The organism is Mycobacterium sp. pUA109 (assembly GCF_041287095.1).
GTDB lineage: Bacteria > Actinomycetota > Actinomycetes > Mycobacteriales > Mycobacteriaceae > Mycobacterium.
Window position 1 is genome coordinate 167,840 of record NZ_JBGGKS010000009.1, and the last position, 54,286, is coordinate 222,125.

The 54,286-nt window shown below is 66.9% G+C and carries 50 protein-coding genes and 2 pseudogenes (1 of these 52 only partly in view); 24 read left to right on the top strand and 28 right to left on the bottom strand.

From position 1 onward, the window contains the following. Positions 1 to 1,664, top strand: the 3' portion of a protein-coding gene (locus ACAG26_RS12685) for a heavy metal translocating P-type ATPase (RefSeq protein WP_370482634.1). Its footprint begins 574 nt before the window's first position; the window shows 1,664 of its 2,238 coding nt (coding positions 575-2,238); the start codon falls outside the window, past its left edge; it ends in the stop codon at positions 1,662 to 1,664. A gap of 4 nt (positions 1,665 to 1,668) precedes the next feature. Here ACAG26_RS12685 and ACAG26_RS12690 read toward each other — a convergent pair whose 3' ends face one another. Beyond that, a complete protein-coding gene (locus tag ACAG26_RS12690) occupies positions 1,669 to 2,367 on the bottom strand; it encodes a zf-HC2 domain-containing protein (protein WP_370482636.1) in 699 nt (232 codons plus the stop codon). A 108-nt stretch (positions 2,368 to 2,475) separates the two neighbouring features. Here ACAG26_RS12690 and ACAG26_RS12695 point away from each other — a divergent pair, with 108 nt between their 5' ends. The 5 genes from ACAG26_RS12695 (at position 2,476) to ACAG26_RS12715 (ending at position 6,808) form a co-directional block, all read left to right on the top strand. Further along, positions 2,476 to 3,168 (top strand): M15 family metallopeptidase, encoded by a 693-nt coding sequence (locus tag ACAG26_RS12695; RefSeq protein ID WP_370482638.1) that lies wholly within the window; start codon positions 2,476 to 2,478, stop codon positions 3,166 to 3,168. 191 nt (positions 3,169 to 3,359) lie between these two features. Continuing rightward, complete coding sequence (locus ACAG26_RS12700) at positions 3,360 to 4,655, top strand: acyltransferase family protein (protein ID WP_370482640.1); 1,296 nt, start codon at positions 3,360 to 3,362, stop codon at positions 4,653 to 4,655. Between the two features lie 117 nt (positions 4,656 to 4,772). After that, entirely contained in the window at positions 4,773 to 5,459 is a 687-nt protein-coding gene (locus ACAG26_RS12705) for a GDSL lipase (RefSeq protein WP_370482642.1), read from the top strand. Positions 5,460 to 5,516: 57 nt separating this feature from the next. After that, positions 5,517 to 6,137, top strand: a complete 621-nt coding sequence (locus ACAG26_RS12710) for a TetR/AcrR family transcriptional regulator (RefSeq protein WP_370482644.1) — start codon at positions 5,517 to 5,519, stop codon at positions 6,135 to 6,137. After that, a complete protein-coding gene (locus ACAG26_RS12715) occupies positions 6,134 to 6,808 on the top strand; it encodes an enoyl-CoA hydratase-related protein (protein ID WP_370482646.1) in 675 nt (224 codons plus the stop codon). The genes ACAG26_RS12710 and ACAG26_RS12715 overlap by 4 nt, the downstream gene beginning before the upstream one ends. A gap of 143 nt (positions 6,809 to 6,951) precedes the next feature. Here the strand turns inward: ACAG26_RS12715 and katG are convergent, their stop codons facing one another. The 3 genes from katG to aceA form a co-directional block, all read right to left on the bottom strand. Beyond that, a complete protein-coding gene (gene katG / locus ACAG26_RS12720; RefSeq protein ID WP_370482648.1) occupies positions 6,952 to 9,129 on the bottom strand; it encodes a catalase/peroxidase HPI in 2,178 nt (725 codons plus the stop codon). 39 nt (positions 9,130 to 9,168) lie between these two features. Then, on the bottom strand, positions 9,169 to 9,597 hold the full coding sequence (locus ACAG26_RS12725; RefSeq protein ID WP_370482650.1) for a Fur family transcriptional regulator: 429 nt from the start codon (positions 9,595 to 9,597) through the stop codon (positions 9,169 to 9,171). 168 nt (positions 9,598 to 9,765) lie between these two features. Further along, the gene (gene aceA, locus ACAG26_RS12730; protein WP_370482652.1) at positions 9,766 to 12,051 is read right to left on the bottom strand and encodes an isocitrate lyase ICL2; all 2,286 of its coding nucleotides are present in this window, start codon (positions 12,049 to 12,051) and stop codon (positions 9,766 to 9,768) included. A gap of 152 nt (positions 12,052 to 12,203) precedes the next feature. Between aceA and ACAG26_RS12735 the strand changes: the two genes are divergently transcribed. Then, positions 12,204 to 12,743, top strand: a complete 540-nt coding sequence (locus tag ACAG26_RS12735; RefSeq protein ID WP_370482653.1) for a hypothetical protein — start codon at positions 12,204 to 12,206, stop codon at positions 12,741 to 12,743. A 149-nt stretch (positions 12,744 to 12,892) separates the two neighbouring features. Next, the gene (locus tag ACAG26_RS12740) at positions 12,893 to 13,174 is read left to right on the top strand and encodes a hypothetical protein (RefSeq protein WP_370482655.1); all 282 of its coding nucleotides are present in this window, start codon (positions 12,893 to 12,895) and stop codon (positions 13,172 to 13,174) included. 21 nt (positions 13,175 to 13,195) lie between these two features. Here ACAG26_RS12740 and ACAG26_RS12745 read toward each other — a convergent pair whose 3' ends face one another. Further along, positions 13,196 to 14,119: a family 16 glycosylhydrolase gene (locus ACAG26_RS12745; protein ID WP_370482657.1), complete on the bottom strand. Its 924-nt coding sequence runs from the start codon at positions 14,117 to 14,119 to the stop codon at positions 13,196 to 13,198. Positions 14,120 to 14,214: 95 nt separating this feature from the next. On the opposite strand from ACAG26_RS12745, the gene ACAG26_RS12750 reads away from it, so the two are divergent. From ACAG26_RS12750 to tpx, 3 genes are read left to right on the top strand one after another with little or no spacing between them, the layout of a single operon-like run. Continuing rightward, the gene (locus ACAG26_RS12750; RefSeq protein ID WP_370482659.1) at positions 14,215 to 15,231 is read left to right on the top strand and encodes an NADP-dependent oxidoreductase; all 1,017 of its coding nucleotides are present in this window, start codon (positions 14,215 to 14,217) and stop codon (positions 15,229 to 15,231) included. A 23-nt stretch (positions 15,232 to 15,254) separates the two neighbouring features. After that, positions 15,255 to 17,096 carry a fatty acyl-AMP ligase gene (locus tag ACAG26_RS12755; protein ID WP_370482661.1) on the top strand — a complete coding sequence of 614 codons (1,842 nt, stop codon included), beginning with the start codon at positions 15,255 to 15,257 and terminating at the stop codon, positions 17,094 to 17,096. A gap of 48 nt (positions 17,097 to 17,144) precedes the next feature. Continuing rightward, positions 17,145 to 17,639, top strand: coding sequence for a thiol peroxidase (gene tpx, locus ACAG26_RS12760; protein WP_370482663.1), 495 nt, complete (start codon positions 17,145 to 17,147; stop codon positions 17,637 to 17,639). On the opposite strand, the gene ACAG26_RS12765 is transcribed toward tpx, so the two are convergent. The 3 genes from ACAG26_RS12765 to ACAG26_RS12775 form a co-directional block, all read right to left on the bottom strand. Then, positions 17,640 to 18,218 carry a YdcF family protein gene (locus tag ACAG26_RS12765; RefSeq protein WP_370482664.1) on the bottom strand — a complete coding sequence of 193 codons (579 nt, stop codon included), beginning with the start codon at positions 18,216 to 18,218 and terminating at the stop codon, positions 17,640 to 17,642. A gap of 40 nt (positions 18,219 to 18,258) precedes the next feature. Next, positions 18,259 to 18,705 carry a cupin domain-containing protein gene (locus tag ACAG26_RS12770; protein WP_370482666.1) on the bottom strand — a complete coding sequence of 149 codons (447 nt, stop codon included), beginning with the start codon at positions 18,703 to 18,705 and terminating at the stop codon, positions 18,259 to 18,261. A 70-nt stretch (positions 18,706 to 18,775) separates the two neighbouring features. Next, complete coding sequence (locus tag ACAG26_RS12775; RefSeq protein ID WP_370482667.1) at positions 18,776 to 19,549, bottom strand: enoyl-CoA hydratase/isomerase family protein; 774 nt, start codon at positions 19,547 to 19,549, stop codon at positions 18,776 to 18,778. A 23-nt stretch (positions 19,550 to 19,572) separates the two neighbouring features. On the opposite strand from ACAG26_RS12775, the gene ACAG26_RS12780 reads away from it, so the two are divergent. Next, positions 19,573 to 19,947, top strand: a complete 375-nt coding sequence (locus ACAG26_RS12780) for an NYN domain-containing protein (RefSeq protein ID WP_370482669.1) — start codon at positions 19,573 to 19,575, stop codon at positions 19,945 to 19,947. Positions 19,948 to 20,125: 178 nt separating this feature from the next. On the opposite strand, the gene ACAG26_RS12785 is transcribed toward ACAG26_RS12780, so the two are convergent. After that, positions 20,126 to 21,229 (bottom strand): NAD(P)/FAD-dependent oxidoreductase, encoded by a 1,104-nt coding sequence (locus ACAG26_RS12785; protein WP_370482671.1) that lies wholly within the window; start codon positions 21,227 to 21,229, stop codon positions 20,126 to 20,128. A gap of 143 nt (positions 21,230 to 21,372) precedes the next feature. Here ACAG26_RS12785 and ACAG26_RS12790 point away from each other — a divergent pair, with 143 nt between their 5' ends. Next, positions 21,373 to 22,872 carry an FAD-dependent monooxygenase gene (locus ACAG26_RS12790; protein ID WP_370482673.1) on the top strand — a complete coding sequence of 500 codons (1,500 nt, stop codon included), beginning with the start codon at positions 21,373 to 21,375 and terminating at the stop codon, positions 22,870 to 22,872. On the opposite strand, the gene ACAG26_RS12795 is transcribed toward ACAG26_RS12790, so the two are convergent. Next, entirely contained in the window at positions 22,859 to 23,719 is an 861-nt protein-coding gene (locus tag ACAG26_RS12795; RefSeq protein WP_370482675.1) for an aldo/keto reductase, read from the bottom strand. The two genes, ACAG26_RS12790 and ACAG26_RS12795, sit on opposite strands and share 14 nt — an antisense overlap. Before the next feature lie 535 nt (positions 23,720 to 24,254). On the opposite strand from ACAG26_RS12795, the gene ACAG26_RS12800 reads away from it, so the two are divergent. Beyond that, positions 24,255 to 25,070: an inositol monophosphatase gene (locus ACAG26_RS12800; RefSeq protein WP_370482751.1), complete on the top strand. Its 816-nt coding sequence runs from the start codon at positions 24,255 to 24,257 to the stop codon at positions 25,068 to 25,070. On the opposite strand, the gene ACAG26_RS12805 is transcribed toward ACAG26_RS12800, so the two are convergent. Together ACAG26_RS12805 and ACAG26_RS12810 are read right to left on the bottom strand one after the other, a co-directional pair. Next, positions 25,071 to 26,144 carry an aldo/keto reductase gene (locus ACAG26_RS12805; RefSeq protein ID WP_370482677.1) on the bottom strand — a complete coding sequence of 358 codons (1,074 nt, stop codon included), beginning with the start codon at positions 26,142 to 26,144 and terminating at the stop codon, positions 25,071 to 25,073. Then, on the bottom strand, positions 26,137 to 27,654 hold the full coding sequence (locus ACAG26_RS12810) for a threonine/serine exporter ThrE family protein (protein ID WP_370482679.1): 1,518 nt from the start codon (positions 27,652 to 27,654) through the stop codon (positions 26,137 to 26,139). Before ACAG26_RS12810 ends, ACAG26_RS12805 begins: the two co-directional genes overlap by 8 nt. Positions 27,655 to 27,879: 225 nt before the next feature. Between ACAG26_RS12810 and ACAG26_RS12815 the strand changes: the two genes are divergently transcribed. Next, positions 27,880 to 28,065, top strand: a complete 186-nt coding sequence (locus ACAG26_RS12815; RefSeq protein ID WP_071019960.1) for a hypothetical protein — start codon at positions 27,880 to 27,882, stop codon at positions 28,063 to 28,065. A gap of 47 nt (positions 28,066 to 28,112) precedes the next feature. Here the strand turns inward: ACAG26_RS12815 and ACAG26_RS12820 are convergent. After that, positions 28,113 to 30,416 (bottom strand): annotated as a pseudogene (locus tag ACAG26_RS12820) (GH92 family glycosyl hydrolase); the annotation flags it as partial. Positions 30,417 to 30,561: 145 nt separating this feature from the next. Between ACAG26_RS12820 and ACAG26_RS12825 the strand changes: the two are divergent. Then, positions 30,562 to 32,571: a glycoside hydrolase family 172 protein gene (locus ACAG26_RS12825; protein ID WP_370482753.1), complete on the top strand. Its 2,010-nt coding sequence runs from the start codon at positions 30,562 to 30,564 to the stop codon at positions 32,569 to 32,571. 42 nt (positions 32,572 to 32,613) lie between these two features. Here the strand turns inward: ACAG26_RS12825 and ACAG26_RS12830 are convergent, their stop codons facing one another. Next, complete coding sequence (locus ACAG26_RS12830; RefSeq protein WP_370482684.1) at positions 32,614 to 33,240, bottom strand: FKBP-type peptidyl-prolyl cis-trans isomerase; 627 nt, start codon at positions 33,238 to 33,240, stop codon at positions 32,614 to 32,616. Positions 33,241 to 33,345: 105 nt separating this feature from the next. On the opposite strand from ACAG26_RS12830, the gene ACAG26_RS12835 reads away from it, so the two are divergent. Together ACAG26_RS12835 and ACAG26_RS12840 are read left to right on the top strand one after the other, a co-directional pair. Beyond that, positions 33,346 to 33,999, top strand: coding sequence for a hypothetical protein (locus tag ACAG26_RS12835; RefSeq protein WP_370482690.1), 654 nt, complete (start codon positions 33,346 to 33,348; stop codon positions 33,997 to 33,999). Next, positions 33,996 to 34,598 (top strand): RES family NAD+ phosphorylase, encoded by a 603-nt coding sequence (locus tag ACAG26_RS12840; RefSeq protein WP_370482692.1) that lies wholly within the window; start codon positions 33,996 to 33,998, stop codon positions 34,596 to 34,598. The genes ACAG26_RS12835 and ACAG26_RS12840 overlap by 4 nt, the downstream gene beginning before the upstream one ends. A 19-nt stretch (positions 34,599 to 34,617) precedes the next feature. On the opposite strand, the gene ACAG26_RS12845 is transcribed toward ACAG26_RS12840, so the two are convergent. The 5 genes from ACAG26_RS12845 to ACAG26_RS12865 all read right to left on the bottom strand — a co-directional run bounded on the left by ACAG26_RS12845 (position 34,618) and on the right by ACAG26_RS12865 (position 38,125). Then, on the bottom strand, positions 34,618 to 35,124 hold the full coding sequence (locus ACAG26_RS12845; RefSeq protein ID WP_370482696.1) for a hypothetical protein: 507 nt from the start codon (positions 35,122 to 35,124) through the stop codon (positions 34,618 to 34,620). Between the two features lie 110 nt (positions 35,125 to 35,234). Then, positions 35,235 to 35,930, bottom strand: a complete 696-nt coding sequence (locus tag ACAG26_RS12850; protein ID WP_370482698.1) for a cutinase family protein — start codon at positions 35,928 to 35,930, stop codon at positions 35,235 to 35,237. Positions 35,931 to 36,383: 453 nt separating this feature from the next. Further along, positions 36,384 to 36,698, bottom strand: coding sequence for a barstar family protein (locus ACAG26_RS12855; protein ID WP_370482700.1), 315 nt, complete (start codon positions 36,696 to 36,698; stop codon positions 36,384 to 36,386). Continuing rightward, a complete protein-coding gene (locus tag ACAG26_RS12860) occupies positions 36,695 to 37,096 on the bottom strand; it encodes a ribonuclease domain-containing protein (RefSeq protein ID WP_370482702.1) in 402 nt (133 codons plus the stop codon). Before ACAG26_RS12860 ends, ACAG26_RS12855 begins: the two co-directional genes overlap by 4 nt. 57 nt (positions 37,097 to 37,153) lie before the next feature. After that, positions 37,154 to 38,125 (bottom strand): SDR family oxidoreductase, encoded by a 972-nt coding sequence (locus ACAG26_RS12865; RefSeq protein ID WP_370482754.1) that lies wholly within the window; start codon positions 38,123 to 38,125, stop codon positions 37,154 to 37,156. A gap of 246 nt (positions 38,126 to 38,371) precedes the next feature. Here ACAG26_RS12865 and ACAG26_RS12870 point away from each other — a divergent pair, with 246 nt between their 5' ends. After that, positions 38,372 to 39,256, top strand: coding sequence for a helix-turn-helix transcriptional regulator (locus ACAG26_RS12870; RefSeq protein ID WP_370482704.1), 885 nt, complete (start codon positions 38,372 to 38,374; stop codon positions 39,254 to 39,256). 379 nt (positions 39,257 to 39,635) lie between these two features. Here ACAG26_RS12870 and ACAG26_RS12875 read toward each other — a convergent pair whose 3' ends face one another. Then, positions 39,636 to 40,202, bottom strand: a complete 567-nt coding sequence (locus ACAG26_RS12875) for a TetR/AcrR family transcriptional regulator (protein WP_370482705.1) — start codon at positions 40,200 to 40,202, stop codon at positions 39,636 to 39,638. A gap of 126 nt (positions 40,203 to 40,328) precedes the next feature. Here ACAG26_RS12875 and ACAG26_RS12880 point away from each other — a divergent pair, with 126 nt between their 5' ends. Next, a complete protein-coding gene (locus ACAG26_RS12880) occupies positions 40,329 to 41,141 on the top strand; it encodes an alpha/beta fold hydrolase (RefSeq protein WP_370482707.1) in 813 nt (270 codons plus the stop codon). A gap of 74 nt (positions 41,142 to 41,215) precedes the next feature. Here ACAG26_RS12880 and ACAG26_RS12885 read toward each other — a convergent pair whose 3' ends face one another. Together ACAG26_RS12885 and ACAG26_RS12890 are read right to left on the bottom strand one after the other, a co-directional pair. Beyond that, positions 41,216 to 41,950, bottom strand: coding sequence for a class I SAM-dependent methyltransferase (locus ACAG26_RS12885; protein WP_370482708.1), 735 nt, complete (start codon positions 41,948 to 41,950; stop codon positions 41,216 to 41,218). A 281-nt stretch (positions 41,951 to 42,231) separates the two neighbouring features. Beyond that, positions 42,232 to 42,813: a dihydrofolate reductase family protein gene (locus ACAG26_RS12890; protein ID WP_370482710.1), complete on the bottom strand. Its 582-nt coding sequence runs from the start codon at positions 42,811 to 42,813 to the stop codon at positions 42,232 to 42,234. 203 nt (positions 42,814 to 43,016) lie between these two features. Between ACAG26_RS12890 and ACAG26_RS12895 the strand changes: the two genes are divergently transcribed. After that, entirely contained in the window at positions 43,017 to 43,445 is a 429-nt protein-coding gene (locus tag ACAG26_RS12895; RefSeq protein ID WP_370482712.1) for a cellulose-binding domain-containing protein, read from the top strand. A gap of 15 nt (positions 43,446 to 43,460) precedes the next feature. On the opposite strand, the gene ACAG26_RS12900 is transcribed toward ACAG26_RS12895, so the two are convergent. Both ACAG26_RS12900 and ACAG26_RS12905 read right to left on the bottom strand, forming a co-directional pair. Beyond that, positions 43,461 to 43,916 (bottom strand): DUF742 domain-containing protein, encoded by a 456-nt coding sequence (locus ACAG26_RS12900; RefSeq protein WP_370482755.1) that lies wholly within the window; start codon positions 43,914 to 43,916, stop codon positions 43,461 to 43,463. A 12-nt stretch (positions 43,917 to 43,928) separates the two neighbouring features. Beyond that, positions 43,929 to 44,447: pseudogene (locus ACAG26_RS12905) on the bottom strand (peroxiredoxin); the annotation flags it as partial. A 96-nt stretch (positions 44,448 to 44,543) separates the two neighbouring features. Here ACAG26_RS12905 and ACAG26_RS12910 point away from each other — a divergent pair. After that, a complete protein-coding gene (locus ACAG26_RS12910) occupies positions 44,544 to 46,022 on the top strand; it encodes an aldehyde dehydrogenase (protein WP_370482713.1) in 1,479 nt (492 codons plus the stop codon). 684 nt (positions 46,023 to 46,706) lie between these two features. Continuing rightward, complete coding sequence (locus ACAG26_RS12915) at positions 46,707 to 47,432, top strand: hypothetical protein (RefSeq protein WP_370482715.1); 726 nt, start codon at positions 46,707 to 46,709, stop codon at positions 47,430 to 47,432. Between the two features lie 60 nt (positions 47,433 to 47,492). Here the strand turns inward: ACAG26_RS12915 and ACAG26_RS12920 are convergent, their stop codons facing one another. After that, positions 47,493 to 48,425 carry an NADP-dependent oxidoreductase gene (locus tag ACAG26_RS12920; protein WP_370482756.1) on the bottom strand — a complete coding sequence of 311 codons (933 nt, stop codon included), beginning with the start codon at positions 48,423 to 48,425 and terminating at the stop codon, positions 47,493 to 47,495. Positions 48,426 to 48,551: 126 nt separating this feature from the next. On the opposite strand from ACAG26_RS12920, the gene ACAG26_RS12925 reads away from it, so the two are divergent. Next, entirely contained in the window at positions 48,552 to 49,124 is a 573-nt protein-coding gene (locus tag ACAG26_RS12925) for a TetR/AcrR family transcriptional regulator (protein WP_370482717.1), read from the top strand. 848 nt (positions 49,125 to 49,972) lie between these two features. Here ACAG26_RS12925 and ACAG26_RS12930 read toward each other — a convergent pair. From ACAG26_RS12930 to ACAG26_RS12940, 3 genes are all read right to left on the bottom strand, one after another. After that, complete coding sequence (locus ACAG26_RS12930; protein ID WP_370482719.1) at positions 49,973 to 51,466, bottom strand: hypothetical protein; 1,494 nt, start codon at positions 51,464 to 51,466, stop codon at positions 49,973 to 49,975. A gap of 340 nt (positions 51,467 to 51,806) precedes the next feature. Next, a complete protein-coding gene (locus tag ACAG26_RS12935) occupies positions 51,807 to 52,748 on the bottom strand; it encodes a DUF6602 domain-containing protein (protein WP_370482720.1) in 942 nt (313 codons plus the stop codon). Between the two features lie 333 nt (positions 52,749 to 53,081). Next, positions 53,082 to 54,286, bottom strand: a 1,205-nt coding sequence (locus ACAG26_RS12940; protein ID WP_370482722.1) for a hypothetical protein, incomplete at its 5' end; no start/stop codon positions are given.

Sequence of the window (54,286 nt, forward strand, 5' to 3'; positions counted from 1 at the left end):
CCGACGGGGTGTGGCAGGCGCTGCTGGGCAATGCCTCCAGCTATTTAGAGGTCGCGGCCGGGATGACGGTGTTCGTGCTGGCGGGCCGGTATTTCGAAGCCCGCGCGAAGTCGAAAGCCGGCGCCGCGCTGCGGGCGTTGGCAGCGCTGGGCGCCAAGAACGTCACCGTGCTGCTGGGCGACGGCGACGAGATGGTGATCCCGGCCGCCGAACTCAAGGAGGGGCAGCGGTTCATCGCCCGCCCCGGTCAGGCCATCGCGGCCGACGGGTTGGTGGTCGACGGGACGGCCGCTGTCGACGTCAGCGTGCTGACCGGGGAGGCCCGGCCCGTCGACGCCGCCCCCGGCGCCAGCGTGGTCGGCGGCACCATGGTGCTCGACGGACGCCTGGTCATCGAAGCCGCCGCCGTCGGACCCGACACCCGGTTCGCGGGCATGCTGCGGCTGGTGGAGGAGGCCCAAGCCGACAAGGCCGACGCGCAGTGGCTGGCCGACCGGATCGCGGCGGTGTTCGTGCCTATCGTGCTGGTCATCGCAAGCCTGACCGCCACGGCCTGGTGGGTGGTCGACGGCGACGTCGACCGCGCGGTGGCGGCGGCGCTGGCGGTGTTGGTGATCGCGTGCCCGTGCGCGCTCGGGCTGGCCACGCCGACCGCGATGATGGTCGCCTCCGGCCGCGGCGCACAGTTGGGCATCTTCCTCAAGGGGCACCGGGCATTGGAAGCGATCCGCGCCGTGGACACCGTGGTGTTCGACAAAACCGGAACGCTGACGACCGGAGAGGCTGCGGTGACCGCGGTGGTGGCCGGCGACGGTTGGTGCACCGACGACATCCTGGGGTACGCGGCCGCGGTGGAATCCGGCTCCGAACATGCCGTCGCGCGGGCCATCACCCAGGCGCGGCCCGGTCGGCCGCCGCTGGGCGTCAACGATTTTCAGGAGATCGCCGGCAACGGCGTGACCGGAGCCACCGAGATCGGCCGGGTCACGGTCGGCCGCCCGGCGTGGGTCGCCCGCGGCCGGGTGCTGCCCCGTGACCTCGCGGTCGCGCGCAAGGCGGGTGAAGCACGCGGGGAGACCGTGGTGTTCGTCGCGGTGGGCGACGCGGTGTGCGGGGCGATCAGCGTCGCCGACGCGGTCAAGGGTTCGGCGGCCGATGCGGTGGCCGCGCTGCACCGCGACGGGTTGCGGACCCTGCTGCTGACCGGCGACAACGCGGCCACCGGGGCGGCCATCGCGGCGGCGGTCGGCATCGGCGATATCACCGCCGACGTCCTGCCGGAGGGCAAGGTCGCCGTCATCGAACGGCTGCGTGATCAGGGCCGGGTGGTCGCCATGGTCGGCGACGGCATCAATGACGGGCCGGCGCTGGCCTGCTCCGATCTCGGCGTGGCGATTGGCCGTGGCACCGATGTGGCGATCGGCGCGGCCGACATCATCCTGGTCCGCGACGGCCTGGACTCCGTCCCGCAGGCGCTGGGGCTGGCCCGGGCCACCCTGCACACCATCCGCGCGAACATGATCTGGGCGTTCGGCTACAACGCCGCGGCGATCCCGATCGCCGCCTCCGGCCTGCTGAACCCGTTGGTCGCCAGCGCCGCCATGGCGTTTTCGTCGTTCCTGGTGGTGTCCAACAGCCTGCGGCTGCGCAAGTTCGGCGCCTGACCGGTCACGCCGCCGAATCGTCGCGGTGCACGCTGCGCACCTGCGGGGGCCGGTCGTCGAGCGCGGCCGGCATCCGTGGCGGCGGGTTATCCCGGCGGGTGGCATGCCACACCAGCACGGCGAGGACGGCAGCCGCGGCGACCGGGACATGGCTGGCGATGCGGATCGTGGTGACCTGTCCGGCGAGCGCATCCGCGATCACGTAGCAGCCCAGCAACCCGACGTAGGCCACCAGCACGCAGGCCAGGCCCGCCGCGATCGGCGGAAGGAACGCGGCAGCGACGGTCGCGATGCCCAGCGCCGCGCACCAGGCGGTGGATTCGTTGAGCAGGTGGGCGCCGGTGGCGGCCCCGTGGTGCGCGGCAACCAGGCCGAAGTCCATGCCCGCCGCTTGGGCCACGGCAAGCCAGATCTGAATCAGGCCGAGCAGCGCCAGCCCGGCCCGCAGCCCGTACCGTCGGGACCCGCGCAGCAGCCCGACGGCGGCACCGAAGCGGCGGATGGCGCGGTCACCGGGCACCGGTGCGATGCCCCCGGCGCCGGCCAGGCTGCGCAGCTGAACCGCCTGTTCGCGGGCGGTCGCGTACCAGGCCGCGCAGGCCGGGCAGGACCGGACATGCTCGTCGACGCGAGCCGAGGGCACCGGCTCGGGCTCCCCGTCGATGCGGGCGGACAACGCCTCGCGCGCCACGTCGCAGTCCACCCCTCCATAGTCCCGTATCGCCGGACCCGATGCCGCATCACCCATGTTTTGTCGCCGAAACCGCCGAACCGCGTTAGAACGGGACGGGTGAGGACTCGTCGTCGCTTCGTGCCATCGGTAGCCGCGCTGCTGGCGGCGGGCGTGGTGCTGGTGCAGTGCAGCGACCCGCCGCCGCGGCCGGAAACCGTCCGCCCGTCGCCGGCCGCCCCGCCGACCAGCGCGCCGGTCGGCACGCCGCCGCCCACCCCGGTCGCCGTGCATCCGGTGACCGCGGCCGACCTGGGCGCCTCCTGGCAGCCGGGCTGCCCGGTCGACCCGGCGCAGCTGCGCCGCGTCGAGGTCCGCCACCTCGGCTTCGACGGCCAGCCGCACGACGGCGAACTCGTCGTGCACCAGGACCTGGTCGACGAGGTGCTGGCGATCTTCGACGCGCTGTACCGGCTGGGCTACCCGATCGAGAAGATCCGCACCCCCGATCACTACCCGCAGGCCGCCGACGAGTTGTCGATGGAGGACAACAACACGTCGGCGTTCAGTTGCCGCGGCATCCCCGGCAGCGACCGGTGGTCGCTGCACGCCTACGGTCGCGCGATCGACGTCAACCCGCTGCTCAACCCGTCCGTCCACGCGGACGGGGTACTCGAACCGTTGACCGCGGGGCCCTATGTGGACCGCAGCCGCACCGACCCGGGCATGTTGCACGGCGAGGATCCGGCCGTGCGGGTCTTCGTCGATCGCGGCTGGGAGTGGGGCGGTTCGTGGCGGTCGCCCATCGATTACCAGCACTTCGAACGACCCTGACCGGCGGCGCGACCGACATTTCGGATCGGCAAAAGTACGTCGATACCGTGGTGGGGCTTCGCGCGATTGGCGGCATCACGCTGTTACCCTGCGAAGGCTGGTAGTTGGCAGGCCGCGGCGCGGCCGACCGCCCAGCCAGTCCACCGAGCAGCGCGAACGTAGCTAAAGCAGGGTCATACGGAAAGAGTGTTGTGCGCACCGGAGAGATCAAAGCCCTAACCGGGCTTCGCATCGTCGCCGCCGTGTGGGTGGTGCTCTTCCACTTCCGCCCGCTGCTGGCCGAGGCGGTCCCGAATTTCAGCTCGGCGCTGGCCCCGGTGCTCAACTGCGGGGCCCAGGGCGTCGACCTGTTCTTCATCCTCAGCGGGTTCGTGCTGACCTGGAACTACCTCGACCGGATGGGGCCGTCCTGGTCGACCCGCGACACCGTGCACTTCCTCTGGCTACGGCTGGCCCGGGTGTGGCCGGTGTACCTGGTCACCCTGCATTTAGCCGCCGCGTGGGTGATTTTCACCCTCCACGTCGGCCACGTGCACCCGGAGGACATGAGCCAATTCACCGCCATCAGCTACGTGCGGCAGTTACTGCTGGTGCAGCTGTGGTTCGAGCCGTTCTTCGACGGCTCCAGCTGGGACGGCCCGGCCTGGTCGATCAGCGCGGAGTGGCTGGCCTACCTGCTGTTCGGCGTGCTGGTGCTGGTCATCTTCCGCATGACACACGTGACCCGGGCGCGCAGCCTGCTGGTGCTGGCGTTCGCGTCCGCGCTGCCGCCGGTGCTGCTGCTGCTGGCCACCGGCCAGTTCTACACCCCGTGGAGCTGGCTGCCCCGGATCGTCACCCAGTTCGTGGCCGGCGCGCTGGCCTGCGCGGCGGTCCGTCGGCTACGGCCCACCGACCGAGCTCGGCGCGGTGTCGGATATCTGTCGTTCGCGCTGGTCGCGGGGCTGGTGGGGGCCCTCTACGTGCTCGACGCGCATCCGGTGGACACCGTCAGCGACTCCAGCGGGCTGGTCGACGTGCTGTTCCTGCCGGTGGTGGTCACGCTAGCCATCGGGGTCGGTAGCCTGCCGCGGCTGCTGTCGACCCGGCTGATGGTGTACGGCGGACAGATCTCCTTCGGCCTGTACATGGTGCACGAGCTGGTGCACACCGCCTGGAACTGGGCGGTGAAGCAGTTCGAGCTCACCCTGCAGGACAGCGCCGGACCGTGGATCTTGCTCGGCGTGCTCGCCATCGCGGTGCTGGGCGCCATCGTGCTGTTCCACGGTGTCGAAGAGCCGGCCCGGCGCTGGATGCGTCGGATGATCGGCGCCGGCCCGGAGCCGGCCCCACACGTCGACCCGCTTGCCGACGCCGGCGAGGAGGACCGTGAGCCCGCCGCCGACGCTGCCGCGGTCGACGCGCCGGCACCCGACACCGATGCGGCCGGCGCCGCGGCCGACGAAACACCCTGTGCCCCAGACCTTATTGGGTACGCGGTACGCTAACCATCGCGCGCTCGGCGATTTGCGCTCTAGTCATACGGGTGGCGGCGCCGGGTAGGCCATAAGCTGTCGCTGATCGCGGTGCAGGCCATTGCGACGGCATGGACAGTGGAGGTAGCAGTGGGGCGGATCACCGCGTTCGCGATCGCAGTTGCCGTGCTGGTCGGTATCAGGCACCCGGTGCCGGTGCGGCCCTACGCGTTACGCAGCGCGGATTCGCCGCTGGAGCACGTCGCGGTGGTCAGCGACTCCTACACGACCGGCACCAATGAAGGGGGACTGGGCTCCAAAGCCTGGACCGCGCGGGCCTGGCAGATCCTCAGTCGCCAGGGCGTGCAGGTGACCGCCGACGTGGCCGCCGAGGGTCGGGCCGGCTATGGCGCGATCGGCGACCACGGCAGCACCTTCGGTGATCTGACGGTCCGCGCCGTGCGACCCGACGATGCGCTGGTGGTGTTCTTCGGCTCCCGCAACGACCAGGGCGTGGACCTACTCGCGCTGGCCGGGCTGAGCCACAACGCCTTCGATCTGGCGCACCGCACCGCGCCGGGAGCCAAACTATTGGTGATCGGGCCGGCCTGGCCGACCGCCGACGTCCCGGGGAACGTGCTGCAGATCCGCGACACCCTGAGCGCTCAGGCCTGGTTGACCGGGGCGGCTTTCGTCGATCCGATCGCCGAGGGCTGGTTCGTCGGCCGCCCGGATTTGATCGGCGCCGACGGCGTGCACCCCACCGACGCGGGGCACGCCTACCTGGCCGAGAAGATCGCCCCGCTGATCCGCGGGCAACTGCCGATGCGGGTGTAGCGGCTGCTCGACGGCCCGCCGGAGATAACGGAGCGGATGCTCTGTTATGGTGGGCGGGTGCCCCGGCCCCGTGTTCACGACCCCGATCGCGTGCTGGACGCGGTCGAGTCGCTGGCCGCGGCGTCCGGTCCGGCCGCGGTGACGATCCGGGCGATCGGTGCCGCGGTCGGCATGTCCAACGGGGCCCTCTACCACAGCTACGGGTCACGCGCCGGCCTGGCGGGGGCGGCGTGGCTGCGGGCGGGGCGCCGATTCCTGGGCCTGCAGCAGGACTTGGTCGAGGACGCGCTGTCGGACCGGGGACCGGCGGACGCGGTGGTGGCCGCGGCCGACGCCCCGGTGGTTTTCGCTGGGCGCCACCCGGAGTCGGCCAAGCTGCTGTTGACCATTCGCCGCGACGACCTGCTCGGCGAGGACCTGCCGACCGACATCGCCGCGCAGTTGGCCGAACTCGACACTTCGCTGGTCGCGTTGATGAGCCAGCTGGCCGCCGCGGTGTGGGACCGCAAAGACGCTGACGCCGTCGACACCATCACCACCTGCATCGTCGACCTGCCCACCGCCATCGTGCTCGGCCGTGAGCGACTGGGCAGCCCCACCGCACGCGACCACCTGCACGCCGCGGTGCGGGCGGTGCTAGCCGTCGGACCGCCACCACCGAAAGGACAGACCGCATGACCGTGACCCTCAGCTACGACGACAAGATCGCCATCCTCGATTTGGGCGAGGACGAAAATCGGTTCTCCCCAGAGTTTCTCGACGACATCGCCGCGAAGCTCGACGAGGTCATCGCCGCCGGTGTGCACGGCCTGGTCACCACCGCGACCGGCAAGTTCTACACCAACGGACTGGATCTGGACTGGCTCGGCGCCCACGGGGAGCGGGCCGACTGGTATGTCGGCAAAGTGCAGGGGTTGCTGGCGCGGATGCTGACGCTGCCGGTGCCGACCGCCGCGGCGGTGGTCGGTCACGCGTTCGGTGCCGGCGCGATGTTGGCGATCGCCCACGACTTTCGGGTGATGCGCGCCGACCGCGGCTTCTTCTGCTTTCCCGAGGCCGACATTCGGATTCCGTTCACTCCCGGGATGGCCGCGCTGATTCAGGCCAAACTCACCCCGCAGGCCGCGGTGGCCTCCATGACCACCGGGCGCCGGTTCGGCGGAACGGACGCCGCCGGCCTCGGCATCGTCGACGCCACCGCCGGCGAGGGGGCGGTGACCGCCGCCGCGGTCGAGGTGCTGCGCCCGCTGGGCGAAAAAGACCCGGGCACGTTGGGTGCCATCAAAGCCACCATGTTCGGCGCGGCCGTTACCGCGCTGCGGGCGGCCGGGGAACCAACCCGCGCCTAGCCGCTGGGTATCGACGCCTTCGGTAGCGGCAGGTGGTAGCTTCCGCGGCGGACCGTTGAGCTCGGCGCGCGAGCGTGCGCAAACCCGGTGATTCGCCCGGCGTGTCGACCGGGGACACGCACGCTCGCGGCGGATAGTGGGCCTCAGGTGAGGTCGAAGCGGTCGAGGTTCATCACCTTGTTCCATGCGGCGACGAAGTCCTGCACAAACTTCTCCTGCGCGTCGTCGGCGCCGTAAACCTCGGAAAGACCACGCAACTGCGAATTCGATCCGAACGCCAGGTCCACCGCGGTGGCCGTCCACTTGAGGGTGCCGCTGGCGCGGTCACGGATCTCGTAGACGTTCTCCGACGACTCCGACGCCTTCCACTCATTGCCCATGTCGAGCAGGTTCACGAAGAAGTCGTTGGTCAACACCTCGGGCCGATCGGTGAACACACCGTGCTTGCTTCGATCGAAGTTGGCGCCCAGCGCCCGCAGGCCGCCGATAAGGACCGTCATCTCCGGGGCGGTCAGGTTCAACATGAACGCCCGGTCCACCAGCAACATCTCCGCCGACAACTTCTCCTCGGCGCGAAGGTAATTGCGGAAGCCGTCGGCGCTCGGTTCGAGCACGGCGAACGACTCCACATCGGTCTGGTCCTGCGACGCATCGGTGCGTCCGGGCGTGAACGGCACCGTGATGGCGTGCCCGGCGGCTTTCGCCGCTTGCTCGACGGCCGCACAGCCACCCAGCACGATCACGTCGGCCAGCGACACCTTTTTGCCGCCGGACTGCGCGGCGTTGAAGTCCTGCTGGACCTTCTCGAGCGCCTGCAGCGCCTTGGACAGTTCGGCCGGGTTGTTGACCTCCCAGTCCTTTTGCGGCGCCAGACGAATCCGTGCCCCGTTGGCCCCGCCGCGTTTGTCGGTGCCGCGGAAGCTGGCCGCCGATGCCCACGCGGTGGAGACCAGCTGGGGGATCGACAGCCCGGAGTCAAGCAGCTTGCCCTTCAGCGCGGCGATGTCGGTGTCGTCGATCAGCGGGTGGTCGACGGCGGGTACCGGGTCCTGCCACAGCTGCGGCTCGGGAACCCACGGGCCCAGATACCGTGTCACCGGCCCCATGTCGCGGTGCAGCAACTTGTACCACGCCTTGGCGAACTCCAGCTCGAGTTCCTCGGGGTGGTCCAGCCAGCGCCGGGTGATCGGCCCGTAGATCGGGTCCTGGCGCAGCGACAGGTCCGTCGTCAACATGGTCGGCAGCCGCTTCACGGAGCTGTCGAACGGGTCGGGGATCACCGGTTCGGCGTCCTTGGCCGTCCACTGGTAGGCGCCGGCGGGGCTCTTGGTCAGTTCCCACTCGTAGCCGTACAGGATTTCCAGGAAGCTGTTGTCCCACTTCGTCGGGGTGTTCGTCCACACCACCTCCAGCCCGCTGCCGATCGCGTCGCGACCGACACCGGAGCCGAACGCGCTCTTCCAGCCCAGGCCCTGCTGCTCCAGCGGGGCGCCCTCGGGCTCCGGCCCGACGAGGCTGGCGTCGCCGGCCCCGTGCGTCTTGCCGAAGGTGTGCCCGCCGACGATCAGTGCGGCGGTCTCGACGTCGTTCATCGCCATCCGGCCGAACGTCTCGCGGATGTCGATGGCCGCGGCCAGCGGATCCGGCTTACCGTTGGGGCCCTCGGGATTCACGTAGATCAGACCCATCTGGGTGGCGCCGTGCGGAGCGGCGAGGTCCCGTTTGCCGCTGTAGCGTTCGTCGCCCAGCCAGGTGTCCTCGGGGCCCCAGAAGATCTCGTCGGGTTCGTAGATGTCTTCGCGGCCGAAGCCGAAGCCGAAGGTCTTGAACCCCATCGCGTCCAGCGCGTAGTTGCCGGCGAAGATGATCAGATCGGCCCAGGAGATCTTGCGGCCGTACTTCTTCTTGACCGGCCACAGCAGCCGGCGCGCCTTATCGAGGACCACGTTGTCGGGCCAGCTGTTCAGCGGCGCAAAGCGCTGCGCGCCTTCGCCGCCGCCGCCGCGGCCGTCGTGGATGCGGTAGGTGCCCGCGGCGTGCCAACTCATCCGGATGAACAGCGGCCCGTAGTGGCCGTAGTCGGCGGGCCACCAGTCTTGCGACGTCGTCATCACCTCGAGGACATCGCGTTTGAGTGCCTCCAGGTCGAGGGACTGGAATTCTTCGGCGTAGTTGAAGTCCTCACCCTGCGGGTCGGTCTGTGCCAGGTGCTTGCGCAGGACGCCCAGGTCCGGCTGGTCCGGCCACCAGTCCCGGTTGGTCATCGGCCGATGCGCCTTAGGGGTCGGGGAGGGGATTGCCGGGGCTTCGCTCTCGGACATGGGGTGGTTCCTTTCCGCGGTAGGTGAATTGGGCTGTGGTCAGGTGGGCGGTGTCGAACAGTTCGGGCACACACCCCAGTAGATGACTTCGGCTTCGTCCAGGGCGAAACCGCCGTCATCGGAGGGGGTGAGGCAGGGTGTCTCGCCGACCGCGCAGTCGACGTCCTCGATGGCCCCGCAGGAGCGACAGACCAAGTGGTGGTGGTTGTCGCCGACCCGCGATTCGTAGCGTGCGACGAAGCCGGACGGCTGGATGCGGCGCACCAGGCCCGCGGCGGTCAGCGCCGACAGCACGTCGTAGACGGCCTGGCGGGACACCTCGGGCAGCGCGGCGCGCACGGCTGAAAAAATCGTCTCGGTGTCGGCGTGCGGATGCCCGTGCACGGCCTCAAGTGCGGCCACTCGAGGCCGTGTCACACGCAGCTGCGCCGCACGCAGCTGCTCGGCGAAGTCCGCCGTGGACGGCATGGCACCCATCTGACGCTCTATTCTGGAATAAGTCAAGTCTTTTCCGAAAGATGGCCATGGCGGCTGAACCCTAGTTGGCACAAGGCATTCCAGCGATGCGCGAGCGTGCGCAAACCCGGTGATGACCTCCGCGTGTCGACCGGGGACACGCACGCTCGGCGAGAGGGGCTAGTCCTCTTTGCGGATCAGGCGGCCCAGGGCCTCACGGTCGGGGGCCAGCAGCTCATCGATGCGGGGCTGGTTCACGTCGGCGACGATGATCTCGCCGACCTCCTGGTGCACGTCGCGGAAGATGCCGTGCGACTTCATCTTCTGGGTCTGGTACTGGTTGTCCTCGGTGGGCGTGACGTAGTACACCGCGTCGGCCTTGAAGCGGTGCACCAGCCACAGGTGGATCAACGTCATCAGCCGCTTTTGCCGCAGCTTCTCGGCGAAGGTGTTCTGGTCGCGCACCGTCAGGATGCTGCGGCCGTGCCGGTCTTTGATCGGGTCGACGATCACGTTGGCGAGTTTGTCCTCGCCGTCGTAGATGCCGAGCTCCAGCACGTCCGAGCCGGGACGGGTCGGGCGCAGTTGCACGCGCAGCTTTTCGGGCATCTGGTAGTGCTCGCTCCACAGCGCCAGCCAGTCCTCCAGCAGCTTCTTGGGCACCTCGGTCTGCACCAGGTGCTGGTGCTGGGTGGAGCCTTCGCCCATCGCCTTGGTGGTGGCGGTGCGGCCCGAGGAGGCGGCCAGCGCGGCGTCGCTGCGCGGGCCGCCGACCAGGGTTTGCGGGGTGCGGTACGGCGACTCGACCAGCCGCATCTTGCGCTGCAGCCGGGCCAGCGCCAGCATGCCGTCCTGCAGCAGGGTGGCCGCGAATTCCTCGGAAGCCACCCCGTCGACCTGGTGCCCGCCGTAGGTGATGAAGTTGAAGACGAACCCCATCTTGCCGAGTTCGGCGGGGAAGGCCCGCATTTCGTCGTCGCTCATCCCGGTGGTGTCCCAGTTGAACGACGGCGACAGGTTGTAGGCCAACATCTGGTCGGGGTACTCGGCGTGGATCGCCTCGGCGAATTGCCGGGCGTCGGCGAGATCGGCGGTCTTGGTCTCCATCCACAGCAGGTCGGCGAACGGTGCGGCCGCCAGCGACTTGGCGATCGCATAGGGGATACCGCCGCGGATCTGGTAGTAGCCCTCGGGTGTTTTGGCCCGCTCGCAATCCCAGCCGGGGTCGGCGCCCAGCTCGCGGGCCTTCTCCCGCGCGGTGTACAACGGTGCCCGCTCGGCGAACTTGCGCCACTCGTCGGCGGTCATGTCGCGCGGCTCGCCCTCCCGCTCGCCGAACTCGAGCAGCTCGGCCACCGCCTCGCCGTAGGTCATCAGCCCGGCGTCGTCCTGCCAGGCGTCGACGAACTTCGACTCGACCTCGTCGTAGAGGGCGTCGATCGACTTCTGCGCGCCGTTTTGCTGGCCCGCGGCGGCCTGACCGATCAGGTCGGTGATGCCCTGCCGCTGCAGCCAGGCGTCGGCGGTGGCGTACTCGCCGTCGGGGAGCGCGTACAGCAGGTGACCGTTGAGCTCGGTCAGCCCCGCTTCGTAGAAGCGCCGCATCATCGCCAGGAAACAGGCTTTGTAGGACGGGATCTTCAGGTTGGTGGTGCCCAGGATGAACGGCTGGTCACGCTCGTCGGCGCGGCTGTCGATCAGGTTGGCGGCCTCGGCGTCGGTGCGCGCGACGATGATGCCCGGCACCCGCATCACATCCAGCTGGAAGCGGGCGGTGTTGAGCCGCTTGATCTGTTCGTCCGACGGCACCAACACCTTGCCGCCCTGATGCCCGCACTTCTTGGTGCCGGGGCGCTGGTCCTCGATGTGGTAGCCGGGCACCCCGGCCTCGACGAAGCGGCGGATCAGGTTGCGTACGTGCGGGTCACCGCCGTGACCGGTGTCGGCGTCGGCGATGATGAACGGTCGGTAGTCCACGGCCGGGGTCGCGGCGCGTTGCGCGTCGGTCATCTTCAGCCGCAGGTACTGCTGATTGCGGTCGGCGGTGAGCAGGGCGCGCACCAGCCCGGCGGCTTCCTCGGGCACCTGGCTCAGCGGATAGCTGGCCAGGTCGGGTCCGGGATCCTCGCTGATCGAGCCCTTCGCCGAGGTCGCCCAGCCGCCGAGGTAGATGCCCTCGATGCCGGTCCGCTTCATCACCACGGCCTGCCCCGGCGAGTACGGGCCGAAGGTGGTGATGCTCTTTTTCTGGGCGAACAGTTCCCGCAGGCGCGGGTAGAACTCCTCGGCGGCCTTGCGCGCCACGGTGTAGTCGGTGCTGATGGTGCCGCGCTGCTCGACCACCTGTCGAGCCGTATAGAGGCGGATGATCCCGTCGAACCGTGGGCTGTCGAAGTATTCCTGCGTGGCGGCGACGTCCTGCTCGAACGGTGTACGGGCCTGGACATCCGCTTCGGCGCTGGCCATGCTTTTGCTCCTGTTCAGCGTGGTTTCCCCCTCGACCGTGCCCAGTGTCCCACCGTGCGGTGTTTCGCGTGGCCGAATGCGAGCGTCGACGCGACGTCCGCTGCCTACACTTTGGTGCGAAACGACGGCGGCCGGTGTTTGCAAGGAGGCCAATGCGGATTCGGTGCGCTCGGGTGCTGCGGAGCCTCGCCGCGTACGCGACGGCGGCGACATTCCTGACGGCGTGCGGTGCGGGTGCCGATCACGGCGTGCAGCCCTCGGCGTCGTCGGCGACGACGACCGCGGTGCCGGCCACGCCGTCGAGCGCGGGGCCGCCGGCGACCGCGGCGCCGCGGGCGGTCAAGTGGGTGGATCTCGACGTGGGCGAGTGCCTGGCCGAACCGCCGCCGACCGACCCCAGCGTGGTGACCGTCAGCGTCGTCGACTGCGCGGCACCGCATCGGGCCGAGGTGTATTCGCGCACCGCGGTGGGCGTCAACGCCGCGACCGCCGACGTCGCCAACGAACGCTGTGCCACCGGATTCACGTCCTACACCGGGCAGTCGCTGGACCGCAGCGCACTGGCGGTGAGCTACCTGATCGACTCCGAGCAAGACCGCACCGGCTCGGATCCCGAACCCAGTACGGTCATCTGCCTGCTGCAGAGCGCCACCGGTGCAGCGCTGACCGGGTCGGCGCGGGCACCGCGGTGAAACCCAGGATGTACTCCCAAATCACCGGCGAAGGCCTAGAGTGAGAGGTTATGGCGGCGCCGTCAAACCTGTGGGGCGGCGGATGGGCCGGACCGGGGCGCGGTCAACCCACCCGAGGTTCTGGTCTCGGCGGCGGCCAGGCGCGGCGCATGAGTCGGCGTTTCGCCCGGGTGGGCGTCGACATCCCCGCGGCGCGGCTGCAGCAAACCGCGGCCGGAGCGGCCGCCACCCCCGACGAACTGATCGCCATTCAGTTTGCGCTCGTCGCCACCGAGACCCGCCGCGAGGAACGCCAAGCGGCCATCATGCGCCTCAAGCGGCGCGGCATTCAGTGGCTGATCGTGGCGGGTTTGGTGCTGGCGACCTTGAACCTGCTGGCGTGCATGGTCTACGGGTTCGTCACCATGGTGCTGCACGACCGGCCATTTTGACCACGCGCGGGGCGCGAACTCCTAGAAGACGCGCACCCAGTCGATGAGCATGTCCGCGGGGTAGCTGCCCTTGGTGGCGTCGCCGCCGCCGGAACCGCCGACCGCCAGGTTCAGCACCGGAAACACCGTGTACTCGGGGTCGTTGAACGGCCATTTGCGGACCGGCTCTTCGAGATCCTCGATGCCGACCGCCGGGACGGTGAAGTAGGGCTCGGCGCCGCTGACGTAGTCCTGCCAGAAGTACATGCCGTTTTGATCCCAGGTGCAGCGCCAGGTGTGCCAGGCCCCGTCCACCGCGATCGGATGGGTCTCGAACGCGGTACCGAACGGGTCGGCGTGCACCGTGGTTCCCGACGGCCACTCCCCGTTGCCGTACCACTCCATCAGGTCGATCTCGCCCTCCCGGCCGGGATCGTCATTGGACAACCACCAGGCCGGCCAGCAGCCGGCGGTTTGGCAGTTGAGTTTGATCCGGGCCTCCCAGGTGGTGCCGATGCCACCACGCCAGTTGCCGTGCACCAGACCGCCGAAATAGCCGTCGCCGTCCCGGGTCGCGCGCAGCACCAGGTTGGAATTGCCGTCGACAAACACGTTTTCGCGGCTGTCCCGGTACTGCCCGAAAAACTCCGGACGGTCCCAGCCCACCGGGTTCTTGATCGGGGTCCGGTGATTCGAGATCGTCCATTTCGAGGGGTCGGGGGCCGAACCGGCCGGTCCGTCGAACTCGTCGTGGAAGATGAAGCCGCCCGCGGACGAGCTTCCGGGCGGTGCGGCCGGCGCGGGCGCCGGACCCGCCGGTGACAGCGGGGGAGCGGGGTTGGCCCGTGCTTGCGGGAGTGGGGTGGTGGCCGCTACGGCGCCGATCCCCATCATCAACATCACGCTGCGGCGATTCATCTGAGGCACAATTGCACGATATAGCCTGGAATCGTCCGGTCGAAACATGTGGGGGCGATCCCGCGTGGCGGCGCTGCGGTTCGCGGCGGCGCGATCCGGCTTAATCACCCGAAGTACCCTGCGCTTTCGGTAGTTTCGGCGGCGTGACGGAACCGACGAATCTGCAGATCGTGCTACGACGCCGCCCGACGGGGCTGGTCGGGCCCGGGGACACCGAGCTGGTGACGTCGCCGGTCCCCGAACCCGCCGACGGGGAAGCACTGGTCCGGACCACCTACGTGGGCATCGACGCGGCGGCACGGACCTGGCTGGACGACCAGCCCAGCTATTTCCCGCCGGTGCAGCTCGGCGAGGTGATCCGGGCGGCCGGGATCGGCGAGGTGGTGGCGTCGCGCTGCGACGCCTATGCCGTCGGCGACGTGGTCACCACCTTGACCGGCTTTCAGCAGTACGTGATCGTCCGCGATGACCTGTTCACCACGCCGATCCCCGAAGCGACCGATCAGCTGGCCATCATGTCGGTCTACGGCCCGACCGGGGCCACCGCCTACTTCGGGATGACCGGCATCGGCCGTCCCCAGCCGGGCGAAACCGTAGTGGTCTCGGCCGCGGCCGGCGCCACCGGCTCGGTGGCCGGGCAGATCGCCAAGATCGCCGGGGCCCGGGTGGTGGGCATCGCGGGCGGCCCAGACAAGTGCCGGGCGGTCGTGGAGGACTTCGGGTTCGACTCCTGCCTCGACTACCGCCAGGGCGACCTGCCGGCCGCGCTCAAGCAGCATTGCCCCCGCGGGGTCGACGTCTACTTCGACAACGTCGGCGGGCCGATCCTCAACGCGGTGCTGGGCCGGTTGGCGCCCAAGGCCCGGGTGGTGCTGTGCGGGGTGATCTCCAGCTATCTGACCGGCGAGCATCCGGGGCCGGCGAACTACGTGAACCTGCTGTCCAAAACCGCGCTGATGCAGGGATTCAACGCGTTGGACCAGTGGAGCCGCTTCGATGAGGCGTTCGCCGCGCTTCGCCAGTGGGAGGCCGACGGGCGGCTGGTCCACCGGGAAACGGTGATGGAGGGCATCGAGTCCTGCGTCGACGCGCTCAACGGGCTGTTCACCGGGGCCAACATCGGCAAGATGCTGGTCAAGATCAGCGAACCCACCGGCTGAGGTCCAAACCTAGACTTGCGCCCATGACGCGCGGTTCTGAGCACGACGTTGTGGCACCCACCGGCCTGTTCCGGATTGAGGACTGCCTCGACGCCGACGGCGGGATCGCCTTGCCGCCCGGGGTCACGCTGATTTCCCTCATCGACCGCAATATCGCCAATGTCGCAGATACGGCGGCCTACCGCTACCTGGACCACACCAGCTGCGAGGACGGGCAGCTCATCGAGCTGACCTGGGCGCAACTCGGCGTGCGGCTGCGGGCGATCGGTGCCCACCTGCAACGCATCACGGCGCCCGGCGACCGGGTCGCCATCCTGGCCCCGCAGGGCATCGAATACATCACCGGGTTCTTCGGCGCCATCAAGGCCGGAACGATCGCGGTGCCCCTGTTTGCCCCCGAACTGCCCGGTCACGCCGAACGCCTCGATACGGCACTGAACGACGCCCAACCCGCCGTCGTGCTGACCACCGCGGCCAGGCGGACCGCCGTCGAGGCGTTCCTGGACAAGCAGACCCGGCTGCGACGACCCCACGTCGTCGTGATCGACCAGGTGCCGGATGCGGCCGGGGAAGCGTTTGCCCCCGTCGAGCTCGACGTCGACGCCATCTCCTATCTGCAGTACACGTCGGGTTCGACCCGGCCCCCGGTCGGCGTCGAGGTCACCCATCGGGCGGTCGGCACCAATCTGCTGCAGATGATCCTGGCGATCGACTTGTTGGACCGGAACACCCACGGCGTCAGCTGGTTACCCCTCTACCACGACATGGGGTTATCCATGATCGGCTTTCCCGCGGTGTATGGCGGCCATTCCACCCTCATGTCACCCACGGCGTTCATCCGCAGGCCGCAGCGCTGGATCCAGGCGCTGTCGGCCGGCTCCCGGGAGGGCCGGGTCGTTACCGCGGCGCCGAACTTTGCCTACGAATGGGCCGCGCAACGCGGCCAACCCGCCGCCGGCGCCGACATCGATTTGCGCAACGTCGTGATGATCATCGGCTCCGAACCGGTCAGCATCGACGCGATCAAGACCTTCAATACGGCGTTCGGCCGCTACGGGTTGCCGCCCACCGGGATCAAACCCTCCTACGGCATTGCCGAAGCCACCCTGTTGGTCTCGACCATCGCCCCCACCGCGGCGGCCACCGCGGTGTACCTGGACCGCGAGCAACTCGGTGCCGGCCGGGCGGTGCCGGTCGCCGCGGACACCCCGAGCGCGGTGGCCCACGTGCCCTGCGGCCAGGTGGCCCGCAGCCTGTGGGCCGTCATCGTCGACCCGCACGGCGACGAACTTCCCGACGGTCGGGTCGGTGAAATCTGGTTGCAGGGAAACAATGTGGCCCACGGCTATTGGGGCAGGCCCGACGACAGCCGGTCGACGTGCGGGGCGCGGCTGCGGTCCACCCGCGGCGCCGACGGTCACGCCGAGGGCTCATCGCTGGACCGGGGGTGGTTGCGCACCGGGGACCTGGGGTTCTACCTCGACGGTGAGCTGTATGTCGCCGGCCGAACCGCGGACCTGATCCGCATCGACGGACGTAACCACTACCCGCAGGACGTGGAGGCGACCGTCGCCGACGCCTCCACGATGGTGCGGCGCGGGTATGTCACGGCGTTCACCGTTCCGGCAACGGCCGACGGCGGGGAACGCCTGGTGGTCGTCGCCGAGCGGGCGGCGGGCACCGGCCGCACCGACCCGCAGCCGGCGGTCGCCGCGATCCAGGCGGCGGTGTTGCGGCGGCACGGGGTGCCGGTCGCCGACGTGCGCATCCTTCCGGCCGGCAGCATCCCGCGCACCACCAGCGGCAAGCTGGCACGGCTGGCCTGCCGCGGTGAGTATCTGAGCGGCACGTTGCGGACCGGCTAGGTCACACCTGCCTGCCGGGTGCCCGGGGCCGCTTGGCACACTAGGCGGATGGCACAGATAACGTTGCGTGGAAATCCGATCAACACCGTTGGCGAGTTGCCCGCCGTGGGCGCCCCAGCTCCGGCCTTCACCCTGACCGGCGCCGATCTGGACGCGGTCAGCAGCGGACAGTTCGGCGATAAGCCGGTGTTGCTCAACATTTTTCCGTCCGTCGACACGCCGGTGTGCGCAACCAGTGTGCGGACCTTCAACGAGCGCGCCGCCGCGAGTGGCCTGAGCGTGCTGTGCGTGTCCAAGGACCTGCCGTTCGCGCAGAAGCGGTTCTGCGGCGCCGAGGGCATCGAGAACGTCACGACCGCGTCGGCGTTCCGGGACAGCTTCGGCGAGGACTACGGCGTCACCATCGCCGACGGTCCGATGGCCGGTTTGCTGGCCCGGGCCGTCGTGGTGATCGGTGCCGACGGGAAGGTCGCCTACACCGAGCTGGTCCCGGAGATCGCGACCGAACCCAACTACGACGCGGCGATCGCGGCCGTCGGCTGATTAACCGACGCCGATAAACGGGCTGATCGCGTCGCGGGCGAACTGGGCGACGTTGACGCTGGGGTTGCCGTCCGGGTAGCTCACCGTCGCCAGCAGGTTGCCGCCGGCGTCGACAAAGTCCCCGTCGGCGCGGCCCTGGTGGGTGGTGGAGGTCACCAGGATGATGCCCGAGGTCCCGGCTTGTTTGGCCAGCGGCACCGAGAACTGCGCGTTTTGCACGGTGCTGTTGGCGCGGTCCTCGACGAGGATCCTGCTGTCCGGGAAACCCAGCATGAGCAGCATGTTGCGCATCTGCTCGGCCTCGGTCTTGCCGCTTTGCGGGTTGCCGCCGGTGACGATGACCGGGGACTGCGGGAAGAACTGGGCGACGGCCAACCCGGTCAGGACCCGGCGGCGCAGGATCGTGCGCATGCTGCCATCGGGGTTCAGCCCGTAACCCAGGATGACGATCGCCGGTTTGGAGAAATCCTTGACCGCGGGAACCGGGGCGGCCTGGCTAACCGCGGGTGCACACCCGCCCAGCGCGACGGCAGCGGAAAGCGCCACGACGCCCGCGTCGGTCTTCCATCGGCGACCCATCCGTCCTCCCGCCACCCGCCTGTGACATATGGGGCCCATGTTACTGCGGTGGCGGTGCGGGTGGCCCGGCGTAGCCCGGCGGATGAGTGCGGAACCAGCCGACGATGCCAGGCATGTGCTGCTCGAAGTCGCCGGGTTGGGAGACGTTGAGCATCGCCGCCGGTTCGTCGCTGCGGTTCTGGAAGTCGTGCGTGACGCCGCCGGGGACCAGCACGAACGCACCGGCGGGTGCCTCGATCCAGTGCGCGCCGACCAGGACCGACAGCGTTCCTTCGGTCACGTAGAACACGTCGTCCTCGGGATGCTGGTGCGGGCCGGGCCCGGTGGTGTGCGGGGCGAGTCGCCACTCCGAAATCGAGTAGGCACCGGCGGTTTCGGCGCCGTCGGACTTGAACACCGCCTGGATCGGTCCCATGTCGTAGCGGCGGCCCTGCCCGGCGGCGAGCACGACCGGCGAGCGTGCGGGGCGGTGTTCATCCTGGCTCACAACGCCAGCGTAGGGAGCCGGCGTGCGGCCGGCTTGGATAAATCGGAACGGACCTTCGCCGGTGCGGCTGTCAGCGGCCTTGCCAGTCCGGTTTGCGTTTCTCCTGCCAGGCCCGCAGGCCCTCGGCCACGTCCTGGGTCGCGCCGGCGACCTTGCGCATGGTTTCGCCGAACCGCACCGCCTCGATCCAGCCCATATCCGCGCTTCGCCACGCGACCTCCTTGGTCGCCCGCTGGGCCAGCGGGGCGGCTTGGGTGAGCGTCTGCGCCCATGACCGCGCCGTGGCCTGCAACTCGTCGGGCTCGACCAGCTTCCACACCAGCCCGATCTCCTTGGCCCGCTGCGCGCTGATCGGTTGGCCGGTCAACAACAGCTCCATCGCGTTGGCCCAACCCACCCGCTGCGGCAGCCGAATGGCTCCCACGATGGTCGGGACCCCGATCGCCACTTCCGGGTAGGAGAAGACGGCCTCGGTGCTGGCAATGACGAAGTCGCAGAACAGCACCCCGGTCAACCCGTAGCCGACACAGGGGCCGTGCACGGCGGCGATGGTCGGTTTAAACAGCTCCATGCCCGATTCGAACGAGTTGATCGTGGGCTTTTCCCAAAACGTGCCGCCGAAGGTGCCGACCGAGCCCGCGCCGTCTTTGAGGTCGCCGCCGGCGCAGAACACCTCGCCGTGGGCCGTCAGGATCCCGACCCAGGCGTCCTCCTCGTCGCGGAACCGGTCCCAGGCGGCGTTCAGGTCGGTGCGCAGCGCGCCGTTGATGGCGTTGCGGGCCTCCGGGCGGTTGAGGGTGATCGTGGCGACGTGGTCGTGCAGTTCGTAGGTGACGTGGCGCATTGCTGCACAGTAGCGTCGGATCGGTGCGGTGGATCGTTGACGCGATGAACGTGATCGGCAGTCGCCCGGACGGCTGGTGGAAGGACCGCCGCGGCGCGATGGCGCGGCTGGTGGATCAGCTCGAGCGGTGGGCGGCGACCGACGGTCAGCGGGTGACCGTGGTCTTCGAGCAGCCGGCCTCGCCGCCGATTCGGTCAGCGGTGATCGAGATTGGCCAGGCCCCGCGGGCCGGTGCGAACTCGGCCGACGACGAGATCGTCCGGCTGGTCCAGGCCGCCGATCGACCGCAGGAGATCACCGTGGTGACCTCCGATGCCACGTTGGCCGACCGTGTCCGCAGCGCGGGGGCGGCCGTCCATCCGGCGGCCAGTTTCCGCCGCCGCATCGAGCCGCGGTGACCGGCTGTATTTACGGCGCCGAGGCTGCGGCTACGGCGCCCAGCCTGAAACCAGGGCGTGATTCCGCCCGCAAAGTAGCTCTCACTGCAGTCTCGAAGCCAAGGATTCAGGCTCGAGGTCGTGCGCGCAGTCTCGCGGCCGCCAGCGCAAACTCGACGGCCTCCCGCAGCGCGATAGATCATCGCTGCGCACTCGCACTGCCCAGCCGCGCGTCGGGCCGAAGCTCCGCGCTCAGGGGCTCACCGGCGGCCGCCGCCGCGAGCGCCCGGCCCAGCGCCGGCGCGTGTTTGAACAGGTTGTGGCCCGCCACAAACATGATGTTGTCGGCTTCCCAGACCGCCACGCCGTCCGAGCCCCACGGCAGCTCGGTCACCCAGCAATGCCGCACGTCGACGGGCTGCGGGTCCAGCCCGGGCAGGGCCCGCCGGATATAGCCGCTGGCCCGCTCGGCGAAGCGGGCCAGGCCCGCCGGGTCCAGCAGGCCGCCCTGCGGACTATCGACGTAGTCGCTGAGCCCGACGGCGTAGCGGCCGTTGCCGGGCACGGCCGCCGCGTAGACGCCGGTCTCACCGAAGGCGCCGCTGCTGTCCTGCAGGCACGCCAGCGTCGGTGGCGGCGCGCCACGAACGCCATAGGTCAGGCGGATATGGGCGCCGAGGCGGATCGGTAGCGCCAGGCCCACCCCACGCGCCAGCGCCGCGGTGCCGCGGCCCGCGCAGACCACCACCCGGGCGTGCTCGGCGGCGACGCCGCCGGCGCGGACCTCGACCGTGCCGGCGGGTGCGGAGCGCACCAGCAACACCTCGTCGGTGACCAGCGCGTCGCCAAGCGCACCGGTGAGCGCCGAGACCGCCCGGGTGGTGCGGATCGCGCCACCGCGTTCGTCCAGCACCGCGACGCCATCGAAGTCGGCAAGAATCGGCAACCGCTCGCGCAACTCGTCGGCACCGACACGCTGGGCGGGGATACCGCCGACGGATTGCAGCACGGCAAGGCGTTGGTCGGCGGTCGGCCCGATCGCCATCACGCCGTCGTCGGAGACCAATTCCACCGCGAACCGCTCGGACCACTCATCCCAGATCGACCGGCTGCGCTTGGCGACGGCAACCAGGCGGGGATCGTCGTGCGCATGCCGAAAGATGCGTGACTCGCCCCCCGATTGACCTTGTCCGGGGACGCCGCGCTCATAGACGGTCACCGAGACCCCGCGTTCGACCAGGGCATAGGCGGTGGCCAAACCGACGATCCCGGCGCCGATAACGCCAACGTCAGTGGAGGGCATAGTGCGATTCGATGCGAATATTTACTGCCTCACTTTCAACATATAGCGGAGCGGGGGGCTTGCGGCAAGACCCTGGTTACCCCGCAAAATGGCTGGCCGAAACCAAAACTCGGGGTAATGGGGGGTGCGAAGTAGGAAAGGTTTTGCCGACGGATCAGCCGCGTCATGCCGATCATGCGGTGGTGGTGGTCGGCGCAGGCCCGACCGGGCTGATGTTGGCCGGTGAATTGGCGTTGGCCGGAGTCGACGTTGCCGTTGTCGAGCGGCGCGTCAACCAGGACCTGCTTGGCGCTCGCGCGCTTGGTCTGCACGCCGGCACCATCGAGGTTCTGGATCAGCGAGGAATCGCCGATCGGTTCCTCGCGCAGGGATACACCGTGCAGGTCGCGGGATTCGCCGGGATTCGTTTTGATATCAGCGATTTTCCTACCCGGCACCCGTACGGTCTGGCGTTGGTGCAGCAACGCATCGAGCGCATTCTGGCCGATTGGGTCGGCGAGTTGGCGGTGACGATCTATCGCCAACGTGAGGCCATCGGTATCGGTCAAGACGACACCGGCGTCGACGTCGCGCTGTCCGACGGCGAATCGCTGCGGGCGGGGTATCTCGTGGGCTGCGACGGAGGACGCAGTCTGGTCCGAAAAGCAGCGGGCATCGAGTTCCCCGGCTGGGACCCGACAACAAGCAGCTTGATCGCCGAAGTCGAGACAACCGAGGAGCCGCAATGGGGCATCCACCGCGACTCGCTCGGCGTTCACTCCTTCGGCAGGCTGGAGGACGGCGGGCCGGTTCGGGTCATGGTGACCGAGCGGCAGGTCGTCAGCACTGGGGAACCCACGCTGTGCGATCTCCGCGACGCGCTCATCGCCGTGTATGGGACCGACTATGGGATCCACAGCCCCACATCGATTTCCAGGTTCACCGATATGACTCGCCAAGCCGCGGCTTACCGCGACAGACGTATCCTGCTCGCTGGCGATGCCGCCCACGTCCATTACCCGGTGGGCGGACAGGGACTCAACACCGGTGTACAGGACGCGGTCAATCTCGGTTGGAAGCTGGCCCAAGTGGTCAAGGCGATATCGCCAGCATGCCTCCTCGACACCTACCATGCCGAGCGGCATCCGGTCGCTGCGCGGGTGCTGCGCCATACGATGGCACAAGTTGCACTTCGCCGATCAGACGATCGCATCCGGGCCTTGGGGGAGACGGTTTCTGAGCTGGTCAGCATGGCGGAGCCTCGGGTCCGGTTCGCCGCCATGATGTCCGGTCTGGACATCCACTACGACCTCGGCGAGGGCCACCCGCTGGTGGGACGGCGGATGCCCGATCTGGATTTGGTCACCGCGCATGGCCCGATGCGGGTCTACCACCTGTTGCATGAGGCACGGCCGGTGCTGCTCAACCTCGGCGAGCCCGGCGACTTCGACATCACGCGCTGGGCCGATCGCGTTCGGTTGATCGAGGCGAAATATGGTGGCGGCTGGGAACTTCCGGTCCTCGGTGTCGTCACCGCGCCCCGCGCCGTGCTGATTCGGCCCGACGGACACGTTGCCTGGGTGGGGGACCGAGCACAGTGCGGCCTCGCTGACGCATTGACCGCCTGGTTCGGTCCCCCCACCGAAGTGGCTACGTCCCAGTGAACACCAGCGGATCGTGGAGCACCCGGGTGCCGTCGTGCAGTGCGTCGATGGCCTGCATGTGTTCGGGCTCCAGGGTGAAGTCGAACACGTCGAGGTTCTCGGCGACACGCTCGGGCTTCGAGGACCGCGAGACAACGACGTTGTCCAACTGCAGGTTCCAGCGCACCAACACCTGGGCAGGTGAGCGGCCGTACTCGGCGGCGATCGAGGTGACGGTTGGTTCGTCGATCAGCCGGCCCACCCCCAACGGGCTGTAGGCCTGGGTGACCACATCGTGCTCGGCGTGCGCCTGACGCAGCTCAGCCTGGTTGAGACGTGGGTGCAGTTCAATCTGGTTCACCGCCGGTACTTCGGCGGTTTCCTCGATCACCGTCGCCAAGTGGTCCTCGGTGAAGTTCGAGACGCCAATCGAGCGGACGTGCCCCTGCTCCCGTGCCTTGATCATGCCCTCGAAGCTTTCCACGTACTTGCCCAGCGTCGGGGCCGGCCAGTGGATCAGGTAGAGGTCGAGGTAGTCGAGCCCGAGCCGGTTCAGGCTGGCCTTGCACGACTCCTGGGCACTGTCAAAGCCCTGCTTGGAGGTACCGAGCTTGGTGGTGACGAAGAGCTCCTCACGGGGGATCCCCGACGCAGCGATGGCGCGGCCGACGGCTTCCTCATTTCCGTAGGCGGCAGCGGTGTCGATCAGCCGGCAGCCGAGTTCGAGCGCGGTGAGCACCGAGCTTTCCGTTTCTGCGTCGGACAGTTTGGCAACACCCAAGCCGAGGACCGGCATCTGTGCTGAATCGTTGAGCGCGACCGTCGGGATCACGCCAGGGGTGGTAGTTCGCTCATCAATCACAGTCATTTTCGCTATCACCTGCCTGCAAAGTTGCTTGCTGGATTCATTGGATTCAGACCGAGTGGCGGCCGTAAAGGCGGGCTCCACTGCCCATACCGCGCGAATGCCAAACTCGAAACACGTCGAACCTTGAGCAATGCGCGCGGTCCACCGACGTCGATCGACGCAACTCTAGCCCACACGGCAACCGGCGGTCATGGAAACGGCGCTTGAACGCCGCGTAGCAAAACTGTTGGATCAGCGAGTCTTACGCGCTTCCAGCGCAGACGCCGGCTGGGCGGCGTGTGGGCAATTGTGTGACGTGCGCTACACCGCGTGTCGCAGCGAGCGTCGCTGGCACGAATTAAGGTCGGGCTAAGTGAGAGACATCACCGTCGAATTGCGCTGTAGAGCAAAGGAACCACCTGCGCGTTCACCGGGGGTAGCGGTGGAGTCCAATCTGTAACCCCCTATGCTCGAAGGGCAGGAATGCACACCCGAACCGCTCTCGCGCGTTTGCCAACGTGTTGGGGTGCCACTGGAAGTGAGGCCAGCCTGTCGCATGAAAACTAATCACGGACATCTCGAAATAGCCTGGCAAGCAACAGAAACTGGGGCAAAAACCCTTGCGACGTCGCAGCCGGGTACGGTGCGTCACAAGGGTGATCGAGACACCGTTACCGACATCGACCTCGCGATTCAGCGCGATATTGCCGAGCACCTCGCACGGGCCACACCCGATATCCCATTGCTGGCCGAGGAATCTGAACACCAGCCCGACATCACGACGACAGAATGGCTTTGGGTTCTCGATCCGATCGACGGGACATCCAATTTCGTCCACGGATTACCGTTGTGCGCGGTGTCCCTTGCGTTGCTGCACCGCGGCCGCACCGTGGTCGCGGTGACCAATGCGCCGTTGCTCGGCCGCATCTACCACGCCGTCGACGGCGGCGGCGCGTTCCGCAACGGCGAACCCATCACCACCAGCAGTACCGACAACCTCAGTGACGCCATCGTGTCGTTGGGCGATTACGCCGTCGGTGCCGACGCGGCCGCGCTGAACGAGCGTCGGCTCGCGATTACCACCGAACTGGTGCCCCGCGTCGAACGGATCCGCATGGTCGGGGCGGCAACGCTTGACCTCGCGTTCGTCGCCGAAGGATCGCTGGACGCGTGCGTCATGATGTCCAACAAGCCCTGGGACACCGCCGCGGGAACACTCATCGCCCGTGAAGCCGGCGCACATGTCACCGACGCCTGCGGCAACGCCCATACTCACCAATCCGCGTCGACGGTCGCCGCCGCACCGGCCATCGTCGACCAGTTGGGTGCTGTGCTCAACACCGCCGGGGCGTTGGCCGCCGAGCCGGTCTGACTACAGGTCGGAGCTGGAGCGCCAGAGGTCGTCAACGCCGGATTCGGTTGCGTACTGATCGATCTCGGTTAGTTCCTCGGAGGTGAACTCGAGGTGGTCCAGCGCCCCGAGGTTTTCTTCCAGTTGCGCCACGCTGGATGCGCCGACCAGGGTCGACGCCACCGTCGGGTCGCGCAGCACCCAGGCCAGCGCCAGCTGCGCGAGGGTTTGGCCGCGCTTCTTTGCGATTCGCTGCAAGGCCTGCAAGCGTTTCCGCACCGTGTCGGTCACCAGCTTGTGATCGAAGGTGGGTCGGTCGGTGGCCCGGACGATCTCCTCGGTCGGCGTGTCGACATAGCGGTCGGTGAGCAGGCCCTGGGCCAGGGCCACGAACGTGATCGCGCCCATCCCGGCGGTGCTCAGCGCATCGGTCAAGCCGCCCTCGATCCAGCGGTTCAACATCGAATAGGACGGTTGGTGGATCACCAGCGGTGTGCCGAGCTGTTTGGCGATCGCGGCGGCTTCCGCGGTGTTGGTCGCGGAGTACGAGGAGATACCGACGTAGCGTGCCTTGCCGGCCCGTACCGCGGTGTCGAGCGCTCCGATCGTCTCCGCGAGCGGGGTGCGCGGATCGACCCGGTGCGAGTAGAAGATGTCGAGATAGTCCAGCCCGAGCCGACTGAGTGACTCATCGAGGCTGGACAGCAGGTAGGTGCGGCCACCGAGCTGACCGTAGGGTCCGGGCCACATGTCCCAGCCGGCCTTACTCGAGATCAGCAGTTCGTGGCGATACGGCTTGAAATCATGCCGCAGCATCCGGCCGAAGTTTTCCTCGGCGGAGCCGTACGGCGGTCCGTAGTTGTTGGCGAGATCGAAATGCGTGATGCCGCGGTCGAACGCGTAGCGCAGCACCTCACGCTGGGTGTCGAACGGGCGGTTATCTCCGAAGTTGTACCAGAGGCCGAGGGACAGCGCCGGCAGCAGCAGGCCGGACTCGCCGACCCGGCGGTAGGGCATGTGGTCATAGCGAGTCGACGCCGCGACCCACGGGTCATGGGTGAAGGGAACGCTTTTAATCAATGGCTTTTCAGTCATGCCTTTTCACCGTAGCGGGTTGGTTGGTTGATTCCGCTGCTATCCGCGGGTGCCGCCGGCGGGGGCGAAATGTGCGGCTAGCACTAGTCGTTGGGCGCCGCGGCCGGATTCCGGCAAGTTGCGGCATGCGGTGCTGACCGAGTAGGTGGCGCCGGGAACCGCCTCGAGGCCGGCGGCGGTAACGGGCCAGTTCGCGCCGGACCGAGGGCGCCAGCAGCGGCCCGAGCACCACGCCCGCGCCGAGCGCCAGCGCCGTCCCGGCCGCCAGCATGAGCCAGTTGCCCCCGGCGGTGGCCTGCCCGTTGACCAGGTGGACGAACCCGCGGTATAGCGTCATCCCCGGGACCAGCGGCACGATGCCGGCCATCGCGATCACCAACAGTGGAACCCGCACCCGGCGCGCGCCGATCGCCCCGCCCAGACCGATCGCGGCGGCGGCCACGAATGAGCTGGTGATTTGGTCAACCCCGGCGATCCGCAGTCCGAAGAACAGCAGCGCGCCGGTTGCTCCTGCCGCACCGGCCGCCAACGCCGCCCGCACCGGTGCGTAGCTGGAGACCGCCGAGGCGGCGGCACCGACCGCGCCCGCCAGCACGCGCACCGGGACGCCGAGCGGTCCGACCGGCACGTCGGGGCTGACACTGACATCGACACCGGCAGCCACCCCGATGCGGACCGCGATGGTGACACCGACCAAGATGCCCACCGACGACAGCAGGATGTCCATCATCCGCGAGACGGCGGTCAGCTGAAAGCCGGTGATGGCGTCCTGCACGGAGCCCACCGTGGCCAGCCCCGACAGCAGCGCCACGATGTTGGCCGCCACCACCACCGACGGGGCGGTGCCGGCCGGCAGTTGACCGGCGGCGTCGAGCCCGACGGTCACCCCGGTAGCGATGGTGGCGCCGACCACCTGCAAGAACAGCATCGGCAAATGCCAACCGTTGAGGATACGGCCGACGCGGTCGATCAGTGCGGTCGTCACCGCCGCGATCGCGGCCACCAGTAGCCCGGCGCCCAGCAGCATGGAGAAGCTTCCGGCCATCACCCCCAGCGCAACGGTGGACACCCAGCGTGGGTAGGGATGTTGGGCCCGTTCCAGCGCGTTCAACCTGCGCTGCACCCACTCGGGCTCCGGTGTGGTATCGACGACGTGCTGGGCGAGGTCGGTGGTCAGCTGCAGCCGCGTGTAGTCCAGCGACCGCGACTGCGCCAGATACATCGCGGTCACCGGTGCGCCGGCTACCCCGCGCGGCACCGACACCGTGATCGAGTTCGCGGTGATGTCGACGTGGGTGGCGGGAAGCCCGTAGGCGGTGGCCACCGCAGCGACCGTCGCGGCCACATCCGCAGTGCCCGCCTGGCAGGCCAGCAGCAGCTGCCCGAAACGCAACGCGACATCGAGAACCCGCCGCACGCCGGCCTCGTCCATCTCGGCTGGCCGGTGCCGCCGCTGCTGCGGTGTTTCGCTGTCGTCGCGGACCGCCGTCGCCAGTCCTGACCCGCTCATCGCCCTCCTTTCCGGCCAGCGGCCAGCCAAACTCGGTCTATCAGCGGCGTTACCTGCCCCAGGCCGCGCTAAACCCGAATGGGTGGTCCGCCTGCTGGCCGTGCCCACCCGCGTGTACCGTGATGTCCGCGTGTCAGTTACTGTGATCCACATCAACCTGGCGGTAGACTGTGAACCACATCACACTCGGAGGTGTTTGTGAGAAGCGTGAATGGTAAGCCCGTAGTGGTCACACCGCGCACGACCGGAACGATCAGTCCGAGGCGAGTGGTCCTGGCTACCCTGCTGGTCGCGATTTTTGTCAGCGCGATTGTCGGTATCGTCGTGACGACGGCGATGGGACAGACCACCGCCGCGCTCGCGATTGCGCTCGTGACGGCCGCCTTCTTCTGCTCCTTCGCGTTCTGCTGAGCTTGCGGGCCCTCGGCAGCCGGTGGCACCGACGACACCCGTCATCCACCGAACGAGGGTGGCGCGGCGGATTCGGCAGTGCCCCAAACGGTGTTGGCGACGGGGGAGAGCGAGAAGGTGAGCTCACCGCCGGTGCGGATGATCGACTCCGGAAGGGACGTTTGGTCGGTGGCCTCGCCGTCGACGGCCAGCCCGCTGATGTATTTCAGGCCGGTCGGCCCCGACGCGCCCGGCGCGCGGATTTGAATGGCTTGCCCTGCGGGGAGCCTGATTTCGGCGCGATCGAACAGTGGGGTGTTCACGGTGAGGATCGGCGTTCCCGGGGTGCTCGGGTATAGGCCAAGGGCGGCCCAGACATACCAGCTGGACATCGCGCCGAGGTCATCGTTGCCGGGCTCGCCGTTGGGTGTGGGGCCGAACAGCTCGCTGCGGACCCGGTCCACCGTCTGCTGGGTCTTCCACGGTTGGCCGACGTAGTTGTACAGCCACGGCACCCCGAAGTTGGGCTCGTTGCCGATCCACAGATAGGGCTGGTTGGGGCCGGCGTTGAGCTGCGACGTGAAGCGGTCAAGCCGGTCGGCCACGGCTTGGCGGCCGCCGAGCGCGGCGGTCAGGCCGGCGACGTTGTGCGGCACCCACCAGAGGTATTGCTCGGCGTTGCCCTCGTCGAATCCGTCCTGGCCGAAGTCGTCTGACCCGGGTTCCACGAACCCGGGGCCGTCGAGGAAGGTGCCGGCGCCACTGCGGGGTGAAATGTAGCCGGTGGCCGGATTGAACAGGTGCTGCCAGTACTGCGCCCGGTGCTGGAATTCCGCGGCGGTTGCGGTGTCGCCGAGCGAGGCGGCGAACCGGGCGATGGTGAAGTCGTCGACCGACCATTCCAGCGTGATTGAGGCTCCCACGATCGTGTGATCAGTGCTGAATTCGGGTGTCTGCGGCGCGTAGCCATGGGCCAGATAGGTGGCGATTCCCGGCCGCTCCACGTAGCCGTCCCGCCCGACACCGCCCTGGGTTGCCGCGTTCACCATGTAGCGCAATGCCGTTCGGAGGTCGAAGTCCGCACCTCCGAAGGTGTACAGATTCACGATCAGCGGCACCACGTTGTCGCCGGTCATCTCGCCGGTCGCGGAATTTGCCAGCGCCCAGCGCGGATACGATCCGCTCTGCGCGGCGTCGTTCACCAGTGATTGCACCATGTCGCTGGCGTGCTTTGGGAAGAGCAAGGCCTGCAGGGCGGCCAGGCACCGGTAGGTGTCCCAGTCGGAGAAGTTGGCGTACTGGGTGCGCCCGGGGGCCACGGTGTGGATGTTGTGGTCGAACCCGACGTACCGCCCGTCCACATCGTTGAAGGTGTTGGGGTGCAGCAACGCTCGATACAGCGCGGTATAGAAGGTTGTCACGTCGTTGGTATCGGTGCCGGCCACCGCGATCCGCGACAGTGTGGCGTCCCAAACCGTTGATGCCGCGGCGCGCACGTCGTCGAAACTGCGGTCGCCCTCGGCGGCCAGGTTCGCTCGCGCTCCGTCAACGCTGACGTAGGAGAGCGCGGTTCGCACGTCGAGCATCGAGCCGGCCGGGAACTCTACGTAGCCGCCGCCACGGCTGGATTCCACGCTGCGCACGCCGGGGAAGACCGCGTCGCCGTCCCAGGTGCCATATGCGCTGAACGGCTGGCTGAACTTCATGGCGAAGTACACCGTGTAGGCGTTGTTCTTGCCGCAGAATTCGCCGGAGGTGGCCGAGCCGGTGATCGTGGCGTTGTCCGCGCCGATCTGGATCGTCGCCGCGGAGTTGCCCGCCAGCGACCCGCCGGGACGCACGTGAAACAGCGCGGGCCGACCGTTGTCGGGGTAGCGAAACCGGCCGGCGCCCGTGCGGGCGGTGGCGGTCAGTTCCGCGGTCACACCGGTGTCGGGGAACCGCACCGTGTAGTAGCCGGGCACGCCGACCTCGGTGTCGTCGTGGGCGATGCGCTCCCACGCAGCCCAGGGCTGCGAGCCGATCGGGGTCGTGGTGGGCAGCATCGGGATGTCGCCGAACGCGGCGCAGCCCACCGAGGCGTGGGTCATGCTGAATCCGGTGGAGCGCTCGTTGTCGTGGTCGTAGCCGGCGTAGGTGTCGGTGGTGTCCGGCGAGTACTGCACCATGCCGAACGGCACCGAGGCGCCGGGGAAGTTGTTGATCTCGCCCACCGTCTCGCCGCCGGTTCCGGTGCCGATCAGCGTGTCGACGTGGTCCACCGGATCCGGGACGAATCCGGCCTCTTCGGCGTGCGCCACCGGCGGAACCCCCATCGTCATGCAGACGACCGTCGCCGCGATCACCGCAGCGAGGGGACGTCGTGGCCGCATAGCTGTCTTTTACTCCTCCGCCCGGTGCTGGTAGGGGAGTTTCGCCGAGGCCGCCCATCCGTGGAGGGGCGGAAAACCCATTCGACACCGGGGGCGAAAAGTAGCCTGTGTTGCTATGCCGGTGGCGGTGCGGGTGGTTTGCGCGGTGTTCGCCTTGCTGCTGTCGGGCGGTGCCGGTGTTGTGGGCGCAGCCAGTGCCGGTGCCGAGCCCGTCATCGCAGACCCCGGCGCCAGGTTGGTGGGCTGGGACACCTACCGCCGATTGGATCGGTTGCCGTATCTGAGCGCCGACACGCAGTCCCTGCAGGTGTCGAGCTTCGATCGCAGCGGCGGCGATGCCGACATCGCGACCGGGAACCGGAACGGCACCGGCGGATGTTTGGCGGTCGGCGGCGCCGGCTGTGTCATCGCGGAAGACCACGGCGCCGGCGAGGTCGATTCGATCTGGTTCACCCGCGACGGCGGCAAGGTGACAGCCCTCGGAACGATCCGCATCGAACTGGACGGCCAGACAGTGCTCGACGCGCCCCTGCAATCGGTGGTCGACGGTGGGTTGGGTGCGCCGTTCGTGTGGCCGCTGGTGGCCAACGGTGCGCAGTCCCCGGGCGGGGTTTACATCAAGGTACCGATGCCGTACCGGCAAGCGATGCGGATCAGCGTCGCAGCCCATTTGGAGTACTACCACGTCGACTATCGCCAGTTTTCGACTGCCGACGGCGTAGGCACGTTCTCGCCCGCCGACCCCGCGCTCGACGTGATCGCCATCTTCCGCTCCGCGGGAGCGGGCGACCCCAAACCGAGCGCAGCCAGCGCGGCACGTCACCGTGGGGTGGTCGACCTCCCCGCCGGCGCCGGGCTGACGATCGCGGAATCGACCGGATCGGGCACGATCTCGGAGCTGCACCTGCGGCTACCGCCGCCCGCCGATCACCTCCTGGCCGGGCTGCGGCTGCAGATCGAGTTCGACGGCCAGAGCCTGGTCGACTCGCCCCTGGGGGAATTCTTCGGCGCCGGGCTGGGCGCCACCGGCGTGCGATCGCTGATGTTCGGCGCGACACCGCAGCCCGACGGGGCGTTGTCGTTGTCGGAGTGGTGGCCCATGCCTTTTGCCAGCTCCGCCCACGTCGCCCTCGTCAACACCACCGACAGTCCGGTATCGGGGATCGACTGCGATGTGGTGACCGCACCCGACCCCCAGTGGGCGGCCGCGCTCGCCAGCGGTCGGGCCGGCTACTTCACCGCACGGTCGCACGCCGGGCCAACGATCCTCGGTCAGGACTGGCTATTCGCCGATGAACCGGGGCACGGCAAATTCGTGGGTGTCAGCCACACCATCCGCGGTTCGCGGATCAAAACGGCGTTCAGCGACGCCGCCCCCTACTTCCTCGAAGGCGCCGAACGGGTGTACACCGACGGTTCCGCGTCGCCCCAGTGGTACGGAACGGGCACCGAGGACTTCTACGAAGGCGGCTGGTATTTCAAGGGCGGCACGCACTTTAGTGCGCCGCTCACCGGCCAACCCGACCAACGCACGGCGGCCGCCGGATGCGCCGACTACTGCGTCGGCGCCTATCGGCTCATGCTCGCCGACGCCATCGGCTATCACTCCGCCATCCGGTTTGGCATTGAGCACGGCAAACGCAACATGGTGCAACCCGACTACAGCTCAACCGCGTTCCTCTACACGCAACCAAGCGACACCGCCGCCGGCAGCGACGACGTCGACCCCAGCGATCCGGGCAGTCGAGTCCTGCACGGCTACAGCGACGCCGCGGCCACCGATCAACTGTTGAACAGCGAGTACGAGGGGAGCGAGGACACCCGGCCGGTCATCGGGGTGGTCCGCGCCACCACCGCGGCGATCACGTTCGAGGTTGCGGTGGACCCGGACAACCGAGGCATCCTGCTGCGCCGCACGTCGGACCAGGCCATTGGCTACCAGTCGGCCGACGTCGCCATTGACGGCGTACCCAGCGGGAATTGGCTGGAGCCACGCAGCAATACCGTGCACCGGTGGCTGGACGACACCTATCTGGTGCCCGGTGCGCTGTCCGCGGGTAAAGCGCGGGTCACGGTCACGCTCACACCAACGTCGGACTCGCCGCCCTGGACGGCCAGCCGCTACCACGTCGACACACTGACCGCGGAGGGCTAGACCACGCGCCCCCGCGGTCGCGTGGTCGGGCCGTGGAGCGGCTCAATTCGAGGCGCTGAGGATCTTGATCGCGAAAACCAGCGAGTCACCCTTCTGGATCCCGGCGGCGGGCTGACCCTCCGGGTATCCGTCGGCAGAGGCCATGGCGACCGCGACCGTGGACCCGACCTTTTGTCCGGCGATGGCCTTTTGGAAACCGGGCACGACGCGGTTGAGCGGGAAGTCGGCCGGGACACCCCGTTGATAGCTGCTGTCGAACACGGCCCCGTCGCGTCCGTCGACGCCCATGTAGCAGACGGAAACCGTCGCATCGGCCGCCACGACCGGCCCATCACCGGCCCGCAGCGTGTGCACCTGGGTCTCCGCCACGCTGAACGGTGCGTCCACCGTGACTTGCGGCGCAGCCGTATCGGTGGATCCGGTGACCGCGATGCTGCCGGTGTCCCCCGACAGCGTCCAGTCGGCTGCGCTCCCGTCCGGCGGCGCCGCCATTGGGCAGGTGCTGGCCGCCGGTGTCGGCGCGGTGACGGTGGGGGAGGGCGTGCGCGCCGCCGAACTAGCCGAACTAGCCGATGTATGCGCATCGGAGCCGCATGCGGCCAGGGTCATGACGAACGAGGCGGCGCCAGCAGCAAGCGCGACGGACAACGGCACACGAGAGAAGTTCACGCTCGTCACGCTACAGCCGACCGATGGCCGTCCTCGGGCGGCCGGTCGACGCCGCATCGGCCCGCAACCCCGGCCCGGTGCGTAATTCCGTCGTATAATGGCGACATGGTTACGACAGCGGTGGGGCTGGGGGACCTCCTCGGCGAGGTCAACGACGCGACGAAGCTGCTACAGCGTTCCGCGACGGTTCCCGATCGGGTCATCGAGCTGATCGACAGCTTCGAAACCGCGCTGGGAGCCGCCACACCCTTACGCCTGGACGCCGACCCGTATCTCACCGCCGCGTTGTGGGCCGCCGCGTTCCGCGCCGAGAAGGCGCTGCGCCACGACAATGCCGAGCGGCGGCGTCGCGACGTTCGGATCGCGCTTGAGCAGTTCCGCCATGCGCTGCGCGACATCGTCGACAACCAGCCTTACAGCGACGGCGCCCCGGTGCGCGATGTGCTCACCCGGACCGCCGATACCCTGGCGTGCTCGCAGAAGACGCTCGCCGAACTGCTCGGTGTGTCCGTGCGACAACTGCAGCGCTGGCTCGGCCCCGACGGACCCGAACCCGCCGGGGAGGACGCCGCCCGGATCCGCATGATCGGGCAAGTCGTCAACCAGTTGCGTCATTCATTCACCGGACCAGGAACCGTCGCCTGGTTCTTTCGGGCACATCCCGTGCTCGGTCGCCGGCCCGTCGATCTGCTCGACGACCCGCTGCGCTACCCGCAGATCCTCAACGCGGCGACCGCCGCCCGCGCCATGACGGCATGAAATTCACGGCATTCCGCCACGCCGCCTACGACTCGCCCTGGTGGGCCTTCCCGAGTTCGGTGGACGGGCGCTTTCACCGCGCCGGGCAGCAGACCGTGCAATACCTGAGCCTGCACCCCTTGGGGCCGGCGGCCGAGATGCTGCGCCACAACGTGGGGTCCGACGGCGATCCCGACGACGTCATCTTGAACCTGTGGACCGCCGGCGTCGAGGTTAATGACGTGCGGCGCATCGACTTTGACAACTGTCACCGCTGGGGGACCACGGTCGACGAGCTCGTCGGCGAGGACTACGCGGTCACCCAATCCCTGGCCGATGCCGTGCGCGACGGTGGCGCGGCCGCCATGACCGTGCCCTCGGCGGCGCTGCCAGGTACCCACAACCTGATCCTGTTCGGCGTTCGGCTGCTGCAGCCGTACCTGTGGCGACCGTTGTCCGACGAAGAAATCCCGACCGGACATCTCTCCGATCGAGCGTGCGCGCCGGCCGAGGTCGCCGCCCATGTCCGGTGGTACGGAAGCCCGCATGCTGCCGCCGAACAGTGGAAAACGACCGGCAAATACGACCCGTTCGATGACCCGATGGCCACGCGATGGTGACGGGTCGCGGACGACAACTTCAAATCCACACAGAGATGCGCGGATTCGCAGAGCCTTGGCCCGATACCTCTCTTGCGAAGGAGACCGGCGTCTCTAATCCGGCGAGTAGCACCTTGACCGCCGTTGAATCAGCGGTGATGGCAACTATCGTCCCGATGTTGTAGTGCTGCTCGTCGTCCCACCTGATGATGGCGGTACGGCCGATGTGATGAGCAGACAGGTCCTTGGGTTCGACTTCGGCGGACTGCGGCGGCAACGCCGCCGGCTCGGCGCTCGGGTGAACCTGCGGCGGCGCCGGTTCAGCATCCGCTGACCATGCGCGGTCGTCACCGAAGTATTCGGCGTCGTCGCTGCTGTGTCGCAGTCGGCTGAGATCCGATTTCTTTTCCGGCGCGGCAACCCCATCGTCAACCCAGAATTCCCAGCCCGGCGGAGATGGTGGCCAGGCCGGGTCGGGGGTCCACCCCGGCGGTGGCGACCAGCCCTCGGGGGGCTTCGGCCAGTTCGGAGGAGGGTTGTACCGCATCAACAATCACCACCCCAAACAACGAAACTCATCTAATCAACCATAGCTGAATTACGACGCGGCGCAGGCAAAAGGGGCCAGCCGTCGACATGGCCGCGAATATCGATCGCTTACAGCTTGCCGGCGACGAAGTCGGCGGCTTGGTCGGGCATGCCTGCCTGGATGTAGGCACTCGCCAGATGTTGCGGCCAGTTGTTCTCCCAGGTGTTGGGATCGGCCGGGTTACAGACGGGATCCGCACCATGGCACAACTCGATGGTCCGGTCGTTGTAGATCGGGTTGAAATTTGTGATCGGACCCGCCCATTGGCTTCCATTGCCGAACAGGGCGACGGCGGCGACGTGCTGATCGGCGCCGTCCGGGAGGGGACTGTCGAACCCAAACGCCGACATCGGCACCGCAAGCACCACGTCGGTGACCGCCGCGCCCAGCGAGTAGCCACCGAGCACCAACCGGGTGTCCGGACAGTTGTTGACCATGTACTGGATGTGTCGGCTCATGTCGTTGGCGCCGACGTCGACCTCATTGTCGGCCGGGTACTTCACGGCATACACGCCGATGTTCTTACCGCCGGCTTTGGAACGGAGTGCGTTGATGAACGCGTTGCCGAGCGCACCAACCCCGGGCGACTCGAGTCGACCGCGGGCGAAGACAACCTCCGCTTGAGGACAACTCGCTGCGGCAGCCGGCCGCGCGGCCCCGGGTATCGCTGCCGGTAGGGCAGCTGCAGCGAACGTCAGCGCCGCTGCGATCGCAACCGCCGCTAGGCCAACACCAAACGATTTACCGATGCGCACTACCTGCACAGCACGATGTTAGCGAGCCAACCCGCGGGCGTTGACCGTTAGCAGCGTTCCGCGCCCCGACGCATCACGCGGGGCTGGTCGTTCGTACGCTTCGGCCCACGGCCCAGCACGGCATCGAGCGTCTGGCGCACCCGCGCCTTCGCGGGTGCGATCACCGGGAAGTGGATAGGGGTTGGGTTGATCCAGTCCTGGAGTACTGACATAGTTCGTGGTCCTTCATCGACAGTCGGCTCACCCAAGTCGATCGAGCCGAGCAACCACCGACGGCGTCGTCACGGTGGCGAAGAGCTGGGTAGACAGGCAGGTCAGGCCCCGCCGGTCCTGTCTCACAGCGCTGTGAACTTCAAGGCTATGGGTCCTTGCCGAGATCGGCGAGTCCGCCACGCCTGATCGTTACCGGAAATTCACCACCAGTCCGCACAATTCACCATCGGCGGCGGCGCCTGCGCGAGGTTAGCGGAGGTGCAGCGTGACTCCGGCGTCGTCGAAGACATCTTGGACCGACTCGACAAACGGACGCGATCCGCGCTGCACGTTCTTCAGGTAGTGGCGCGAGACCGCACTGTGCAGCCATTCGAACTCGTAGCACCGATCCTCCGGGGTGCCGAACCCGCCTCGCAGGCAATCGGCCAGCGCATCGAGATTCCGTCCGAAGTACCCGCCGGGCCCATTGACGGCGCACCCGATTTCCCGGTAGAAGTCGTTGACCGACTTGATCTTCCGACCGTCGATTCGGTAGACCACGGGTACCTCTGAGTCGTGTGTCATGGTTGCCTTCCCACGTCCGTGATCAGACAGAATGAGTCGTAGTGGTCGGCGGTGTAGAAGTACTCGGCCGGGTTGGTCAGCGGGGATCCACCGGTCACGATGCGCCGGGTCGACCGGTTGCGCGCCCTCGGGTTTTTCACGGTGTATTCGTGGTAGTACCCCTTGCTCCGGTCCGGAAGATGACCCTCGCGGTTAGCGAATACCACCCCGTCGTGACGTGGAAAAGGAAACGGGCCGTTGGCCTGGATGGCCCGCACGGTGTCGCGGGCCTCGCGCGGCAGGCTGCCCAGTGAGCAGGTCGGCACGCTGCCGGGCGGGGGAGTCGGACCCGACGAAGTCGTTCGCACCAGCGCCCATCCGATGACGGCGGCGGCGATCAGCGCGCAGACGGCAGCCATCGCAATCCTGCCTCGACCCACCTGCGCTCCTCGCTGTCGGACTGTTAGTCGACTCCATCATCGCCGGTTGGCGCCACCGGCGCCGGGGCCTTCCTGGGCTCGGGCGTGGACGAGATCCTCCGAGATTTGCCAGATGCGCTGGGCCTCCTCGGCGCTGCGTAGCCGACTGTAGAGCTTTTGCTCGGCGGGGGGACCGCCTAGGTGCCCAAGCCCGCTGGGCCCATAGAACCGTCCATCACCGGCGTCCGGAGCCGTCGCGGCGTACAGGGCCGGGAGTTTGGCTGACTCCACGGTGCCAAAAAGGATTCCGCGGGCTGACAAAACTCGGATCATCCGCACCAAGTTGGTGTCTTCGGCGCGCCCGACCTCCGGTCGCGCGGCGAGCAGGCTAGTCGGGGCCACGCCGGGATGCGACAAGTTGCTGGTGATGCCCCAGCCGTTGGCTTGGCTGCGCCTGCCGAGCTCGAGACCGAACAGACCGAGCGCGATCTTGGACTGGCTGTATGCCCGGCGGCCGTCATAGGACCGCTCCCAGTTCAGGTCGTCCCAGTTAATGCGGTTGCGGTTCGCGGCGACGCTCAGCTGTGAGGTCACCCGCGCGCGGCCGGCTTGCAGCAGCGGCAACAAGTGCGTGACCAGGGCAAAGTGCCCGAGGTGGTTGGTGCCGAATTGCAATTCGAACCCGTCGACGGTGACCTGTCGACTGGGCGGGGTCATGACGCCGGCGTTGTTGATCAGGATGTGGATGGGCTGCCCCTCGTCCTGCAGGGTCTTGCCCAGTGCTGTCACGGAAGCGAGGGAGGACAGGTCGAGCTCGCGGAGCGATACGTTCGCGCCGGGGTGCTGTTCTCGTATCTTGGCGATCGCCGCCTCGCCCTTGCGCGGATTGCGCACGGGCATGAGCACCTCAGCGCCGGCCGCGGCGAGTTGTGACGCGAGTCCAAGCCCCATTCCGTCACTCGCGCCGGTGACGACGACGCGCTTGCCGGTGAGGTCGGGCACCGTAACGTCTGGTTGCTGACCGGGCATGTGTTTCCTCCTGGTGTCGTGTGGTGTGGCCCGCGGCATCGGCGACGTCTTCGGGGCGACCTTCCCGGACAGAGACGTCATGCGGGATTCCTTTCGTTGACGGGGCACCTCACCGACGATGCACCGGCCGCGAGCCGCCATCCAGGGACTGACAATCCGAGGCTCACCGGGCCGCGGCTGCGCCACAATGAGAACGTGGGGTGCCGCTGGTAGACCGAATATCCAACGGGTGGGTGAGGACGCATCATGATCGATCGAAGTGGGCTGGCCGAATTCCTTCGGCGTCGCCGCGCATCGCTGCAGCCCGAAGACGTCGGTCTGCCCCGCGGACCGCGTCGCAGGACCGAGGGACTGCGCCGCGAAGAGGCGGCCGCCCTATGCCACATGTCGACCGACTACTACTCGCGGCTAGAGCGCGAGCGGGGCCCTCGGCCATCCGAACAGATGATCGCCTCCATCGCGCAAGGCCTGCACCTCTCGCTCGACGAGCGAGACCACCTGTTTCGTCTCGCGGGCCACAATCCGCCCACGCGGGGCGCGGCGCCCGACCACATCAGTCCGGGCATGTTGCGGATCATCGACCGGCTCAGCGACACCCCGGCCGAGATCGTCACCGAGCTGGCTGAGACGTTGCGCCAAACCCCACTTGGCATCGCCCTCACCGGCGACACCACCGGCTACACGGGTCCGGCGCGCAGCCTTGGCTTCCGCTGGTTCACCGATCCGACCACCCGCAATCTGTATGCGCCCGAGGATCATTGCCTGCTCTCCCGGATGTTCGTCTCCGGCCTGCGTGAAGCCGTCACCTTGCGGGGTCCCGACTCCCGTGCCGCGCAGTACGCCGATCTTCTGTTGGCGCGAAGTGCGGAATTTCGCAGCCTGTGGGACGACCATGAAGTTGGCGTCCGGCCCAGCTCGGTGAAGCGTTTCGTTCACCCGGAGGTCGGTCTCTTGGAGCTGCACTGCCAGATGCTGCTCGACCCGGAGCAATCGCACCGTCTGCTCGTGTACACCGCGGTCCCCGGCACCGAAAGCTACGACAAACTGCAGCTCCTGTCCGTCCTCGGCGATCAGACGTTGGCCGCCGTGGGAACACAGGGTGCGCGCGAGAACGACGTGGACTATTCCTGAATGCCGGGCGGGGCAGGCTGTTCGGGCGGGATTGCTCCGCCACAGCCACCGGGCGGTGGTGGTGCCGGGAAAGCACTGCTGCCGCTGACGCAGTCGTGGTGCGATTCCGTCCCGAACACACCGTGCTCCCAGGTCCACTCATGCCAGTACGACCCGTCGGGGTACTTTTCACCGTCGCACATGCGCCGTTGGCCCGCACCGCCGTCGACGATGACCAGTTGGCCATAAGTCCACTGCCCGGCTGGGCAGTAGTTGTTCGCCAGGTCCGGCTGGTGTGGGTCTGGCGGGTCAGCGCTGGCAGCCGCAGCAGCGGACACAATCACCGCAGCGCAACCCAACACGGCAGCGCCAAGGCGGGCAACTCTTACGTTCATGCCGGTCAGTTCACGAAGTGTTCGAGCGCTGCCCGGATTGCAGGTAGCGCGGCGGCGGCTTGGTGTTCGAGCAGGGCGGCTTCGGCGGTCATGCCGATCCACAGCTGCGCGCTCTCGTAGGGGTAGGGGTGTTTCATCGCGGCGAAGTCGGGTTGGCACCACTTGGCGTTGGCGATGTTGCGGTGACTGATTTCGGCGGTTACCGCGGGTTCGGCGCGAGCTTCGAGCAACAGGGCGCGCACGCCGCGATCGCGGAGGCACCCATCGAGATAAGTGTTGGCGGCCGCAATGAGACGTTTGCGCCCCGGTGGCAGGCCGGCCACGGCCGCCTCCGTCTGGGCCGTCAAGCGTTCGTGGAATTCGCGGTGCAGCGACAGCAGATACGAAGCGCGGTCGCCGAAGTGGTGAAAAAACGTCCCCTTGGCCACCCCAGCCTCCGCGACGATCAGGTTGACGCTCAGACCGCTAAGTCCGACACGTTCGGCCAGCCGCAGTCCCGCGTCGATGAGCGCTTCACGGGTCCGGGCCATCGCCTCCTTGCGCGAGCGGGTGGCCGGCGGGGTTGGGGTCATCTCTTGACCTTATGCGGTTTGCGCCGAGTGGCGTGGGGTGCGGGGCCGGTCATCAATCACTCCTTGAGGTCGGGCAAGTCCCAATGCTATGGTTGACCGACCAGTCGGTCAATAAAAGGAGCGGGAATGCCCGAGATGATCCAGACGCGCGTCGGTCCGGTGGCCTACAGCGACAGTGGGGAAGGGCCGGTGGTGGTGCTGCTGCATGCGACCTTGCACGACCGCCACGACTTCGACCCGATCGTGCCTGCGTTGAGTCGCGAGCATCGCGTGATCGCGCTGGACTGGCCCGGCCACGGCGACTCGCCGGCCCCGGAATCTCCCTATCTGCCGACCGCGGCCTCCTTCGCCGACGTGCTGGTCGACGTCGTGCACGCCCTGGACCTGCCGCCAGCCGCCTTCGTGGGGAACTCTGTCGGCGGCTTCGCCGCGGCCCGGTTGGCCATCACCGACCCGCAGCGGGTGTCGCGGTTGGTCTTGGTCGATGCTGGAGGCTTTATTGCCGGCCCAGTCACCAACCTCTACTGCCGGGCGATGGGAACGCCGCCGCTGATGAAGCGAATCCTGCCGCGATTCATCCGTAGCTACCTAAAGGCGACCAGCGACAACGACCACGCCATCCAGCAGCGAGCGCTGAGCCGCGCGAACACCCGGCAGGGCGTCCTGCTGATGGCAGCCCTGTGGCGCAGTTTCGCCTCGCCCGACTACAACCTGTGCCCGCGCGCCGACCGCATCACTGCGCCGACGCTGATCATCTGGGGTGCGAAGGACACCGCGATCCCGTTGCGACTGGGTCGTACGACCGCCGCTGCGATCCCGGGATCCCGGCTGGAGGTACTTCCCACCGGTCATGTCCCGTTCTCCTCGGACCCCGCCGGATTCCTCGCGATCACCACGCCTTTCCTCGCTAGCACTACCGGTCTGGGGGCAATGCCGTGACAGCTACCTCCTTGGCCGGTTGATGCCGCTGCCTGGCGGACTCAGGCATGCGGCGCGACCGCTCCGAGCGGGGTTTAGCGGCGCACCGCTGTCGTGTATGCGAAGGCGCCGCCGCTCATCGACCATTGGTAGCGATCAAAGCCCGCTCTCTCAAGCTGGGACCCGAGCTCATCGAGCGCAACGAAGTGAAGCGAGAACAACCGATTCGACAGGTGCTTGAGCGCGCTCCGCCGGTCGGCCGGGCCGCGAGCGAACGTGCTCGCCGTCAGCGTTGAACGTGGCTTCGCGACGCGTGCCAGCTCGGCCAAGGCTTTCGGCAGGTCCGGGAACTGGTGGAATCCGCCCGAGCAATTGATCCGATCGACCGAGCCGTCGACGAGCGGTAAATCGTGCGCGTCGCCGTGGACGAGGAGGACGTTAGACAGGCCAGCCGCGCGTACCCGGTCGACCGCGCGGGCCAGCATCGAGCGTGAATAGTCCAAGCCGATGACAAGCCCGTTCGCGCCGACCTTTTTGGCCCATTCAACGGTGAAGTTGCCGTGCCCGCAGGCCAAGTCGAGCACCACATCACCCGGCTGGGGGTCGAGGTCGGAAGCGACTGCCTCCACCTCGGTTGCGAAGTCCGGCATGCCGGCGACCTTGAGCAGCGGATCGCGGATCGACTCATAGAGCCATGCGGTGAATGCCGTGTCCAGCACCTTCTGGCTGAACGTCTGGTGGGGCATCGGGCCCAACGTTTCGACGTACCCGCGTGGTCCGGGCTGAGGCGACACGGTCAGCACCGCGCGGGCACCTGCATCGGCGGACACGACACCCCCTCGATCGATGGGCGGTGGGTTAAGCGTACCGGGACGGAAGGCCGGCTAGGGGCCAGTCAACCCGTTTGGGCTTGCCGTTTCTTCCGGACCGCTTGGGCTGCTGGTTACCGCTTCAGATTGTCAAGGGCGTCCAACATCTCCGTCACCGCGGTCGCCGCCCGCATCTCGACAAGATGCTCGATAGCTCTCGAACGCCTCATGGCCTTAGCTAAGCACGTTGGCCAAGCGGCCCGCAGATGCCCACTGTTGTCGGCGGCGGTGCCTGGACGGACTCAGGCATGCGGCGTGGGCCGGTAGATGAGTTCTTGGATGTTGCCGTCCAGCGTCCGGCTCTCGATCAGCGCGAGGTCGAAGTCGGCCGCGCCCTGGAAGATTGGGGCGTCACCGGTCTGTCCGGTGATCACCGGAAAGAGCGTTACGTGGACGTGGTCGACCAGGCCGGCGGCCATCAGCGCCCGGTTCATCGACAGGCTGCCGTGCGAGCGCAACGGCACCTCGGACTCCGCCTTGAGTCGAGCGACGACGTCGACCGCGTCACCGCGCGCGACGGTCGCATCCGGCCAGTCCAGAGGTCCCTCCAGGGTGGTCGACACCACCGTCGCGGGCAGGTTCCTCATCCGGGTGACCCAGGGGTCGTGCACCTCGGAGTCCTCGGTGGCCGAGGCCAGCATCTGCGCGAACAGCCGGTAGGTGTTGGCCCCGAAGACCATCCGTTGTTCCGGCTCGTACAGGGCGAGGCGACGGTCGAGCAGTTCGGGGCCTTGCTTGCCCCAGTAGCCACCCCAGTCGCCGCCGCTGACACCGCCGTAGCCGTCGAGGCTGGAAAAGACGTCGAACGTGTAGGTGGCGGTCATGGAGCTCTCCTCGCGTGCGGTTGATCGGATGTGGATACAGACCGGAAAGCACGGCGAAACTCATCGCGGGTTCGGCCGAGCCGATGGTTCCGGGGTGGATCGAGAGGCGAAAATCTCGTGACGGTTTCAGTTGAGCAAAGGTACTACAGCTTACCCACGATGCGAGGGCCGATATCGCCTGCTTGGCCGTAGCATTGGCTGCTATGGCCGGACTGGACTGTTACGTGAAGCGCTGGCGCGCAGCGCTTCACGTAACAGTGTCGGCATTGATGGTTGTCCTCCTCGGACTCGCCATCACCCCCGTAGCCCATGCGGCGGCGGCCTCGGCGACGCTGTCGGTGACATCGACGTGGCAGACCGGTTTCATCGCCCGCTTCAGCATCACCAACTCGAGCACCGTGCCGTTAAGCGATTGGCGGCTTGAATTCGACTTGCCGATCGGAGAATCCGTCTCGCACACGTGGAATAGCACCCTCACACAATCTGGCACGCACTATGTTCTGAGCCCCGCGAATTGGAATCGCATCATTGCGCCCGGCGGTTCAGCCACAGGCGGTCTCAGAGGCGTGCTGACCGGTTCCTACTCGCCACCGACGAATTGTGTGCTCAACCGGCAATATTATTGCAGCTAGAGCGGGTCCTTCCGCTCAGAGTGCGCGCAGGCCACGCAGGGTCCGTGTTATCAGTTCGCGTCGTTCGTCGCTCGTCATCGAGTCATCGAGGGCGGCGCGCACCCGCAAATAACCCTGGCTCACCAGGTCGTCGACCAGGAACCGCGTCGCGCCGAGCGGCAAGGACAGACGAGCGGCGATCTCTGCGACCGAGGGGCTGTGCGCGCACGTTGTCAGGATCTGGCCCCGCACATCATTTCTCCGCCAGCGCGGCGGCTTCCCGGTGGTGTTGAGCGCTTCGACCGGAGCCTCGAGTGCCAGGTTGACATCAGAGTCGGTACGGCCTGCCGTCAGCGTGGATGGCCGGACCACAGTTGGCTCGTCGGCGGTTTCCGGCTCTGCGAACCAGAAACCGATCGGTTCGCCCTTGCCCTCCGGCTGATGATGCGCGTCGGTGAGTTCCTGCCGGACGCGTGGTGAACGATCCGACACCTTGTGCTGCGCCAAGAACCGCAAAGTGTGGTCGGCGTGCACCGATGCGCGCACCTCGTTGGAGACGACCTTGAGTATGGTGCGGTCGGTGTCGATGACGAATGTCGTCCGCCTGACCGGCAGCAGCCGAGCCAACAGGCCGCGGCGCCGAGTGTGCCGGCTACGCCGGGCCCCCTCACGCGCCACGACGGATCTGCGCAGCTTGGTGAGCCTGCCTCGGCGCACCCCGAGCAGCTCGGACACTATGCCGTCCGCGTCGGAGAGCAGCGGATAGTCGAACTTGCGCTGCTGGGCGAAGTGGGCCTGCCTGTCGACGGTGTCGGTGCTGATGCCCACCCGCTGGGCGCCCACCGCGGCGAATTCGTTGCTCAGGTCCCGGAAATGACAGGCCTGGGCTGTGCAAATCGGCGAGGACGCTATGGGGAAGAAGAACAGCACCACCGGCCCTTCGGACAGCAGCGCGGACAGTGTCCGAGGCCGACCGGTGTGGTCATAAAGGGTGAAGTCAGGCGCCTTATCGCCCGCGATCATCGGCAAAGAGTAACGCCGGCAGGCGCGGTGCGACGCAGGACTCGGATAATTGGCCCCGCAGCGCCCATGCGATGCCCGCGATACGAGGAGTGCCTGATGACGGTTGAGACTGTGCGACTGCGCTGGTCGTCCGATGACAGGGATGACCAGTTCACGGTTGTGAACCCGGCGACGGGTAAGCCGATCGTTGTCATCCAGGGTGCCGGGGAGGTCGAGACCGACCGGGCTGTTGAGGTTGCGGCGGCGGCTCAACTCGGGTGGAAGGCGCGTCCGCCACGTGAGCGGGCGCGGTATCTGCGCGGTGTGGCCGACGCGGTGCGCGAACACGGCGATGAGATCGCCAGCTTGGAGTGCAGCGATAACGGTAAGCCGGTCCGCGATGCGCGTCGCTACGACGTGGAGGCGTGCATCGCCATCTTCGAGCTGTTCGCCGGCTTGTGTGAAGCGATGCCGAGCCAGGTGCGCGATGCCGGCAGCCTGCTTGATATCACCATGCTGGAGCCGTACGGGGTGGTCGCGGCGATTGTGCCGTTCAACTGGCCGCCGCTGCATACCGCCGGGAAGTTGGCTCCGGCGTTGGCGGTCGGTAACGCTGTGGTGTTGAAGCCGCCGGAGCAGGCGCCGCTGTCCATGCTTCGGGTCGTCGAACTGGTGCAGGAGGTTCTGCCCGATGATGTGGTGCATGTCGTGGCCGGCGGCGGCCGGGTAGGGGCGCGACTGGCGCAGAACCCGCGGGTAAACAAGATTTCGTTCACCGGGGCGCCCACTACCGGTGCGGCCGTGCTCAAGTCGGTGGCGGACAATCACACGCCGACGCTGATGGAGTTGGGCGGCAAGAATCCGTTCATCGTTTGCGCAGACGCTGACGTTAACGCCGCGGTGGCGTGGGCGATCGAGGCTGGCTACTACAACAAGGGCGAGGCGTGCACGGCGGCATCGCGGTTCCTGGTGCATCGCAGCGTGCACGACGAGTTCGTCGACAAGCTGGGCCAGGCGGTGAGCCGATTGCGGGTGGGCAATGGAGCGGACCCGGACACGCATATCGGTCCGGTCGTCGACGACAAACAGCAACAACGGGTCGAGTCTTACCTGCAACTCGGCGTCGAAGAGGGCGCCGTGGTGGCGGCCCAAGCGGAGTTGCCCACGGATCCGGATCTGGCCGGCGGCTACTTCGTGCGCCCCACTTTGTTCACCGGCGTGCACCGCGATATGCGGATCGCGACCGAGGAGATTTTCGGCCCGGTGAGTGTGGTCATTGCCTTCGACTCCGAGGCCGAGGCCATCAGCATCGCCAACTCGACGCCGTTCGGGCTGGTGGCGGCGGTATTTAGCCGCGACTCGGAGACACCGTTGAGGATTAGTCGTGACCTGGGCGCTGGGATGATTTTCGTCAATAACTACGTCCGTGACTTCATCGGCACACCCTTCGGGGGCATCAAGGCCAGTGGTTACGGGCGCGAACACGCCCAGGAAACGTTGCACGAGTTCGGTTACAGCAAGAGCTTGCGGTTGCCCTCTGGCCGCATGCCGATGCCCCAGTGGGCGCCGTCGCTCGAGGTGACCGAGGGCCTGTAGAACCCGCGCAACGCCTTTGTCGACACACGCCTTCTCCGGCGCCAACGAAGGGACGGATTGGGAAAGCCAGCCTCGATGAGCCTGCATTCCGAATCGCTTACCCCATAAGGATTTTGCTGTGGGCACACACATTCCCGCCGTCGACATCCACGCCCACGTCTAGCTGGAACCGCTCCAGCGATTGGTCAGTGAGGAACCCGGGCTCATCGCGGCGTTGAAGCTGGGCCTCCTGCGGTTCGGAGAACCCGCGCCGGCGGTCAGCACGTCCAGCATCGCCAGGCGCACGAGCAAACGAAAAGCCAACCGTCAAACCCGCGTGTGCTAGCCCCTGCCAGCCGAACCGGTACCGGCGTTTTGCCAGATCCCGGATGTTCGAATACAGTTCTCCGCTAATTACTACAGCGCGGTAGTACCAGGCAAAGTGACACATACCACATTCTGGCAAACGGAGTGGTGGTTGCCACGGATGTGACGTGTCGGCGGCGGGCCAACTCTTGCGTCCGCCGCAGCTGTGACGCACACAGCAAACTTTTTCTGGCGCGCATCTGGACCGGTCGGTGCTTGGTCACCGCCTTAGCGACCAGTGCGCAGTCCAACCCTGCCTTTTAGCCCGAAAGGGCGGTTGGAGGGGGTTCGTGTCCGACACGGCTCCACAAGTTCAAACCCATAGAAGAGAGCAGAACCATGCCGAAAGCCGACCGACTTGTGGAGACGTTCGGACAACGGAGACAAGTAAAGAAAATCATCACCACCTTTCTCGTTGTTGCTGGCCTCGGCGGTGCCACACTGCCTTCTGCGCCGATGCACCCGCATACGGCGCTTTCTCCGCCGATGCACCGGCATACAGCGGCCCCGGTTGGGCTGCGGCCGACGGGCGACACAGTCACCACAGCGGCCGCGGCCGCCACCCCCAGACCGGTGGTCGTGACCAAAGACTCCAGCGCGCAGGACATCGTCAAGGCCATCGTGAGCCAGGGCCGGGCTGCCCGGCTGAGTGAAGACCAGATCAAAACCGTCATCGCCACCGCGAAAATCGAGTCCAGTTTCCGCCCGGCCGTGTCCGGCGGTGTGCAGGCCTACGGCGGACCGGGGTCCGCGGCTGATGAGGTCATCGGCCTGTTCCAGGAGAAAGCCAGTTTCGGCACCGTCGCCGAACGCCAAGACCCCAACAAGGCGATCGCCCGGTTCATCGCCCGGTTCACCGAGGCGTTCAAGAAATACCGCATCACCGGCGACCCTGTGCAGGCGGCCACGCTGGCGCAGAACCCGCAGCTGCTCAGGTACCACGGCGGGGTCGGAACTCGCTACTACAACACCATCAAGGCCGCGATGAGCGCGGCCGCAGACCTGTACAGCCAGGCCTCCGGATCCGCACTGCGACCGGTCACGGACCTGTCGGTGGCGCGCTAAAACCGTGCCAGCTTGTGCGTGTGTCCGTACCGAGATCGGGTTCGACGCTTCTGGCGCTGATTAGATGTCGATGACGATTTTGCCGTGCACGTGCCGGCCAGCTTGAAGATCGACGGCGGCGCGGATCTGCTCCATCGGGAAGCTCGCCGCGATGGGCACTCGAAGCCGGCCCGACGCGACCAGACGGGCGATCTCCTCGATTGCGCCGGGAGCGGCGTCGGCGCCGTTGCCCGGGGTGATGCCGACGACCTGCGCGGCGATGGTGGTGATCCGCTCGTCGGGCACGCCGAGTTCCCGTGCAGCCTGCACCGTCTCCGTCCCGTACAGGTCGATTGCGGCGGTGACCCCGGCGGGAGCCAGCGCGCGGACCCGCTCGACCAGGCCGTCGCCGTAGGTGACCGGCTCGGCCCCGAGGGCGCGGAGGGCGTCGGCCGACGATGACGATCCCGTCCCGATCACCCGCGCGCCCGCGATGCGTGCGAGTTGGACGGCGAACACACCGACTCCGCCGCCCGCGCCGCCGATGAGCAGGGTGTCGCCCGGACCGGGGTTGACGACGGCGAGCGCGGCGGCGGCCGTGGACCCCGCGATGGCGAGGGTGGCGGCGGTGCGCTCGTCGACGCCGTCGGGGATGTGGTGGGCGTCGCCGCCGGCCGCGACGGTTCCCGCGACGTCGATGACGACGTAGTCGGCAACCGCGCGGGACAGGGCGCCGCCGAACACCCGGTCGCCGACCGCGAAGCCGGTCACACCGTCACCGACCTGGTCGACGACGCCCGCGTAGTCGGTGCCGAACCCGCACGGCAGGCTCAACCCGAACCGGGCGGCGGTGTCCGCGTCGGCGGTGATGATCCAGTCCATCGGGTTCAGCCCGGCGGCCCTGACCCGCACGCGGATGCGTCCCGCGCTGGCCTGCGGTGCCGGCACCTGGCGGAGGGTTAAGACCTCGGGGCCGCCGAACGACTCGAGCTGGACGGCTCGGCCGGTGGTCAGGGACGTGTCGCCGTGCTGTTCCTGCGTGCTCACCTGGTCTCTCCTTCGGCGGGGGATGAGCGGAGCGGAAATGGACTATGCTCCGTTTACGTGAGCAACCATAACACAACCGGAGCGTGATCCGTTTTGGATGACTCGGCGGGGCGCCGGCCGCGCGCGGACGCCGCTCGCAACCGCGATCAACTCCTCGAGGTGGCGACGCGCGTGTTCGCGTCCGCCGACACCGAGCCGTCGATGCGCGCAATCGCACGCGAAGCCGGGGTTGGCATCGCCACCCTCTACCGGCACTTTCCGAACCGCGAATCCTTGGTCGACGCGGTGTACCGCGATCAGGTCGCGCGGCTGACCACGGGCGCGCGTGACCTGCTCGCGCAGCTTGCCCCGCCGGCGGCGCTGCGGCGCTGGATGGACCTGTTCGGCGACTGGATCGCAACCAAGAACGGCATGCTCGACACGCTGGCCACGATGATCGAATCCGGCGAGATCGCCCACGCCCAGACCCGGACCGACCTGCTCGGGGCCATCGAGGACATCCTCGACGCCGGTCGCGTGACCGGTGAGCTCCGCGCCGATGTCAGCGCCGAGGACGTCGCCGCCGGCCTCATCGGGGTCTTCACCGTGGCTACGCCGCCCGAGCACAATGCTCGGGCGCGCCGCTTGTTGGACGTCCTGATGGACGGCCTCCGCTCCAGACCCTGAACCGCCGACCCGCTGCGTTACCGCCCTGGTGACGTAACGGCTGGGCTTGAAATCCTTTCTTATCTGTAGGGGAGGGAAGAGCTGATGACCCGCGATGCTACTGCTCGGGTATGTTCACGACGGGGCACTAGGTGTGCGCGCGGATGTGATGGCGGACCGAACATTGTGGACGGTCATGGTCGTTGCCGGCACGTTTGCGGTGGCCGCTGCCGCCAGCGCCCTCACAGCGGCGCATGGATTGGCGCGGAAATCGCTTGGGCAAGTGGGCAATATGCAGTGGGCTTTTCTGGTAGCCCGCCGTATTCGGGTCCACCGTATTCGTCCCGAATCGAGCTGCAACTCACGGCCGCTGGGGAATGCGAGGTGCACCGGTCTTCGTAGTGGAGACGGGCTAGTGTGAGCATGTCCGTGACGACTTCGGATACGCGCGTTCTGTTTGCTGCCGGCGCCACACCGGTTATCAGCGGGTGGTCGCTACCGTGTTGTCGCTGTTGCGCGAAGACGTTGCCCCTACGTGCAGCACGGCGTCTTATTCAGCTGTCGAGGCCAACGGGCCAACGGGACGCTTCCGTACAGCTTGATCGACGTGTTCATGCAGCGCGGGCGGTGCGCCGGATGAGCTCCCCGGCCGGCACTAGCGCCGACTGGTGCTGGGGTATGCGAGCTCTGCAGGCTGAGATGCCGGACATTCTGCTGGACCGGGAGGTGAGCGGTCGCCGGGAGCCTGATCTCCGGTACAGCCACCTGGATTGGTGCGTGCGGTTTCGCTGATCCGTGCCGGTACAAAGGATTGCGGCAGCGTCATTGGTAATCGCAGCGCAAGAGGACAAGCGCCGTGCCGCTATGGTTTACGTGTCTTCCTTGTCCTTCGAGACGGGTTGGTTCTTCCTGTCGACGAGGTACTGCCACACGAGCGCCAGCGCGGGGTACGGCCCCGGCCTGGAGCGGTGGGGGCCGGAGACCAATGAGATCGGCGGATACACGTCGAACGAGTCTTCGCGGCCGAGCCATGCGCGGCTATTGGGGTCGTATGCACTGGAAATCTCCGTGCTGAGTTCCATTTCGGGACTGCTGAATTCGAGCGTCCATTCGCCGGCGATCGATCCTCCGGAGACCTCTGCCGCGATGCGTTGGCCGTCGGGTCCGCAAAGTTCGAATGATGTGGGCAGGGCTTCGCCGTTCGCTGACGTCGCGGTGATGCCTTCCCAGTCCGTGATGGTCTCCCACACATCCTGGTAGGCGTCCCATTCATCGGCGAACCTTTTGTGGCCGCCTCGGGCGGTGGCGGTGTCGGACTGGCGCGGTTGAAGAAGTTTGCCGTCGATGATATCGGCGTCGAACGGCACTGTGACGATACTGTCGTACAACGTCATCCATTCGTGGACGGTGTTCCCATCGTTGTTAATCAAGTAGCCCTCGGCGCGGACGTCGGCGAGGAGAACCACAGTGTAGGAGACCAGGTCGGTGTCCTCGTCGATAACCTGCAGCGAGACGCCGGCAACGTAGATGAGTGCGGCGGCCGGCTCGAGTGCAAAAGTGGGGTCGATGATCTCGTCGAACTCTCGCCGGTCGTGGGTGTCCACGGTGTCAACGGTGATGTCGTCGACGTCGATCCAGGCTGGTGGCGGGCCGTGGCGGTCATCTGCGCCGGCGGACTCGGTGATGCTTTCAAGGAGCTCATCAATGATCAGTCGGCGAGCGGCGTCGACGGAGTGCTTCGGGTGCACCGGCGGCGAAAGCTTGCCGAATAGCTGGTAGGTGGTATTTGCGAAAGCACAGTCACTGTGCCCCAACGCATTTACTGCTGGCCGGAAGTCTTTGTAGTTTTTGGTGAGAAATACAATCTGGTCGGGATCGTTGTCGACGCGGCGCAGCGCATCGCGGACAATCGACGCGTCGACCGCGCCGGTGCGAGTGCCATCCTTGCTGCGTCCGCCGGCGCCTTCGCCGAGGACCTGGTCCCGGATAGCGTCGACAGCGCACTGTCCGTCGAGGTCCAGGACCTCGACATTGGGCATGGCGCGGCACAACTGGTCGATGTGTGCCGCAACCTCACGGGCTGCCAGGGGTGGGGGCGGGTCTCCGGCGATGGTCAGATCGCCCAGTTTCGTGTACGCGGCCTGCAGCTCCTTGAACGCTTCGAAGGCGTGGATGGCCCACTCGTCGATGACCTGCTGGGGAATCCACAGCTTCACATCCCGTCGCGCCAGGCGGCTGCCTAGTTTCTCGACGTTATCGGGCTTGAAGTTGCCAGCGCCGAAGAAGCATGTGTCCATCACTGCAGCAACGGGATGGATCGGGGCGGTTGCCGGTTCAGGTTCTGAGCTGGCCTGGTCGTTCACGAGAGCATCATCGCACTGCGTGTGTCAGACGCGGCGCCGCGCTGGCGACCGGTGACTGTGCCTCGCGATGGTTTGTACCGGTTCGCAATGGCGCGTGGTATCCCCGTGAGATTGTCCTATGCGGTCTCCCCATATTGGAGGCTCAGTAGCGCGACGACGTCGTCGATGTCGCTCGCGCCCACGTCTGCGGTCATAGAGCTGAGCTTGTCCCGTCGCCCTACAGGTCAATGCCCAGCAGGTGCACCGTAGGAACAACCGCAGCTCACATCTTTGACACACTGTCCACCGCGTGGTAGAAGAAGTTGGGAGATAGGCTAGATAATGGGCTCCGGCTCGGGATCTAGTAATAGAACGGTTCGTGATTCCGCCATTGGGCCGCGATCTGCGGAGTAGTTACATCGGCGAATTTGTACGAGTGCATCCCGAAACTACCTGTCGCGTCAGTAGTCTCCGTAACACGAAGGCCATCTGCTATTGGCTTCAGCGAAACATCGTTGAGTGCCAGCTTGTTCCACAATAGGCCAATGAAGTTAGTCAGTGGAGATAGATTATCCTGCTCATAGTCATGGCGCATGCCAGATAAGACGACGGATTCTCTACCTGAGGTTGCGGTCGCTAGTCCTATGAAGGGAGCGATGTGGGGGTTTTTCAACAGGAATCTCTCAGTTAAAACCGTCGTCACGCGACCCCAAGTTCCAAGATCTGCAATGCATAGAAAATCGAGTCCTTCGCGTGGGGCATTGACCAGAACTCGATCGAACTCCTGTGTTATAGACTTGATATTTTCCTTTGGAGTGCTGCCAGGGGCCTTCCAGTCGTGCGATTCGCCGAGCAGCCCAAAGAAGATCGGAGGAATTAGGTGGGCCTGCTGAGTCCCCTCACGTATCTTCATCCCCCGCCGAAGGGTTATTGCCTCTTCGTACGCATCTTTGATGTCGTTCCGGCCTACCGTTCGCCGAGAACTAAATGCGGCCACGACGCCCGAGGCGAGGACATGGTGCTTCTTGCGTAGCTTGGCCGGGTAGTGCGGGTGGAAGATGACGAGGTCAGTTTCCTTCGTCAGCGGTGGGCCGTCCTCGGTTTCGAGCAGCAGGTATTTGCGCTTCGCAATCTCATACTGCGGCGGGAGCCAGTCAGACAGGATCTCGTTCCAGCGAGACTCGACACCGTGGCCGGTCTCCTGTGTGCGCTCTCGCTGGCGCGCCTGCTCTTGTTCACGTTCGTACGACTCCACAATGGACCCGTTCACATCGGCGAGCCACTCGTGATGTTCGTGGATCATGCTTCGAGCGTAGCCCGGTGGTCCGACGGCTCTGGGGCTCGACACGAGCCGATATGGCTCGACGTAGTGCGCGACGCCGAATTATCGGAATATATCCGAGTTGTGAAAGGCGCTGGCCGATGGTGCGATAACGATTATGGCGTGATTTATCGGAAGCCCCTGAATGCGACCTGCCGTATACCTACCCGTGGCGGAGTCAATCGCGCCTGCTGCACGATTTGGTGACGGCATGGCCTGACCCGTCTGTTGGCATCCACTTTGGCCTGGCTGGTTCGTTAGGCTCCGCGTAAACCTTTCCGTGCAGCGGGGACCCCTATGCGGAGTAGACGTTAGCTACTGTTCAACTTCGACAACCACCGCACGGCTCTCGTCGTGAGCGATGTCGCTGCCGGAGGCGTTCTCGGGCTGACTGGGCTTTCCGTCGAAGACAAGCTTCCGTGCGCGGCGACCAGCCCGCGTCTCCCAACCCATAAAATTAACCTGCCATGCACGCTGCGCAGCCAACAGCGACACGTCCAGGACATAGACGTTGTATCGATCTGATGCCTGATTCGGGACGGTCTCGTTCGTAGCAACTAAATGCACGAAACGCATGTTTTGCAACCGATTGGTCATATCAACAAGTTCTGCATTGCTTGTATCGATAAGGAAGCAAGCGGATTTGGTGTTCCGGCAGTGGTCGGTGAGTAACACGACAAGGCGACGCAATTCATCTGAGTAGCCTCCGGCATCTTCCTGCATGTCATTGTATTTTGTTTCTACTGTCTTTCCTGCCGCAGAGTTCACGTCTTCCGCTATTATCCGCTCGCTGCCGGACTTCCCTGACGGGCCTCGGTTTCTAGCGCTTGAAATACTCTCGCTGATGAGGCCAATATAGTCACGTGGCACGCCACCAGCGGCCAGGACTAAACGATCTAAGGCGCCGTGCGAAAATAGACTGGCTCTATCTACTCCACACTCAGTGCAGAGTCGGTCGAGGATAGTCTCCAGGAAGCGCTTCGAACTCTTGAACTCCCGAAGTCCTCGGTCTAATGAAAGATCGCGGATATCGTGCGGGGCCTGGAGTCCGATTGGAGGATTGCCGCCTGCGTATAGTCTGGTCCACAGGGAAATTGATCCAAATTTAAGCCAAACTCCAGCATCTTTTACGACTCGGTGAAAATAACCAGCAATGTTTGGCTGATCATCACTTCGGAGATGATAAAAATCATCCAGGATGATGAATGAGTCCGGGGCGAGATTGCCGACGGCGCGCATGAGTAGTCGATAGCTGGAAAGCGCGCGTTCTAGGTGCTCAGTTTTTGTTGCGCTGTACCGTTGCGCGATCGCACCGGTCCTTGCATTTTTTGCCGATCTACCGCGCCCAAAACTTGCCTCTGCATCAACCGTTCCGTGATTTCCGGACGCTCGGATGGCACCTTCGGAGGTTATGTTAATTTCGTTCGCGTAGCTCTCGGTCCTGAGGGGGACCCGTTTGGTGGTCCAGTCGTTATGCGGCTTGGGGTTGGTGGGTCGTGGTCCACTGTAGGGCGAATTCG

Bases quoted from the DNA above. Each gene is read 5' to 3' on its own strand.
- ACAG26_RS12810 (WP_370482679.1), bottom strand. From the start codon at position 27,654: ATGAGCGGGTCAGGACTGGCGACGGCGGTCCGCGACGACAGCGAAACA.
- ACAG26_RS12890 (WP_370482710.1), bottom strand. From the start codon at position 42,813: ATGACCGCCACCTACACGTTCGACGTCTTTTCCAGCCTCGACGGCTAC.
- ACAG26_RS12935 (WP_370482720.1), bottom strand. From the start codon at position 52,748: ATGATCCACGAACATCACGAGTGGCTCGCCGATGTGAACGGGTCCATT.
- ACAG26_RS12915 (WP_370482715.1), top strand. From the start codon at position 46,707: ATGCCGAAAGCCGACCGACTTGTGGAGACGTTCGGACAACGGAGACAA.
- ACAG26_RS12875 (WP_370482705.1), bottom strand. From the start codon at position 40,202: ATGACCCCAACCCCGCCGGCCACCCGCTCGCGCAAGGAGGCGATGGCC.
- ACAG26_RS12840 (WP_370482692.1), top strand. From the start codon at position 33,996: ATGAAATTCACGGCATTCCGCCACGCCGCCTACGACTCGCCCTGGTGG.
- katG (WP_370482648.1), bottom strand. From the start codon at position 9,129: ATGTCCGAGAGCGAAGCCCCGGCAATCCCCTCCCCGACCCCTAAGGCG.
- ACAG26_RS12795 (WP_370482675.1), bottom strand. From the start codon at position 23,719: ATGACTGTGATTGATGAGCGAACTACCACCCCTGGCGTGATCCCGACG.
- ACAG26_RS12880 (WP_370482707.1), top strand. From the start codon at position 40,329: ATGCCCGAGATGATCCAGACGCGCGTCGGTCCGGTGGCCTACAGCGAC.
- ACAG26_RS12785 (WP_370482671.1), bottom strand. From the start codon at position 21,229: ATGCCCTCCACTGACGTTGGCGTTATCGGCGCCGGGATCGTCGGTTTG.
- ACAG26_RS12845 (WP_370482696.1), bottom strand. From the start codon at position 35,124: ATGCGGTACAACCCTCCTCCGAACTGGCCGAAGCCCCCCGAGGGCTGG.
- ACAG26_RS12725 (WP_370482650.1), bottom strand. From the start codon at position 9,597: ATGCCGTCCACGGCGGACTTCGCCGAGCAGCTGCGTGCGGCGCAGCTG.
- ACAG26_RS12745 (WP_370482657.1), bottom strand. From the start codon at position 14,119: ATGTTTCGACCGGACGATTCCAGGCTATATCGTGCAATTGTGCCTCAG.
- ACAG26_RS12855 (WP_370482700.1), bottom strand. From the start codon at position 36,698: ATGACACACGACTCAGAGGTACCCGTGGTCTACCGAATCGACGGTCGG.
- ACAG26_RS12865 (WP_370482754.1), bottom strand. From the start codon at position 38,125: ATGCCCGGTCAGCAACCAGACGTTACGGTGCCCGACCTCACCGGCAAG.
- ACAG26_RS12910 (WP_370482713.1), top strand. From the start codon at position 44,544: ATGACGGTTGAGACTGTGCGACTGCGCTGGTCGTCCGATGACAGGGAT.
- ACAG26_RS12755 (WP_370482661.1), top strand. From the start codon at position 15,255: ATGACGCGCGGTTCTGAGCACGACGTTGTGGCACCCACCGGCCTGTTC.
- tpx (WP_370482663.1), top strand. From the start codon at position 17,145: ATGGCACAGATAACGTTGCGTGGAAATCCGATCAACACCGTTGGCGAG.
- ACAG26_RS12740 (WP_370482655.1), top strand. From the start codon at position 12,893: ATGAGTCGGCGTTTCGCCCGGGTGGGCGTCGACATCCCCGCGGCGCGG.
- ACAG26_RS12860 (WP_370482702.1), bottom strand. From the start codon at position 37,096: ATGGCTGCCGTCTGCGCGCTGATCGCCGCCGCCGTCATCGGATGGGCG.
- ACAG26_RS12870 (WP_370482704.1), top strand. From the start codon at position 38,372: ATGATCGATCGAAGTGGGCTGGCCGAATTCCTTCGGCGTCGCCGCGCA.
- ACAG26_RS12805 (WP_370482677.1), bottom strand. From the start codon at position 26,144: ATGACTGAAAAGCCATTGATTAAAAGCGTTCCCTTCACCCATGACCCG.
- aceA (WP_370482652.1), bottom strand. From the start codon at position 12,051: ATGGCCAGCGCCGAAGCGGATGTCCAGGCCCGTACACCGTTCGAGCAG.
- ACAG26_RS12735 (WP_370482653.1), top strand. From the start codon at position 12,204: ATGCGGATTCGGTGCGCTCGGGTGCTGCGGAGCCTCGCCGCGTACGCG.
- ACAG26_RS12835 (WP_370482690.1), top strand. From the start codon at position 33,346: ATGGTTACGACAGCGGTGGGGCTGGGGGACCTCCTCGGCGAGGTCAAC.
- ACAG26_RS12715 (WP_370482646.1), top strand. From the start codon at position 6,134: ATGACCGTGACCCTCAGCTACGACGACAAGATCGCCATCCTCGATTTG.
- ACAG26_RS12765 (WP_370482664.1), bottom strand. From the start codon at position 18,218: ATGGGTCGCCGATGGAAGACCGACGCGGGCGTCGTGGCGCTTTCCGCT.
- ACAG26_RS12800 (WP_370482751.1), top strand. From the start codon at position 24,255: ATGAAAACTAATCACGGACATCTCGAAATAGCCTGGCAAGCAACAGAA.
- ACAG26_RS12775 (WP_370482667.1), bottom strand. From the start codon at position 19,549: ATGCGCCACGTCACCTACGAACTGCACGACCACGTCGCCACGATCACC.
- ACAG26_RS12895 (WP_370482712.1), top strand. From the start codon at position 43,017: ATGGCCGGACTGGACTGTTACGTGAAGCGCTGGCGCGCAGCGCTTCAC.